Origin of the sequence: Prevotella sp. HJM029 (assembly GCF_000599605.1) — a bacterium.
Classification (GTDB): Bacteria; Bacteroidota; Bacteroidia; order Bacteroidales; family Bacteroidaceae; genus Prevotella.
Genome location: NZ_AZHT01000181.1, coordinates 1 through 49845, shown reverse-complemented (window position 1 = coordinate 49845; position 49845 = coordinate 1). Strand labels below are relative to the sequence as shown.

Genomic DNA, 49845 nt, shown 5'->3' with positions numbered 1-49845 from the left:
TCAAAAATATTTATTCTTCTAAGAGTGTATGGGTGAGAATTGAGTGGATGGTAGGTTTTGCAGAGGTCTCGATTTATCGGTCGTTGCAGAAAAATGTTTTACTGTTATTGTTATGCGATGCATGTGCGGGTATAGGTGTTTATCTGCTGATAATTGGTGTTGATGCACTCCTTGCGTGGGGAAATATCGTGCTGTTTGGTGGCGGTGGTTTGTATTTAATCTACCTTTTGGTGCGTGAGCGCTTGGGTGACCATCCTTATTTGGTCATTTCAGACGACGGGGTAGCGGTAGATGGGCAGCGCGTTTGGGCTGTTCGCTTTGCCGATGTTGAGGCTTTTACGTTGGTTGGTGTGAGTAAATCGGTGCAAATTGCAGTGAAATATAAACCCGACGTAAGGGTGAAAAAGTTGGAAGCAACGCATGCCATCGGGAAAGCTTTTCGGCGAATGAATGAAGAGTTGATTGGTGCGCAAGAGAGCTTTCCGGTGGATAATCTCGAGATGAAGCCGCAAGCCATTCTTGATTTGCTGAATAAGCGATTAGAAAGTGTGCAGCACCAGGCTATATAATAAGGTGAAGAGGTAAGCGATGAGGACTCGTCTTCTCGTGATTAACGATGGGATAACTAAAAGAAAATCAGTAATTTGTTTGGGACTTTCTTGAAAACTTTGTAATTTTGCAGCCGCTTGTAGTGGGCGAATTGGCTCTCGTTGGAGGGTAAATGCTTGACTATGAGTGAAATATAAATCAATTAATAAATTTAAAAGAAACATGATTATTGTACCCGTAAAAGATGGTGAAAACATCGAAAGAGCTTTAAAAAAGTTCAAGAGAAAATTCGAAAAGACAGGTGTTGTTAAAGAGCTTCGTTCTCGTCAGCAATATAACAAGCCTTCTGTTTTGAAGCGTCTCAAGATGGAACACGCCGTTTACGTACAGAAATTGCGTACTGACGAGGAGTAAAATCTCGTTAAAAATTTGGTAGTCTAATTTTATTTCTGTAAGTTCGTTGCTGAAAACGGATTAGAAGGTAGTAGCGCATTGCAGATGATAGATCAATTCTTGGCGTATTTAAGCTATGAACGTAATCGCTCTTTAGCGACTGTTTCGAGCTATAGAAAGGATTTAGAAGCCTTTCAGAAATTCTTCCAAGCGATGGAATCTTCTCTGTCATGGGCTAATATTGATGCTGATTTGGTGAGAGATTGGATGGCTGAGATGATGAATGAAGGCCATCGTGCAACATCGATTAATCGGCGACTGAGTGCCTTGCGCTCCTTTTATCGGTTTGCTATAGCGAGAAAGTTGGTGACAAGTGATCCTGTTCATGGGATTGTTGGTCCAAAAAAAGATAAACCTCTTCCACAATTTTTGAAAGAAAAAGAGATGGATGAGTTGTTGCAAGAATCGTTGTGGACTGATAGTTATGAGGATGTTCGTGATCGAACAATAATCATGACGTTCTATGAAACAGGGATGCGTTTAGCTGAATTGATGGGGCTTTGTGATGAGGATGTCGACTTGATTAAAGGACAACTCAAGGTTACAGGGAAACGTAATAAGCAGCGCTTAATACCTTTTGGAGCAGAGTTGTCACAGGCGTTGCAGCGATATGTTGAAGTGCGTGACGCGCAAGTGGTGAAGCATTCGCCGATGTTGTTTCTTTCGAATGATGGGCAACAGATGAAGGCTGAGGCTATTCGATACCGCGTTAAGAAGCATCTTTCGCAGGTAAGCACTTTGAAAAAGCGTACGCCACATGTGTTACGTCATACCTTTGCTACAGCGATGTTAAATCATAAAGCTGGCATAGAGGGTGTAAAGAAATTGTTGGGGCATGAAAGTTTGTCTACAACAGAGATTTATACACATACAACTTTTGAGCAACTAAGACGTGAATATTTAAACGCCCATCCACGGGCATAACCTTTAAAATAGACGTATTATGGAGATTAAAATTCAGTCAATTCATTTTGACACTACCGAGAAGTTAGAAACTTTTATTGAGAAGAAAATTTCTAAGTTGGAGAAGTCCTATGAGGATATACAGAAAGTAGAGGTGCAATTGAAAGTCGTAAAGCCTGCCACTGCGCTCAATAAGGAAACCAGTATCACGGTTTATGTGCCGGGGCAGCGTTTCTTTGTAGAAAAAACCTGTGACACCTTTGAAGAGGGGGTTGATTTGGTTGTGGACGCAATGAAAGTGCAACTTACGAAGCATAAGGAGAAAAATAGGAATCGTTGAAAAAAATATTCAAAAGTTTTGGCGATTAAAAAATAAGTAGTATCTTTGCAGCCGTTTTACAATGGGTTCTTTGCCGACCTGCAAACGGCTGCAAGAATTTGCCTCTTTAGCTCAGTTGGCCAGAGCACGTGATTTGTAATCTCGGGGTCGTTGGTTCGAATCCGACAAGAGGCTCAACATAGAGCGTTTGTTCTTTGATAGTAAATGAATAATATGGGTGGTTACCAGAGTGGCCAAATGGGGCAGACTGTAAATCTGCTGGCGATGCCTTCGGTGGTTCGAATCCATCACCACCCACAACCTAAAAGGTTGTTTTGCGGAAATAGCTCAGTTGATAGAGCACTAGCCTTCCAAGCTGGGGGTCGCGGGTTTGAGCCCCGTTTTCCGCTCAAAGGGGAACGCTGTAATAGCTCAGTGGTAGAGCACTTCCTTGGTAAGGAAGAGGTCCTGAGTTCAACTCTCAGTTACAGCTCTACTCAGAGCTTATCTTTGGATACAGCGAGAAACTAAAAACGATTATAAAATACATTTATATAAATAAAAAAAGAAAGCTATGGCTAAGGAAGAATTCGTACGTACCAAACCGCACGTTAACATTGGTACAATTGGTCACGTTGACCACGGTAAGACAACTTTGACTGCTGCTATCTCTAAAGTTCTTCACGAGAAGGGCTTCGGTGCACAGGAAATCAAGTCTTTCGATCAGATTGATAACGCTCCTGAAGAAAAAGAGCGTGGTATCACAATCAACTCTGCTCACATTGAATATGAAACGGCTAATCGCCACTATGCACACGTAGACTGTCCGGGTCACGCTGACTATGTCAAGAACATGGTTACTGGTGCTGCTCAGATGGATGGTGCTATCTTGGTAGTTGCTGCTACTGATGGTCCTATGCCTCAGACACGTGAACACGTGCTTTTGGCTCGTCAGGTAAACGTACCTCGCTTGGTTGTATTCTTGAACAAGTGTGATATGGTTGACGATGAGGAGATGTTGGATCTCGTTGAAATGGAGGTTCGCGAAATCCTTGAGCAATATGGTTACGAAGAAGATACTCCTATCATCCGTGGTTCTGCACTCGGTGCTTTGAATGGTGTTGAGAAGTGGGTTGACTCTGTAATGAAGTTGATGGACACTGTTGATACTTGGATTCAAGAGCCAACACGTGAAGTGGATAAACCTTTCTTGATGCCTGTAGAGGATGTGTTCTCTATCACTGGCCGTGGTACTGTTGCTACGGGTCGTATTGAGACGGGTGTTTGTAAGGTTGGTGACGAAGTTCAGTTGCTCGGTCTTGGTGAAGATAAGAAATCTGTTATCACCGGTGTGGAAATGTTCCGTAAGAACTTGGCTGAAGGTCAAGCTGGTGACAACGTAGGTTTGTTGCTCCGCGGTATTGATAAGGCAGAAGTTAAGCGTGGTATGGTAGTTGTGCACCCAGGTGCTATTACTCCTCACGATCACTTTAAAGCTTCTATCTATGTGTTGAAGAAGGAAGAGGGTGGTCGTCATACACCATTCGGTAACAAGTATCGTCCTCAGTTCTATCTCCGTACAATGGACTGTACTGGTGAAATTAAATTGCCAGAAGGTGTTGAAATGGTAATGCCTGGTGACAACGTTGAAATTGAAGTAGATTTGATTTACAAGGTTGCTTTGAATGAAGGCTTACGTTTCGCTATCCGTGAAGGTGGCCGTACAGTAGGTTCTGGTCAGATTACAGCAATCCTTCCTGACCTCAAGTAAATAAAGGTTATATTGCATATACGGGTTTCCGCTACTGCTGTGACGGAAACCTATTTACGGGAATAGCTCAGTTGGTAGAGCATCGGTCTCCAAAACCGAGGGTCGTGGGTTCGAGCCCTGCTTCCCGTGCTAATTAGACAATTGTATGTTTAAAAAGATAGTGAATGCTTGCAAAGCAAGTTACGATGAGCTTTTGCATAAGACTACTTGGCCAACACGTGCCGAGCTGACACACAGCGCAATGGTTGTATTATCTGCTTCCCTTGTCATTGCTGTTGTTGTGTTTGCTATGGACAGTTTGTTCCGGTTCGTGATGAGTACAATCTATCCAAATTAATTTCCAAAGAGAAATGTCAGAAACAGGTAATAAATGGTATGTACTGCGTGCCGTTAGCGGTAAAGAGGCGAAGTTGAAAGAGTATATCGATGCTGAAATAAAGCATAATGAGTTGCTCAGCACACATGTTTCTCAGGTGATTATACCGATGGAGAAGCATGCTTCTTTGCGTGATGGTAAGCGGGTTATCAAGGAAAAAATATCGCTGCCTGGCTATATCTTTGTGGAAGCAAACTTAGTTGGAGACGTTGCACATACCTTGCGCTTTATGCCTAACTGCTTAGGTTTCTTGGGTGGATTAGATAATCCGTCACCCGTTCCACAGTCAGAGATTAATCGTATGTTGGGAACCGCAGAAAATTCTGAGGTAATGGATACGATGAATATCCCTTATGCTGTTGAGGATGCTGTGAAAGTGATTGATGGTCCATTCAGTGGCTTTAGTGGTGTCATTGAAGAGGTAAACTCTGAAAAGCATAAGTTAAAGGTTATGGTTAAGATCTTTGGTCGTAAAACACCATTAGAACTCAGTTTTATGCAAGTTGAGAAGGAAGGTTAATTCTCGTTACGGAGAAGAAGACTTTTCCCTTATAAAAATCAATTTTAATATTAACAAAGAAAATGGCTAAAGAAGTTGCTGGTTTAATCAAATTACAGATTAAGGGTGGCGCTGCGAATCCTTCACCTCCAGTAGGACCTGCTTTGGGTTCTAAGGGTATTAACATTATGGGATTCTGCAAAGAGTTTAACGCCCGCACCCAGGATAAGGCAGGTAAGGTTTTACCTGTTGTTATCACTTACTATACAGATAAGTCATTTAGCTTCATTATTAAAACTCCTCCTGCAGCTGTTCAATTGAAGGATGCAGCGAAGATTAAGACGGCTTCAGCACAGCCCAATCGCCAAAAAGTTGCTTCGGTAACTTGGGAACAAGTGAAGGCTATTGCTGAGGACAAAATGAACGACCTTAATTGTTTTACAATTGAGTCGGCAATGAAGCTGATTGCAGGTACTGCTCGTAGTATGGGTATTACTGTAAAAGGGGACTTCCCTGGTGAATAATTTAAAACTTCAATTAGAAAGATGAGTAAACTGACAAAAAATCAAAAATCAGTAGCTGAGAAGGTTGAAGCAGGGAAGGCATACACATTACAAGAAGCGTCTGAGTTGGTAAAGGAGATTACGACTACTAAGTTTGATGCTTCATTGGATATTGATGTACGTCTCGGTGTTGATCCACGTAAGGCTAACCAGATGGTTCGCGGTGTTGTTTCACTGCCGAATGGTACGGGTAAGACGGTTCGTGTATTGGCACTCTGTACTCCAGATCAGGAGGCTGCCGCAAAGGAAGCTGGTGCTGATTATGTTGGTCTTGACGAATATGTTGAAAAGATCAAAGGTGGTTGGACTGATATTGATGTCATTATTACAATGCCTTCGTGTATGGGTAAGTTAGGACCTTTGGGTCGAGTTCTCGGTCCTCGTGGTTTGATGCCTAACCCAAAGAGTGGTACGGTAACAATGGACGTTGCAAAAGCAGTTAAAGAAGTTAAGCAAGGTAAGATTGACTTTAAGGTTGATAAGGCTGGTATTATCCATACTTCAATCGGTAAGATTTCAATGACACCTGAGCAGATTTTGGGTAATGCTAAAGAATTTATCCAGACTGTTATCAAGTTGAAACCTTCTTCTGCAAAGGGTACATATATCAAGAGTATCTTTATTTCAAGCACTATGAGTAAGGGTATCAAAATTGATCCTAAATCAGTTGAATAACTCTAAAAGTTTGTACAATGAAGAAAGAAGTAAAAGATACTATAATCGTAGAACTTGGACAGAAGTTAAAGGAGTTCCCTCATTTCTATTTAGTAGACCTTACTGGATTGAATGCAGAGGCAACGAGTAATCTTCGTCGCAAGTGTTTCAAGAGCGAAATCAAAATGGTTGTTGTGAAGAATACACTTCTTCATAAGGCTTTTGAAGCTTCGGATGTTGATTTTGCACCTTTATATGGTTGTTTAAAAGGTACAACAGCTGTGATGTTCTCGCAGACAGCAAATGTGCCTGCTAAGCTCCTTAAGGAATATGCAAAGGATGGAGTTCCTTCACTCAAGGCTGCTTATGCTGAGGAAAGCATCTATGTTGGTGCTGATAAACTCGGTGAATTGGTAGCACTCAAGAGCAAGAACGAAGTTATTGCAGAGATTGTTGCTTTGCTACAGTCTCCAGCAAAGAACGTTGTTTCAGCTCTTCAATCAGGCGCAGGCACCTTACATGGTGTGCTCAAGACTTTAGGCGAGCGTCCTGAATAATTAAGATTGAGCGATATTCAATTATAAAGTCATTCATAATTTTCATAATAAGAATAATTAAAATTTAGAATAAAATGGCAGACATTAAAGCTATTGCAGAAGAGTTAGTAAATCTTACTGTTAAGGAAGTAAATGAGTTGGCAACAGTCCTCAAGGACGAGTATGGTATTGAACCTGCTGCAGCAGCTGTTGCTGTAGCTGCTGGTCCTGCTGCAGGTGGTGCAGCTGCAGCAGAAGAGAAGTCTTCTTTTGATGTAGTTCTCGCTGAAGTAGGTGCAACAAAGCTTCAGGTTGTAAAGGCTGTTAAGGAAGCTTGTGGCCTTGGCTTGAAAGAGGCTAAAGACCTTGTAGATGGTGCTCCTTCTACTATTAAGGAAGGTGTAGCTAAGGACGAAGCTGAGAACTTGAAGAAAGTAATCGAAGAGGCTGGTGCTAAAGTTGAGCTGAAGTAATTTCAGACAAAACATTTTAATACACATGGTTAGGATCTTCCAAGTAGGTTGGTCCTAACCATTTTGTGTCTTTTATATAAAATAATTAGTCCTATAGATTGGGATGTATGACTGTTTCTATAGTGGCGAATTAAGAAAGAATATATGACGAAAGTTATTGATAACAGAGTAAATTTTGCCAGTGTGCATAATCCGCTGCCCTATCCTGATTTTCTGGATGTGCAGCTGAAGTCCTTTCGTGACTTCCTACAGTTAGACACTCCGCCTGAGGAACGCAAGAATGATGGTTTATATAAGGTGTTCGCTGAGAACTTCCCTATTACCGATACGAGAAATAATTTCGTTCTTGAGTTCTTAGATTACTATATTGATCCTCCACGTTATTCGATAGACGAATGTTTAGAGCGTGGCTTGACCTATAGTGTGCCTTTGAAGGCTAAGATGAAACTCTACTGTACGGATCCTGATCATGAGGATTTCGGTACGTTCATTCAGGATGTATTCTTGGGAACAATACCCTATATGACACCTAATGGCACCTTTGTTATCAATGGAGCTGAGCGTGTTGTCGTTTCACAGCTGCATCGTTCACCTGGTGTATTCTTTGGACAGGGCGTGCATGCTAATGGGACAGTGCTCTATAGTGCGCGTATTATTCCTTTCAAAGGCTCATGGATTGAGTTTGCTACCGACATCAACAATGTGATGTATGCTTACATCGATCGTAAGAAAAAACTGCCAGTAACAACTTTGTTACGCGCAATGGGGTTTGAGCAAGATAAAGATGTTTTGAAGATTTTTGACCTCGCAGAAGAGGTGAAAGTCAACAAAAAGAACATGAAAGCCGCTATCGGACGTAAGTTAGCTGCACGTGTTCTGAAGAGCTGGAATGAGGACTTTGTCGATGAAGATACGGGCGAAGTAGTATCTATTGAGCGCAACGAGGTGATTATGGAGCGCGAAACAGAGTTGACAGAGGACAATATCGTTGAAATTTTAGATAGCGGGGCTTCTTCTATTCTATTGCATAAGGATGCCGAGTCAGCAAGTAAATACACCATTATCTTCAATACATTGGCGAAAGATCCCAGTAATTCTGAGAAGGAAGCCGTAAACTATATTTATCGTCAGCTGCGTAATGCTGACCCTGCCGATGATGCAAGTGCACGAGAAGTATTCCAGAATCTGTTCTTCTCAGATAAGCGTTACGATTTAGGAGAAGTTGGACGTTATCGCATTAACAAGAAGTTGGGCTTAGATACGGATATGGATACGCGCGTCTTAACACGTGATGATATTATCAAGATTATCCAGTATCTCATTCAGTTGGTAAATTCCAATGCTACGGTTGATGATATTGACCACTTGAGTAATCGTCGTGTTCGTACGGTAGGTGAGCAGTTAGCCAATCAGTTTGCTATCGGATTGGCACGCATGAGCCGTACCATTCGTGAACGTATGAATGTGCGTGACAATGAAGTATTTACGCCTACCGATTTGATTAATGCAAAAACAATTTCAAGTGTTATCAACTCTTTCTTCGGAACCAATCCCTTAAGCCAATTCATGGATCAAACGAATCCTTTGGCAGAGGTTACGCATAAGCGCCGTCTATCAGCTTTAGGACCTGGCGGTTTGTCGCGTGAACGTGCAGGTTTTGAGGTTCGTGACGTACACTATACGCACTATGGTCGACTTTGTCCTATTGAAAGTCCTGAAGGACCAAATATTGGTTTGATATCTTCACTCTGCATTTATGCGAAGATTAACGACCTTGGCTTTATCGTAACACCTTATCGTAAAGTGAAGAAAGGTAAGGTTGATATGAACAATAAGGACATTGTTTATCTGACAGCTGAAGAAGAAGAAGATAAGATTATAGGTCAGGGTAACGCGCCCTTATCTACAGATGGTGCCTTCTTAAAAGACACAGTAAAGTGTCGTCAGGATGCCGATTACCCAGTAGTAACACCCGATTTGGTTGATTTGGTTGATGTTTCGCCACAGCAGATTGCATCCGTTTCAGCTTCTTTGATTCCTTTCTTGGAGCATGATGATGGTCACCGCGCATTGATGGGTTGTAACATGATGCGCCAAGCAGTGCCATTAATTCATAATGATGCGCCGATTGTTGGAACAGGTTTGGAGAAGCAAGTCTGTGAAGACTCACGGACAATGATTACAGCTGAGGGTGATGGTGTGATTGATTATGTAGATGCTACCACCATTCGTATTCTCTATGATCGTACGGAAGAAGAAGAATTTGTAAGCTTCGAGCCTGCATTGAAGGAGTATCGCATTCCCAAGTTCCGTCGTACCAACCAAAATATGACCATCGACCTTCGCCCAATTTGTGATAAAGGTCAACGTGTTAAGGCTGGTGATATCTTGACAGAAGGCTATGCAACCGAGAATGGTGAGTTAGCTTTAGGACGCAACTTGCTGGTAGCTTATATCCCTTGGAAGGGCTATAACTATGAAGATGCTGTTGTCATTTCAGAACGTATGGTTCGTGAAGACGTGCTCACTTCTGTACATGTTGACGAATATTCTTTGGATGTTCGTGAGACTAAGCGTGGTATGGAAGAATTTACTGCCGACATACCCAATGTAAGCGAAGATGCAACACGTGATTTGGATGAGAATGGTGTCATCCGTATTGGTGCGCGTGTAGAACCTGGAGATATCTTAATTGGTAAAATCTCACCGAAGGGTGAGAGTGATCCTTCTCCTGAAGAGAAGTTGCTTCGTGCAATCTTTGGCGATAAAGCAGGTGATGTGAAAGATTCTTCTTTGAAGGCAAACCCATCCTTGAGTGGTATCGTTATTGACAAGAAACTCTTCTCTCGTGCTATTAAGACGCGTGAATCAAAGAAGCAAGATAAGATTCTTTTGGCTAAGATTGATGAAGAGTATGAAGCAAAGAATGACGACTTGAAAGACATCTTGGTTGATAAACTCATGGTACTTATCAAAGATAAGGTGTCACAAGGGGTAAAAGATTATACTGGAGCAGAGATTATCACGCGTGGAAGTAAATTTACGGTTGCCGCATTGAAAAATCTTGAATACGATGGTATTCAGAGCAATAATTGGACCGATGATGCACATGTAAATAGCTTAATTCAGAAGCTCATCATGAACTATATCCGCAAATATAAGTTGCTTGATGCAGAGATGAAGCGTAAGAAGTTTGCTATTTCTATCGGCGATGAACTTCCTTCTGGTATCCTTCAGATGGCAAAAGTTTATATTGCGAAGAAGCGTAAGATACAGGTAGGTGATAAGTTGGCTGGTCGTCACGGAAATAAGGGTATTGTGTCAAAGGTTGTTCGAACAGAAGATATGCCTTTCCTTGCCGATGGTCGCCCTGTAGACTTAGTGCTTAACCCGATGGGTGTGCCTTCGCGTATGAACTTAGGACAGATATTCGAGGCCATACTTGGTGCGGCTGGTCAAAAACTTGGATGTAAGTTCGCAACCCCAATCTTTGATGGTGCGAAGCTCGATGATTTGAAAGAGTGGACCGATAAGGCAGGCCTTCCTAATCTTTGCTCTACCTATATTTATGATGGTGAGACTGGTGAGAAGTTCGATCAGCCAGCAACAGTAGGTATCACTTACTTCTTAAAGCTGGGTCACATGGTTGAAGATAAGATGCATGCACGTTCCATTGGCCCGTATTCGCTCATCACACAGCAACCACTTGGTGGTAAAGCGCAGTTTGGTGGACAGCGTTTCGGAGAGATGGAAGTCTGGGCTATTGAGGCTTTTGGCGCAAGTCATGTACTTCAAGAAATCCTTACTATCAAGTCTGATGATACGGTTGGTCGCAGCAAGGCTTACGAGGCAATTGTCAAAGGTGAGCCTATGCCTAATGCAGGTATCCCAGAGTCGCTCAACGTCTTGTTGCATGAGCTTCGTGGTCTCGGCTTAAGTATCAAATTGGATTAAAGAGAACCCCTAACGAAAGATTAATATGGCTTTTAAAAAAGATACAAAAGTAAAAAATAATTTTACGAAGATTACGATAGGCTTGGCTTCTCCAGAAGAAATCTTGGAGAATTCTTATGGTGAAGTAACCAAGCCCGAAACCATCAATTACCGCACCTATAAGCCCGAGCGCGATGGTCTTTTCTGTGAGCGTATTTTTGGTCCTACGCGTGACTATGAATGTGCTTGCGGAAAATATAAGCGCATTCGCTATAAAGGTATCGTCTGCGATCGCTGTGGTGTTGAGGTGACCGAAAAGAAAGTTCGCCGCGAACGTTCTGGACATATCGAATTGGTTGTGCCTGTAGCACATATTTGGTATTTCCGTTCGTTGCCCAATAAAATCGGCTATCTGTTGGGACTTCCTACGAAAAAGCTTGATGCTGTAGTCTACTATGAAAAGTATATTGTCATCAAACCAGGTGCTATGGAAGGGCGGCAGGATGCTGAAGGCGTAGAATTAAATGGTTCTCACCAATATGATTTGCTGTCAGAAGACGAGTATTTCGATATTCTCGACAACCAAGTTGACCCCAACAATGAATATCTTGATGATACCGATCCTAAGAAGTTCATTGCAAAGATGGGTGCAGAGGCTATCTATGACCTCTTGCGTGACCTTGATTTGGATAGCTTGAGCTATGAGTTGCGCGACCGTGCCAATAACGATGGCAGCCAACAGCGCAAGACAGAAGCTTTGAAACGCTTGCAGGTTGTCGAGTCGTTCCGCGCTTCTAAAGGTATCAATCGCCCAGAATGGATGATTTTAAAGATTATTCCTGTCATTCCTCCCGAGCTTCGTCCATTGGTTCCATTAGATGGTGGACGCTTTGCAACATCAGATTTGAACGATCTTTATCGTCGTGTTATTATCCGTAACAATCGCTTAAAGCGTTTGATGGAAATCAAAGCACCCGAAGTTATTCTGCGCAATGAGAAGCGTATGTTGCAGGAAGCTGTTGACTCTTTGTTTGATAACTCGCGCAAAGCATCGGCTGTTAAGAGCGAAAGCAACCGCCCCTTGAAATCACTTTCCGATTCGTTGAAAGGAAAACAAGGCCGTTTCCGTCAGAACCTTTTAGGGAAGCGTGTCGACTATTCGGCTCGTTCGGTGATTGTTGTCGGTCCAGAATTGAAGATGGGCGAATGTGGTTTGCCCAAGTTGATGGCTGCCGAGCTCTATAAACCCTTCATCATTCGCAAGCTCATTGAGCGCGGTATTGTAAAAACCGTGAAGAGTGCGAAGAAGATTGTCGATCGTCGTGAGCCCGTTATTTGGGACATCCTCGAGAATGTCATGAAGGGACATCCCGTGATGTTAAACCGTGCGCCGACACTTCACCGTTTGGGTATTCAGGCTTTCCAGCCCAAACTCATTGAAGGTAAGGCTATCCAACTCCATCCTTTAGCATGTACGGCCTTCAATGCCGACTTCGATGGTGACCAAATGGCCGTTCACTTGCCTTTGAGTAACGAGGCTATCCTCGAAACGCAAATCTTGATGTTGCAAAGTCACAACATTTTAAATCCTGCGAATGGTGCGCCTATCACGGTGCCTTCACAAGACATGGTGTTGGGTCTTTATTACATCACCAAGCTACGTCCTGGCGCAAAGGGTGAAGGACTTACGTTCTATGGCCCAGAAGAAGCTATCATTGCGCAGAACGAAGGACGTTGCGATTTACATGCAAAAGTAAAGTGTGTAGTGGATGATATCGTCGATGATAAGCCCGTACGCCACATGGTTGAGACCTCTGTTGGCCGCGTTATTGTCAACCAAATTATCCCCGATGAAGTGGGATTCTTTAATGATGTTATCTCGAAGAAGACGCTTCGTGGCATCATCTCCGACGTTATCAAAGGTGTAGGTATGGCACGTGCGTGTGATTTCCTTGATGGCATTAAGAACTTAGGTTATCGCATGGCTTATGTAGCAGGTTTGTCATTCAACCTCGATGATATCATTATTCCTGAAGAGAAGCGTGGTATTGTAGCGAAAGGACAAGCTGAGGTCGACCAAATCCAAGCCAACTACGAAATGGGTTTCATCACCGATACCGAACGTTATAATCAGGTTATTGATGCGTGGACACACGTTAACAACGACCTTGGTAACATCTTGATGAAAGAAATGACCGAAGCTGACCAAGGCTTTAATGCGGTCTACATGATGCTCGACTCAGGAGCCCGTGGTTCTAAAGACCAGATTAAGCAGCTTTCGGGTATGCGTGGGCTGATGGCCAAGCCGCAAAAGGCTGGTGCAGAAGGGCAGCAGATTATCGAAAACCCAATCCTCTCTAACTTTAAGGAGGGTATGTCGGTGCTCGAATACTTCATCTCTTCTCACGGTGCACGTAAAGGTTTGGCCGACACCGCTATGAAAACAGCTGATGCGGGATACCTCACTCGTCGTTTGGTTGACGTTTCGCATGATGTGATTATCACCGAAGAAGATTGTGGAACATTGCGTGGTTTGGAATGTCGCGCACTCAAAAATGGCGATGAAGTCATCTCTACGCTCTATGAACGCATTCTTGGTCGTGTGTCTGTTCACGATGTTATCCATCCCACAACAGGTGAAGTTCTTGTTCGGGCTGGTGATGAAATCACCGAATCTAAGGCTAAAGCTATTGATGAGTCGCCGATTGAGATGGTAGAAATCCGTTCGGTACTCACCTGCGAAAGCAAACACGGCGTCTGCATGAAGTGTTATGGACGCAACTTAGCTACAGCCCGTATGGTGCAGTTGGGTGAAGCCGCTGGTGTCATTGCCGCACAGGCTATTGGTGAGCCTGGTACGCAGTTGACGCTCCGTACCTTCCACGCTGGTGGTGTAGCTGGTAATGCAGCAGCCAACGCAAGCATCGTTGCTAAGAATGATTCTAAAGTCGAATTCGATGAGTTGCGTACCGTTCCGTTTGTCGATGATACCGAGAAGGCTTGTGAAATGGTTGTAAGCCGCTTGGCCGAAGTGCGCTTCGTTGACCCTCATACTGACATTGTTCTCAGCACACTGAATGTGCCTTATGGTTCATCACTCTATTTCAAGAATGGCGACAAGGTGAAGGCTGGTGACTTAGTTGCAAAGTGGGATCCTTTCAATGCCGTTATCGTTTCTGAGTATGCGGGTAAACTTCGTTTCAATGATGTGGTTGAAGGAGTTACCTTCCATGCCGAGACTGACGACACAACAGGTTTGACCGAGAAGATTATTACCGACTCTAAGGATCGCTCAAAGGTGCCTACCTGCGACATTATTGGTTCGAAGGGCGAGGTGCTGGGCACCTATAACTTCCCTGTTGGTGGTCACGTTGTGGTTGAAGATGGCGCAAAAGTGAAAACGGGTACTACGTTGGTTAAGATTCCACGTGCCGTAGGTGGTGCAGGTGATATCACTGGTGGTTTACCTCGTGTCACAGAGTTGTTCGAGGCGCGCAATCCATCTAACCCTGCAGTCGTTTCAGAAATCGATGGTGAGGTGACTATGGGTAAGGTGAAACGTGGTAATCGTGAGATTATTGTTACTTCGAAAACGGGTGACCAAAAGAAATATCTTGTGTCGCTGTCGAAGCAGATTCTTGTGCAAGAGCACGATGCTGTGCGCGCCGGAACACCGCTCTCTGATGGTATTGTTACACCAAGCGACATCCTCGCTATTCAAGGTCCTACCGCCGTGCAGGAATATATTGTCAACGAGGTGCAAGACGTTTACCGCCTTCAGGGTGTGAAAATCAACGATAAGCACTTCGAGATTATCGTGCGTCAGATGATGCGTAAGGTACGTATCGACGATCCAGGCGACACCACTTTCTTGGAACAAGAGATGGTAGACAAGCTCGATTTTGCTGAAGAGAACGACCGTATCTGGGGTAAGAAGGTGGTTGTTGATGCAGGAGACTCACAAGTGCTCAAGCGTGGACAAATCATTTCTGTTCGCAAATTGCGCGATGAGAACTCAGCACTTAAACGTCGTGACTTGAAACTCGTTCAGGTGCGTGATGCAGTGGCTGCTACTTCTACACAGATTTTGCAGGGTATCACACGTGCAGCACTTGGCACAAAGAGTTTCATGAGTGCGGCTTCCTTCCAGGAAACGACGAAGGTGCTCAATGAAGCTGCTATCCGTGGCAAGCAAGATCGCTTAGAAGGCATGAAGGAGAATGTGATTTGTGGTCACCTCATCCCTGCCGGAACGGGCTTGCGTCGTTGGGATAAACTCATCGTGGGTTCTAAAGAAGAGTATGATCGCATGCAAGCCAATCGCAAGAACGTGATTGATTTTGCAGCCCAAGGTAACGAAAGATAAAGTAAATGTGAGCTGTCGACTTGTGGGATGCACGACGTGTGCATCCCTAAGTTGCACAAACGTTATTTAAAGTCATTCATATTAGTCATTAAAAAAGGCCGAAATGCTGGGTAATTCCATGCATTTCGGCCTTTTTTTGATCGCTTTTTATCGATTGAACTGCTCTATATGCAGACCGCCATCGCAGAGTGCTTCTATCTGAGGAACAATACGCTTGAAGTGTTCTGATGCAGCATGCTGTTTCAACACCTCTTCGTTTTCCCAGCTTTCACAAAACATGAATACGCCAGGTTGTGTGGTGCTTTCAAACAAATCATAACCTTTGTTGCCTTTGTCTTGGCGCGATAGCGTTACTAACTCGTCGGCCACAGCCTTTACTTGCGCGGTGGTTACACCCGCTTTCACAGTGAAAAATGCGTTTAATCTAATCATCTCGTTTTTAATTTTAAAATGTTCTCGTGTATGCAAATTTACACAAAACCCTTGACTTTCGCCTACCTTCTTTCAAAAAAGTGTTGCAGATGGGGTTTCAAATAGGCTCATCTTGGGGGCGTAGTGTGCTGCGGGCATAGCGTGTGCCGTGTAGATGTCATGCCATAGATAGTTTGATTTTGGTGGGGATTGTCTTGTCTCAGCGTGCCCTGACCAGCATATATGCGCATGAGGCATATCTGAAAATCTGCGTTCCCAAGATTGGGAACGGGTGAATTTTATTAAAAAGAGCTTTCCCAAAGTTGGGAACGATGAAAAATAGAGAAAATGGTCGTTCCCAAAGTTGGGAAGCCTCAAAAACAAAAAAAATTGCTGTTCCCAAAGTTGGGAACAGCAAAAAATGTCAAATTCAGTTGTTCCCAACATTGGGAACAGAGAAAATTCCTGTGTAAATGGGAGAAAATGCCCATCTTTTGGTAAGCATTAGGCATGAGGAAACCCTTAGATGGTCATCCTCATGCCTATTAAAGCTTAGCCTATAACCATTACCATTGTGTGGAAATAGGCAGGTGTTTTGCGGGTGTTGTAGGTTTAATCTTAATCAAGATTGGACTTCCCCATATCGCCAATGCTCCGAGGTTTTTGTCTTTATCAATCTCAGTACTTTCGAAGGCTTCGATTAACAGTTGGGCAGTGTTGCCGAAACTAAGCATAGTTCCTTCGAATATGGGGTTCATGCGTTGCAGTGCTTCACGATAAGCAAAACGGCCAGTGAGTTGTGCTGACTTCTCCCATGAGGCTTTGTTACCATTATTAGCTACTGATGTGAAGAGCGTATATTGCTGGTAGGTTCCCACTTTGTTGCCGCCTGTGAGCCGCAATCCACATGTTTCAGCATCGTAGATGACGGGGATTTCAAGGCCAAGAGCCGCGAGCTTGAGAGTGAGTTTGTTGCCCGCATGTGCGAGTACTACATCATAGAAATGTGTGGTTTCTACACCATCTTGGTCAGCTTCTCTCACTTGCATCACGTAGTTGCCAACAATATCTCTGTCGAGATCACCCTGAGTAACAAGAATTGAGTCGACTTTTGTTTTTGTTTTCACATAGACAAAGGCCTGACGCACGTGCCCTGTGTTGTTGGGTTGTGTGCTGACAACAACCTTTCCGTCAACATAGCTACTCTGAAGCCAGTCGACTTTGGTTTGTGTTTGTGCACCAAAGGTGCTTTCTATGGGGTAAGAAAGCTGTTTTGCTTCATCATTAAGTCCTACATGTTCGGGGAAGTTAAATTTTACCACGCATCCCAATTGGTCGATATTAACCACTGTAGAGTCTTGTGGAGAGGTTTTAATCACCACCGTTGTGTGACGCGATTCAACAGTTTCATTGGGTTGTGTTGTTACTTCAACCAGGTTACCTTTTGTGGTGATGGTGGCCCAGGGGGCGTTGGCATAGGCGTGTGCCACATTACCTTCGATGGTAATACTATCGGTTCCGCCCACAGCATTAAAGGCCGTTTGTGCACTGAGCACCTTCACGTTGTGTTGCGCAATGTCGTTGGTCACATCGTCATTATTGCAGGCTGTGGTGAGCGCAAGGCATCCCACAGCGAGCATCGTATAGCGTAATAACTTTTTCATACGTCTTATTTTTGTGTGATTAGAATTTTGTCATGTTAGTAATGAATGGAATTCGCCCTTCTCCATTGACAGCAGCGATGGTGGATGTTCCTGTGAAATCGCCAGAAGTATCAAATTTCACACCTACAAATGAGTCGGCATTGAAGCCATCCATCGCTTTGAATTTGAGTTTGAATCCAGTGGCACTCAAGTCTCTTGATAGGATAAATCCTGTTTTAGGAGATTTTGCGAAGCTGCCTCCATCTGCCAAAGCCCATGCGCAAAGCCAGTGAGTTGAACCGTCAGGATCGGTAGCAATGAGTTGCGAGGGGAACTCTAAAGCACCTAAAGCGCGGTTATAATTGAGCACAGCCGTGGCCGTAGGGAAGAGTCCCTGAAGGTGATAATGCTTGCCATCGCCAACAGGTACAAGCGTCACATTCACGGTGCCATTCATGTAAGCGAAGTGATATTGCCCAGCAAAGTCAGCATAATCCACATAGTTCTTTGGTAGAACGACATGGAGTGTAATCGTTTTTCCTGCGCTGTTGGTGCTCGTCAGCTGCATAGCATCTGCGTCATAACTGAATTCGCCATATGATGCCCCGTCGATTTCTACTGGTTTGAGCAACTCAATACCTTTGGTTGTATAATAGAAAGGCATCTCAATGGTTTTGTCTTTATGGGTGATGGTGAGCACACGTTCTTCAGAGAGATTTACTTGTGTAGAATCGTTTCCTGTGGCAACATGTACGAAGGTAGGCACCATGTCACTTGCTATTTGTTTCATGCCTGCAACCTCTTGCTCCCAATCTACATTGTCTTTCAGACGGGTCATCACCATGTTGTTGTTCCACTTCTTACCTTTTAAGAAGATAGAATCATTGGTTGTGCGCAAAATCAAAAATTCATAGTCTTGTTGTGCCCCCTGATCATTATCCATCGTTGGTGTCGATAAGGAATGAAATATCTCGTTAAAGGTGTTGACAGTGAGTACAGGTCCCATATCTTTTATCACATCGTAACTTGAAGTAGACGTGGCTGATGGGGCTGCAATCTCACTGGCTACAGTCACCTTTCCATCTTTGAATTTCATCAGATAGGTGTAGCCTCCACCCAAATTCTCGTCGCCAGTCCAGAGGTGAAGTACCCAACCATTCTTGGCCGACTCTAAGAGTTGTTTGTCGTGTTCAACTGACTTTTCTAAGCGTTGTGCTGCAGGTTCGTCAAAAACTACATCGTCATCGTGTAGACATGAGGTGAGCAATAGCGAAGCCAGCACGGCAGGTAGACAATATTTTAATCTTTTCATTGGTTTCTCTCCTTTACTTTAGTTCATTTAAATTGAGGCTGTTCAACTCTGAAGCGCGGCGAATAACGATGTCACGTAGTTGATCAATGTCTAAATTCCACGACTCTTTCATGTAATTACGCACAATATCAAGCTTAGCTTGAATGAGTGGTGCGCCCTTCTTTCCAGCTGTAGTCATGATCTTTTGCCAGCCCGATGGTGGGGTAGTGACATAAACAGAGAGCATCTCGGCGAAGTCTTCTCGTGCCTCACTCATGGCGTAAGGCGTTACAAAGCCTTGCGTATTGGCCATGCGTTGATTCTTTCTGTACCAGTCGCCACTAATATAACCACTCTCGGTGATGTGTTGGAAGTTCTCGCTATAGGGCTTCTTTTGGTTGAGAATATGCGTGAACTCGTGGTGCATGGTATGGAAATAATATTCATTCATCGTGTCATAATCTGTCAACATCTGGTTGGTTAACTTGTTCACCATGTAAAGTGTTACAATTAAGCCACCCTCAGCAGTGCCGAGAACCATTGTCCCTTGTCCGCTGTTGTAGGCAGGGGAACCGATGAGATGAATAATTCTGGGAACGTTAGCCTTTACAAAATCGGGGCCAACACACTCTGCATAGGCATCAAACCACAAGAATTTGGTGATGATAGCTAACTTAGCTGACTTAGCCGAATCTGCTGGAACAAGGTGGTATTTCATGTCGCTATAGACATCTTCCATCTTGTATTTGAAATCCACATTGTAGGGATAGGTATAGTTAGCTTCCAACCATTTGTCGAAAGGGTCGTTAGCAGTCGTGGTTGTTGGGAAGATAGTGTCGTCTTTTGGATCGTCGTTTGAGCACGAAGTTACGCTCAATGCTACGATAGCGGCGAGTACTAAGCTATATATTTTCTTCATATTCAATTTGTTTATTGAGTTTATTTATTGCGTGGGTTGCCAGGAAGTCCTGCGGTAATCACGTCTTGTGGAATTTGAATGGCACGGCGTGGGTCGTCAACTTTCATCGTATCGGTCACAGCAACTATTCGTGCTCGTGTATTTGACACGCGGCGATAGATAACGATACCATAACGTTTTACATCTTGTAAACGCACGCCTTCACCTAAGGTGAGGATACGACGCAAGTGTAAAATAGCTTGCAACACGGGCTCTTGTGTCGTCGATTCAATTGTAAATGGCGCGTTAAACTTCTTCTTAGGCGTAGGTGCTGTGGGAGTATACTCTTGCAAACCTGCATAGAAGGCTTTAATGCCTGCTAACGTAACACTCATGGTTCCGCCCGACATGGCAGCTACTTCTGTGTTTAAGTCTGCAACGGCTGCCGCATAGTTCCCTTGTAAGGCATAGGCTTCAGCGCGCACCAACAAGGTTTTATCTGTCGTGAAGACAGCATATTCTGTGTGGGGATAGCCCGTACCTGCCTGGATATCGTCATATTCAAACGAATAAGGTATCTTATTGATGAAATATTTCGAGAGGCTGTTGTTACTGAATATCGTGTAACCAAAGTCTGCACTATGCCCCCAAGGGCCATCAGATTGCATGTCTTCAGTCTCTGTTAGTAACTGGCCGTGGGCATATTTTGCAGCATATCCATAAGGGCCTAAATAAAGACCTGCAGGTGAATACACCGTTTGCAAGAACAAGTTAGCAGTGTTCTGTGTGTTGATATACGCATTGGGCGCAATGTCGCCATTAGGCGAAAGTGCATAGAATGCTTTCCAATCGCGTAGTGTCGTTGCAGGATTAGCACCTAAAACACGCGTTGCATAGGCTACAGCTTTATCGTACTTTTGATAGTAGAGGTTGAAAAGAGCTGCAAAAGCATAAGCCGCATTACGATTAAAGTGGAACTTAGGACGCTCGTAATTATCGGTTATCAAAGGCAGAGCCGCCTCTATATCTTGATTGATTTGGTCATAAAAGGCCTTCAATGTTCCTCGTTTATACTTGATGCCGATGGTTGTTTCAGGCTCCAACGGATAGGGTAAACCTAAGAAATCGTTAGCTGTTGTGGCATTATAAGCCATACAGAACGTGTTGGCTAAGTTGAAAGCCGCATAGGCTCTACAAAGTAAAGCCTCGCCTTTTGATGCCTTAGTGGCGGGAGACTCGTCTAATTTGGCAATAGCTTGTAGCGCTGTATTGGCTGTAGCGATGGCCATATAGTGACTATTCCACAGTTCTTGTGGCGACTCATTGTCTGAAACTTCGGTAATATCATCCCAACGATAAGCTTGATCTTGGAACCTACCTGCACTCGTCCAACCTGTATTTTTAAATTCATCTGTGTTGTCAGAATATAGCTCAGCCAGCAAAGCTGGATTGCGATTGGGATAGGCTGAAACTAAGAATTTCTGCACTTTCTTTTCTGTGTTGAGCTCCATTCGATTATCGGGTAGCTTGTCGAGGAAGTCATTACATGCACTGAAACTCAACAGTAGCGTGGCGAATGATGCTGTTATATATAGATTATGAATTTTCATCTTTGTCTGTGTTATAGAAATTATAAACCAAATTTTAATGTCATTGTGAACTGACGAGGTATCGGAGCAGCCACACCTCCAGCATTGATAAACTCAGGATCCTGTCCATTTAATTTCTTATCAGCATAGATAAGGAAGAGGTTTGTGGCCTGAAGTTTCAACGAAAGGTTGTTAAATGGAGTTGCCGATAAAATTGATTTGGGGAAATCATAGCTCAAAGAAATCTCTTTCATGCGGATGAAATCACCCTTCGCAGTGCGCATGCTTGTATAGTTGTAAGCATTGTATGTACGGCGCAAATTAGTGTCAGTGATATAGTCTCTGTAGCTCAAAATTGTTGGAACGGTGGTTGTCCTCTCATCACCCCCTTGTATCCAGCGATTCTTGTACTCCTTGGTCATGGCCGTAAGGTCATTATATTTTGCACTGAAGACAGGGTCAAGGCGCACATAATTGCCGAAAGAATAGGTCAAGAACACATTTAATCGCCAATTTTTCCAGCGCAGTTCGTTTCCGAAGGAACCTGTAACAGTAGGTTCAGTTGGACCTTCATAAATCAGGTAATTATTGTCTCCTCGATTCTGGAAATTCAGATCTGTAGAGGTTAGTACGCCGTTTTCGTTGAGGAATGTCGGGATACCTTTGTCGTTTAACCCTTGGAAAGGCATTGAGAAGATGGAACGATGGGGATAGCCTTCCTTGGTAAATCCACTGCTGGCTTCACCACTAATCAAGTCCATTGTTGTTGCACGACTCATCAAAGATGTTACTTCTGTCGTTACATGTGAGAAAATAACATTCGTTACCCATGAGAAATCACGTTCTTTGATGTTCGTCGTTTGAATTGAAAGTTCTTGTCCATTAGACTTCATGCTGGCTGTGTTGGCATAGCGAATGACCTGCCCGCCTACACCTTGTGTAGCCATAGGACCAATCAAGTCGAAGTTGTTGCGCCAGAAGAGGTCGAAGGTTACGTTGATACGATTCTTCAAAAAGCCTAACTCGGTACCGATATTGAATTCATGTTTCTTCTCATAAGTGAGGTCAGAGTTCTCCAACTCGCTAATCATGATAGCTGCTTCTTTGTCTGAACCAAACACCTTATAGGGTGTGTTCGACTTTAAAATCACGGTGGAGTTTGTATATGTGGCAGGTCCTGGATCGGCAGTCAAGGAATAGGATGTGCGCAGCAAGGCATGAGTGATCACATCTTTAAAGGTTTGATGGAACCAGGGTTCTTCGCTAACATTCCAACTTCCCGAGATGTTCCATGTGGGTAGCCAGCGTGCACTGCGGCTTCTTCCCAAGCGGTTTGTTCCCTCATAGCGATAAGTGCCCGTGAGGTTATAACGCTGTTTGTAGGAATAAGTTGCTGTTCCAAAGAAGGCTGCCGTGCGGTTATGCGTATTACTCAGCGAGTAGTAGTTGGAGTTATCGTCGATAGACTTTTTGAAATACTCATAGATATAAAAAGGTATTTCACCACCATCATACTGCATACCAACACCATTGAAGAAAGTACGTTTGCGGTCTACATTCGACACATCTAATCCTCCTAATACATTCAGCGTGTGGATGCTATTAAACACGTGGTTATAGTTGGCGGTTGCGCGCAAGTCCCAACTTACTTTTTGTAGGTCTGTCTTATGATAGAAACCACCCGATGGGAGCACTGTAATGGGAAGTGCATAGCGGTTTGTTGGATCTTTGTAGAGCAGTTCGTTTGCATCACGTATGATAGCATTATCCATTGCACGATAAGCTTCAGCCTGGTTCGAATGCTCTGTAATCATATGTTCTTGTGTAGAGGTGTCATATTGCATGGCGCCAATCACGGATAATCGCAAATCATTGATGGGCTTATAAGCCAATTCTGCTTGGAATTTCGTGTTTAACACGTTCATGTTCATCTTGTTATTCTCCAATTCATTTAAGATATTGAATGGAGCATAGTTAGCATGGTAGAATGTGTTGGGGTCTAAAGCACGTGATGTGTTCAGTGCATACGAATAGGGGTTGATATCGAAATCGCGCTTCACTTGGCCAGAAACAACATCTACATCTTGTCCTAATGTGCCAGGAGCTTGCTGCTTACGATAGGAGGCTGAAGCCAAAAGAGACAACGATAAGTTCTCCAACAAGTGGTGTGTAGCATTGAAGTTCGCCGTATAGCGTTTCACTTTGGAATCCTTATACCATCCTGGATCCATCATAAACGACATAGAAACATAATAGTTAGATTTTGCCGTTCCCCCACTTAAACTGATGGCATGGTTTTGCATCAGGTTGCTTGAGAAGAGCTTTTTGAACCAGTTTGTATTCCTAAACTCAGCAGCCTGTAGATATGCATTTTGTGCCTTTATGGTGTTGGCCAAACCAAATTGTCCGCTCGTAGCATCATAAGTGTTAATCAATTCATACATTTTCCCATAAACACCATAGTCGCTTCCATTAAGGACATTCGAATAATGCAACCATCCTTTGTCGCGCATCTCTTGATAGATGCCCATCTGTTCTTGAGAATTCAAGATGTTGAATTGTCCATAAGTAGGAATCATACGGCTGGTAAATTCACCCGTATAGTTGAGATGTGCTTGCCCCATACGTCCTTTTTTGGTCGTAACAACAATCACACCACTCATGGCACGAGCACCATAAATAGAGGTTGCCGAACCATCTTTCAAGATTTGAAAGCTTTCAATATCATCGGCATTGAGGCCCGCAATAGCCGAAGAAATCAACGTTTCTGCGTCACCCGAAGATAAGGCGTCAGCGCTAATATCTGTAATATCTTCTTGTACTACGCCGTCAACAACCCATAAAGGCTTTGAATTACCATAAATAGATGTGGCACCACGTACATGAATTTTCGGTGCTGTACCAAAGGTTCCTGATACATTCTGCACGCTTACACCCGCAGAACGCCCCTCTAACGAGCGACTAATGTCGGCCATACCGCCAATCATTGCGTCATTGGCATTGATTTTGTCTGCGGCACCAGTAAACATTCTGCGATCCATGTTCGACACACCTGTCACAACAACCTCTTTTAACGTTTCGTTGTTGGGCGCTAATTGAATCTTCATTCCCGCTTTTGCCGTGAGGGTCTGTGACATCATTCCAATGTAGCTCACGACGATTTTCTTACCTTTTGGTACCGATAAGGTGAACTTTCCGTCGGCATCGGTAACTGTTCCAACTTTTGTGCCCTGCACAATTACCGAAGCACCTATAATAGGTTCTTGGTCATCTGCAGAGACAACGCTCCCCGATACCTGTGTTTGTGCTAATCCGATGCCTATACTGAGCATGAGACCAACAAGCAATAGCATGAATCGTTTTTCCATAAAAATTTTCTCTCTTTAATAAAATGATGAGTAAAAATAAAATGATGTACGCTCGGCCACTGGATAAGTGCTGATTGAAATGATAGCAACTCTTCCAAGTTTCCGCGCGCATTAGTTTAGCATATTTTCTTTTTCTAACATTGGATTTCGAGCGACTCTTTTTAAGCTGTCGATATACATTGCTGTATTCTCAATGTCTATGGAATTAATTTATTTTTTAATTATATCCTTTTGCAAAAGTATATATTTTTTAAAACAAGACCAAAGATTTAATATAGAAAATCACAAAATCCATTATTTTTATTACGAAAACGTATTAAGATGGAATATTTATGTGATAAATTAAAAGTATTAGCAAAACTCCTTCTTGTGTATTCTTAACGAATATAAGTATTTCTTTTCGTTGTAGTATAACCTTTTGTGCATTTTTGTTTAGTGCTTTTTTTATGTGTTAATGAGGTAGGCATTGCCTTTTCTACATTATTATATAGATGCTGTTGGTAAGGGGTATCTTATCTTGCGTTTGTTGTAAACTCGTGGGGAAGCGAAAAATATAAAAAGAGGTGTGGCTATTGATTTTTTAAATTTATGCGATAATATGAGCAGAAACGTGGGAAAATGACTAATTTTGTAGCACTTTACTCCTTTATATAAAGGTGAAGGAACATAAAAATGTATTTTTTTTAAGCAGGGGATTATGATGGAAGAAGAAATTAAGTGCATGATAGAAGAGGCCTTGCCTTTAGTAGATGTTAATGCCGATATGCTCTTTAGTGAGCTTGATTCGTTGGGTGTTACAACGATTTTGATGCTCCTTTCCGAGCATTATCACATTACACTCATGGCAACAGATGCTACGCCCAAAAATTTTCAATCAGTAGCAACGTTGGCAGCCTTGGTGAAAAGCAAACAAGACGAAGCTTAGATAAAGTTTCGTCTTGTTTTTTTGATGTGAGGGTGTGATGGGGCTTTTTTGATATAAAGAATAAAAACGCTAAATATTTTTATCATAAAAAGGTGGCGTTTCTAAATATATTTGTACCTTAGCCACATGAAAACTGCAATGTATGGAAGCTAACGTCATGTAACATGCAGTCGAAACTATTTTTAAAATTAGTCGTCACATATGAAGAAGTTTTTATCGGTTGTATGGATTAGCATACATAAAATGTAAAAAGAGAGTGTTAAGTTAATAAACAATAAGCTTTAAATCATTTGAATTATGCAAAGTTATTTTGTTAAACGTATGAGTTTGTGTTGTGCTGTTGTTGTGAGCCTGTTCGCTCATGCACAAAGTGTTGAAGAGTTATGTAAAGAGCATGTAAGCCATTTGGGTGGGAAAGCAGCCGTTGAAAAAGTAAGAACCATAAAGATGCAACAGGTTACTCCAGAAAAGGTATCACCGACAATGGTTTACACCTATTATGAACCAGGGAAAATTTATTTTCAAAGAAAGCGGTCTCGTGAGTTGACATTAACAACCTGCGCCACATTGAAAGAGGCATGGAACCATAGTTCTTATCCTGTGTCTGAAACGCAAGGTCTTTCTACACAGGCAAAGAAAACGCTCTTGTTGCAGTCAAAGTTCTATGGTCCGCTGTATGATTATGCTGTTCATGGTGACAGCTCAGACGTAGCATCCGTTAGTCTCGGAGGGACTGTTGATGTGGATGGAGTCCCCTGTTATGCTTTAAACGTCGTTTATAAATCAGGAAATAAGGCGCAAGTTGATATCGCAAAGAAAGATTATATGATAAAGCGTATCATTTCTCCGATAGGTGTTCTGAAGTATGGTGATTATCGTACAGTTTCAGGATTAAAGCTACCTTATCATCTTGAGTCTTACACACGACAAGGTTCTATCGTCTTAGATGTGTTCCGTACAGACATCAATAGTACCATTAACCATCAAGAATTGGAACGTCCAAAGCAATAAGAAGAGTGCACATGGAATGTGCATATAGGTCTTTTTAAGATAGGATTCTCATTTTTTTCTATAATCCTTTTCCCCATTTTGATAGCATCCTTGTTGTGATGTGTTATCAAATAGGAGAATAGGTAGATGTAGAAAGGAGGAGAGTCCTATCTTTTTTTGTATTGTGGTGGCGCAGAGGAATAGCCATGATGTCCCAAGATGTGGTCAGATGTCTTGTAGTAGCTTTCTGGAGTGCTGTATTTTTTTTAGTTTTTTCTTTATTAATCTGTACAAAAGAAATCTTTTCTAACGATTTCTCTTTTTTTTGTTGTAGGGTAATTGCTATGCTTTCGCTGGCAAATAGCGATGTGATTATTGTTCTATTTGCATGATATTAGTATGTAATCTCTATAGAATTGTTCGTCGTTTACACTTGTTGAATGAAATGTGTACTAAAAGGATAAATCTTGATTTGATATCTTAAGATGCTCTGTTTGTTAATTATTCCTTGGACAAGTCCTTAATTCTCTTTGGAAGAGTTAGGTGTATATTGTTATCTTTGGTTTGCTGTTATAGTCTTTTTTTAGTTGTCCTTAATCAGTAAAAAACCGGTTGTCTAAGTAAGTGCTTGGTATTCCTAAGTAGTGAAGGATTAGAAGAATTTTATATTTATGGGAAATAAGAATGAGAAATGATATAATGATAAATTTATTTTACATCATAAAGAAGGTTGATAAGTTTGCTTTGCCGAAAAATATCTTGTTTTTTTCATGTGCTGAATGAATGTTTTTAATAAAACACCATTTGGTCAAATTTAGAACATAAACGATAAAGAATTAACTGTTACGTATTTTTGAGTTTGTTAACAAATCTCCATTTAATGAGATGTAAATACCTATTTTATATGGCTATATAAGAGTTTAATAGATGAGGAAAGTAATGATTGTGCCCTGTGTATAAATTGTTTGTATTTGGAAGTAGCAAAAGAAAGAGAATCTTTGTATAAGAAAAATAGGAAAAAGAAAACTCAACTGCTAAGGAACGAAGAAAGAAGCAGTTTATTTTTATATTTTTAGGATAATAATTATTTGATAAAAAATTACAAAAGAAGAGTTATTGATATTAGTTTATGAAAAAGACTTACGTAAAACCTCAAGTAGAAGTGTGTAAGTTGATGGGCGAGATATCGCTATTGGCACACTCAGATTTAAAAGGAGGTCCTCAAGTTGTGGGGCCAACACCAACCGAAGATGAAGAATTGGAATTTGATTAAATGAAACGGATGATGAAAAACAAGTTCAAAATGAATATGAAATGGCCCATTGTATGTTTATTTGCAGTGGCTGTTGTTGCTTGTTCTGATAAGCTGCAAGGTGAAGATGCTCACAAAGCAGTTAGCGATGGTGTGCGTTTTAGTTTGAGTGATGTACAGGATGCGCCAGAGGTTTCATTAGCGAAGACGGCGCCAGCGAAGGCTTATGCTTTCCATCGCATTGCAATTGAAGGGGCTGATGATCCCACCTTATATATAAAAGAAACGACGGTAGAAGGTGTAAATCCTGTGCAGCATAATACCTCTGCCACTCGAACAGCTTTGCAAACATCAATAACACAAGATTTCTCTTTGTTCGCAAATATTCCTACAGCGACAAGCCCCGGTGTGATTTATAATGGGAAGGTCAATCGTTTAGGCGTGCCTTATACTGCGTTTCCATTGAGTTATATTGGTGCCTCTGGTCTTAAGTTTTATGCTTTCAGTCCTTATTTGGCACCGGGACTTGCAAATGTAACGCTGACTCCTGCAACCCATGGTAGTACAGCGCCTGTAATTTCGTATACTCTTCCGCAAGATGCAAGGCAACATGTTGACCTGTTAGCGGCACAGACAGGAGTCATTACACAAGCAGCTGCAATGGCCAATGATGTTCCTCTGAGTTTTAAGCACATCTTGACAGCTGTGAATCTTAAGGTTGGAAAGGACTTGTCTTATAATCAAAAGATTAAAAAGGTTGAGTTTAAAGGAATTATAACCAAGGGCGATTATGACTTGGTGAGTGACCAATGGACATTAGGAACAGTACGCGGAGATGCTGTTTTAGACCAAGCAATCCTATCTCTACTAAAAAAGGAGTGGGAACAGTACTCACTTCGGGTGAACAAACATTCTTAATGATTCCACAGACATTGCCTCATGGTGCACAATTGGTGATTACTTTTGAAAGTGGAAAGGTGATAACAGCAAACCTTTCAGGAAAAATTTGGGCACAAGGGACAACGAAGTTCTACAAAGTGGGCAAAGATGATGTGACTGATTGGGATTATGATCTTCATGTGAGTGTTGATCAACCCATTGTGGAAAATGGTGATGTGAACCGCACTTTCAAAGTGACAAGCTATCGCAGATTGAAAGAATATGGCTCGAATGATCGTGATAAGGCAGAACCTTGGACGATAGATGGTTATAGTTTGGATGGGGAAGCAAATTGGTCGAATGTGAAACCTGCTATGTTGCAGATTATAGACCATTCAGGACAAGGTGGTTCTTCGGCCGAGGTGAAGACCTTTAAATTGAATAAGGATGTTGTTAATAAGTTGCAGGAACGTATTGATGCGATGAAACAAGCTACGCCTGCTTCGAATAAAGATTTGTCGTTAACAGCTTCAGGCAAGCGTTCTACAGCTAATTGTTATATTGTTTCAGCTCCTGGGACCTATAGCTTTCCATTGGTTTATGGCAATGCTATAAAAGATAATAATAAAAATACAGAGGCTTATCGTCCAGGAGCAGGAAACACAGTTGTGTCGAGTGCTGGTCAGACGCCTCAGGCAAAGGGTACGATGCTTGCTACTTTTGAAGGTGGAGCTGGTGCAATTCCTTTAGATGGTTATATAAGAGGGGTAACTGGTGCGGAGGTGCTGTGGGAAAGTACATCTGGGTTGGTGCAAAATATTCAATTTCATGGGGGCAACCCTGGTAGTATAACCTTCTCTGTAGCACAGGATAAACTCACTGTGGGTAATGCGATAGTTGCTGTGAAAAAAGGCAATAATATTCTGTGGAGCTGGCATTTGTGGTTCACTTCTGCGGACATTATGGATGTGAACAGCAATCGTTTTATGTTGGAGCCATTGGGGTATACAGATAATACATGGATGGTCTCCTCGTATACGGGTAGTCGTACCTTGATGATTAAGGTGAAACAAACGCGTAGTGGTAAAACTGATGTATTCTCAATTACGCAGAATGGTTATAATAAGCGCGAAGGAAAGCTGATGTATTACCAGCAAGGCCGCAAGGATCCCTTCCCTGTCACAGAGAATATGCAAGTGCAGGCAGATGGTATGGATTTGAAAACGGCTGCCCAAAAACCTATGACTTTAGCAGCTTTTGCAAGTAAGGGAGGTTATGCTCATTGGGATTGGTGTAAGGTTCCTTCAAGTAATCAGCAAGCTTATTATAACCTTTGGTCAGCAAAGAATAAGTGGAATGTCAATAAGGGGCGTAATCCTGCCAATACAGCGAGTGATAATCAAAATTATACAGCAGTGATAAAAACTGTGTATGATCCATGTCCTGTAGGTTTTCATGTGCCAAAGCATGATGATTTCCAGTATCTTGGGCAAGCACAAAAGAGCGATGGTACGAAAGCTTTCCGCCCAGGTTTGGGTGCGATAGAGATTAATACGAGTAGCAAACAAGCTGCGTTTACGAATTTGAGTGGACAAGGCTGGCCGATGGGGTATTATTGGTCGGTAGACAAAAACTGGACAGAGTCGGTTTCTCCAGGTATTGGATCTTCGTTTAAAGGATTCTTAGGAACGATCGCTATGGTCTCGAATGTCGACTCGCAATCACAATCGTTCTCCAACTATGGTTTTGGAGTGGGGGATGAACCTACGGGATTAATGCCGTTCTGGGCTTGCGCGATTATGCCGATAAAAGAATAAAGCATGTCAAAATAAAAAGTAGATCTATAGTGGATAGGATAGGAGGCCTCCCTTTTCGCATGTTTGATGCCCCTTATATATAATAAGGTGTAAAATGTGATGAAGAGGGAGGTCTCTGAATTGATATGGATAAATTTTCTTCAGAAGTAAAAATATTAATGAAAGGTGATGACCGATATTCCAAAATAAAGTATTAATTTTGCAAACGATTATTATAACTGAGCCTCTCTAAATCGTTTTTGTTTAGGGTTGTCAGTGATTGATAGTAGATATATATGTGTAGGATAAAGCAAATTTTATTGTTATTTCTGGTGGGTTTTATGCCCGTTTCTGCCCAGAATGTGATGCAAAATGGTAAGGTTGAGGACATGGTGAGTCTCATAAAATTGAGTGAAAAACTTGCCGAGGCTAAAGTGAAAAAAGCCTTAAAGTCCGATAAGAACAATACCGACATGATTGCAAATATAGGTCAAGCTTATTTGCAGGCGGGGAAAATAGAAGAGGCCGAGAAGTATTTCTGGATGGCGCAACACTGCCATAAGATAAGTACGAAGGCACTTAATTTAGGTGGTGATATCGCGGTGGAAAAGCGCGATGTCGACTCTGCTTTGTATTATTATAAGCGCGCCATGTACTTCGATCGTCATGATCCTGAAGGCTATTATAACTATGCCATGCTGATGAAGAGTAAGGATTTGGATGATGCAATTGCAAAATTAAAGTATTTACAGGCCGTTCGTCCTGATTTGCCAGTAAGTGAAAAGATAGCAGAACTCTATTATAGTTCGAGCGATTACCAGGCAGCGGTGGCGCAATATGAGAAAACCCCTGTAGAAAATATGTCTGAAGATGAGCTTACGCACTATGCGCAAGCTGTTTTGCTGTCAGGTGATTATACGAAAACTTTACAAGTAGCCACAAAAGGTCATGAGCGTTTCCCGCAGAATACTGACTTTATGCGTTTGATGATGTATTGCTACACTGATAAAGAGAATTATGAAGAGGCACTTAAGAGTGCACAAGCCTTGTTGGACAATGTGACCGACACGGCGAAAATTCGTTATTCAGACTATCTTTATTATGGTTACGCACTCAATGGATTAGGACGTACACAAGAGGCCATTGGGAAATTTGATTTAGCAAAGGCTAAAGCCAAAAACGTACCCGGTATCGATCGAGATATCTCTGATGCCTATAATAAGATTGGTGATTATGATGACGCTATTAAATATATGCGTATGTATTTAGCCAGTATCAAGGATGAGGATTACGATCGTACTACCGATATGTATAATTTAGGTATGATGTATTTCCGTAAGGCGACTGGCGATAAGTCAGATAATTTGAGTGAAACAGAAAAGACAGAAGCTTTGCAGCAAGCTGATTTAGCCTTTGCAGAAGTGGCTCGCTTGCGTCCAGATAGTTACATTGGTTATTATTGGAGAGCAAAGGCTAATGCCTTGATGGATCCTAAATATACACGTGGTTTATCGAAGCCTTACTACACAAAGGCCTTGGAACTGCTTGAACAAAGCGATGGAGAAAAATCGTATATGATAGAGTGTAATAAGCAAATCTCTTATTACTATTATGTGAAAAAGGTGATGCCCGAAGCTGTTAAGTATGCTCGGAATATCCTCGCTTTAGATCCAGAAGACAGCTATGCGAAGCAGTTGCTTTCGATAGCAGGTGCAAAATAGATAACAAGATAACGCTTAGAGATATATGAATTATTCTAAATTATGTAGATGGGCTGCCTGCTTTGTGCTGTCTTTGATGTTTGCAGCAACGGCTGGGGCACAGAATCTCTATTATAATAAGGTGGACACGCTGAAATTTGGCCAGCGTTTTAATTTCCGAACCAATACGATTGATTGGCTAGCTATGACGCCGAATGTGGGTGTGGAATTCACATTGGGTAATAAGAACTGGAGCCGGTGGACCGTTGGTGTGCAGGGAAGAGTGAACTGGAAGGAGCAAAACAAGGAAACTCGTTATCTTGTTTACGATCTCTATGATGGGCGAATTCAATTGCGAAAGTATTGGCATGCGAAAAAACCTACTAACGTTTTCTACTGGGGTGTTTACGGCGGTGGAAACAAGTTTGATATCAAAGTTGGCAAAACGGGCCGTCAAGGTAATGCATTGTATGGTGGTTTGATGTTTGGTTATGTCAAGCAATTGTATGGCTATATGAATGGTAGTAGCTTAGATTTAGATTTGGGTATCAATGCAGGTGTTGTCTTTGCTGATTACAAAGAATATGAGCGTGTGCGCAGTGGTCATAGGGAAGCCTATGTAGATACAAAGGCAAAAGAGGGGATGAAGCTTACGTGGAATCCTTGGATCTATGCGGCTTCTACCGATGTCTTGCGCGCTTCTTTGATTTATCATTTTGGACCGAAAGTATACAATAAATATAAGAAACGTATTGATATTGATAATGATTATCGTGTGAAGTTGGCTGCACTGAAGTTCAGACAGGATAGTTTGGCTGCTGCAAATAAAGTGGCTCGCAGACTTCGTGAGGACTCTTTGTTTAAGATTGATTACGAGAAGCGTTTCGAACAACAGCGTATAGAACTTGAAAAGAAATATCAACAAGACTCATTAAAGCAGATTAGAATTGCTACAGATAAGGAGAACAAGCTGCGCAATGACTCGTTGAAGTTGGCTAAGAGGGTAGAAGATAAACAGCGTGGTGACTCATTGCGTCAGGCAAAACGTGCAGAGAAGTTGGCTAAGCGATTAAAAGCTTTGGCACCTGCTACAACAACTACAGCGACGGATTCAACGGCAACACCTGTTGATTCGACAAGTGTTCCTACAGCAACAGAAACGATACCTGTAGATACGACGGCCACAGTTCCTGTGGATACTACCACGACTATCCCTGTGGATACGACAAGTGTTCCTGTAGATACAACGGGAGTTCCCGTTGACTCAACAGGTGTCCCTGTGGATTCTGTTTCTGAAACGGGATCTGAATTGGCAAGAATGCTGTCAAGGAAATATGATTGGCGTCTACATATCCGTGATGTCGATGAGCAATATATTGCTTATCGTGGGGTAGACCTTCCATTTATGGAGGCTATGTTGGACGAAAAGAATAAAATGATTTAAGGAAGAAACGACATGAAGAAAATATTTTTGATCCTCGTAATGACGTTAAGTGTCTTCGTTTCCCGTGCACAGCAGATTAGCGTTAACACAGATGTGACAATGCTGATGATGCAGGTATATAATGCAGGTGCAGAAATGACGATTGGGAATCGATCAACTTTAGGGCTATCGGTCTTAGGAACGAAGAATCCTTATATTAAAAAAGATATGAAGTTGGTAGCGATTCAGCCAGAATATCGTTATTATTTTGGTGGTCGTCCCTTATATCATCATTTTGTAGGTTTAGGGCTTTTGGCTGCCGATTATAACTTTGTTCAAAAGGGGAAACGTTATGATGGTTATGCATTGGGCGCTGGTTTGACCTTTGGATATGTGTTTGCCTTGACCAATAACTTGAATGTTGATTTGCATGCGGGTTTTGGTTTGGTACGTACAAGTTATACGAAGACCTATTTAGATGGTTCAACTATCTATGTGAATGGTACGACACGCCCGACGGAAGAAGGTTTCGTTGGAATGCGATTGATACCGACGAAAATTGGTGTTTCACTCTCTTACACACTGTGGTAAAATAGAATTGTAGAAAGATGAAAAGACAAGTTACATATATTATTCTTCTCTTGTTTGCCTTTCTGATGCTTTCAGAAGGTGTTCAGGCCCAGGTTATTCACATTTCGGGTAATGTAGCGAAGACAATGAGGACCCTTGATGGTAAGGGAGAGAGTAAGGAACCGCTTTCTGTTCCTGTGTATATTTTCGATAATAAGAAGGATGCGCGGGCACAAGCAAACCTTTATCGTCAGAAAGGTAATGAGTTAGGTAGTGTTGTTAATATCAAGAGTAATGATATTGTTACGCCAGACTATGAAGGCCATTTCGAAGCGGATGTTTCTGTAAATGGTGCGCTTGTGGTTACAAACGAAGGTCAGGTGAAAGTGATAGAGGTAAAAGGAACATTGCTGAATTATGACATCACATTCTCTTCAGGTGCTAATGACGCGATTCTTTTGAAAGGAACGAATGTTTATGCCAAGCGTATAGGTATGAACTTTAAGGAGCAAGCACCACTGGATGATGGTCCTAATGTGCATTGGAATGTGAGCATTAATTTGCCAGAGTATTATGCCAAGAAGCATGCACGCTTGATTTTCCAGCCTGTTGCAGTGGATGTTGAAACGAAAGATACGGTGCAATATTTGGAGCCGATGGTATTTGAAGGACGTCAATACCATAATAATCAGATTCGCAGAAAGAGTTATGATTATAATCGCAATGACTCTTTGGCTCCTTATTTTGACCGCATCCAACGTCTCTCTACACGCCCTGTGCAGTTAGAGTGGGCGGTTACTTACCCTAAACCCGACCCAGAGAAGTCCTATAAGTGGGCTGCTACGATGAGTTTGGAGGATTATACGCATGTTTATTTCAAAGATAACAAAGAAGGAACTTCAAATAGCAGGAAGCCATGGCAGATGCTTGATTTAGCGGGTGCAGCAAGTCCTATGGACTTAACACCACGTTTCTTTGAGCAAGTTCGTGCACGTTTGCAGGAGGTTCCACGCGATATTAAGCTATTCTTTGTTGTAGGAACAGATCAATTAACGAATGATTCTACAAACCAAAAGACCTTGGATATGTTGGTAGAGGAGTTGCGTTCGTATGGTCGTTCTTTGATGAGTTTCTCAATTCAAGGTGGTGCTTCTCCTGAAGGTGGAATCGATTATAACAAGGATTTGGCACGCCGACGTGCACAAAAGATATTGAATATCATCGGAACAAAGATCAGTAGTGCAGACCTTGTGGTGAAAGAGCCACATGTTTATACCTGGGAAGATGTAGCAGACTCATTGATTGCACGTGGACAGAAGACTGAAGCTGAAGAGCTTTTGAAGTATGGTCGTGCTAAAGATGTTGCAGGATGGCGCCGTATGATGGCCAGCAATCCAGCAATAAACCAAATAATGGAACGTCAACGTTTGATTAAAAGTACTTATACTATCCGCCGTAATAAGGTGTTAGACCCAGCCGAAACAATGTGGACATATTATAATGATCCTCGTTATGCAGTAGGTGGTACGGAGATATTCTCAAATGGTGACTACTATAACTTGTTCACACAGATTAAAGATTCAGCTGAATTGAGAAAGTTGACATTCCGTGCTTATAATGAAAATAAGGTAAGAAAAACTTATAAGTATAGTCCCTTTGCAGCTTATATCGCAAATAGAGTTGCTTGCTATATGTTAAATCAAGACTCAACTGACGTCAATGTTTTGGCACCTTTCATTGATATGCGTGCCGGAGTAGAGGTGTCTCGTCCTATAGCTTTCGATAATTCATATAATTATACGGTCAACTATAAGGAGATTGTTGCAAACCAAGCATTGATGTTCTTGCGCAAGCGTAAGTTAGGTGAAGCTGCTTTCTTGGCGAACAAGCTTCCAGATACGGGTAAGTTCCATGATTTAAAGATGCTGATTGATTTACAATCTTTATTCTTTAAGCTGAACAAGACGCCAGAAGAGGAGGCACGTGCACAAGCTGCTTTGGCCTATGCAATGAATAGTAGTGCAGTGAATCGCGCTGTGTTGAGTACGGAGTTAGCTCCAGAATTGGGTTATACCTATAAACAAATTGAACCATTAGTAGATTCTTTGCCTGACAATTTAGCGAAGAAATGGTATCTAAAGGGTATTATAACTGCAAATGATCCTGATATGGATAACCTCACGATTTCAGACCTTATTGAGCGTTATGGTGGAGATGCTGCTCTGAAGTTGCAAGCAAATGATGCTCCTGATTTCTTAGCTTATTTCCAACATAGTTTCGATATGGATTCTACTTTCCAGAAATATTATGCAACAGATGCCAATATTGGAGATGATGTGCGTCGTAGATATCCTTATAAAGAGGCGAATATCGCTACCTATCGTGAGCGGTTTAAACTCTTAACAGGTGATGAAGAGGCACAGAAACCTGAGGAAACAGATAAAAAAGAGACAGATGAAGCCAAGTAATAAGATGTAAATCAGAAAGTAATGAAAAAGAGAATATTTTTAATATTGCTGTCTGCATCAGCTCAATTGACCTACAGTATTGCAGCAACTCACACCAATGTCTTTTGGCGTGGGGAGGCAAATGCACATCACCAAGTGCAGGTTGCGAATGATACTATTGTGCGTGACTTAGGTGATTTAGAGGCTGAAATGACAGATTCTGTTGGAGAAACTGCGACAGATACGGCTTATTATGGTGCTCGTCGTCTACAGAATTTCAACGCGTTGAAGTATGTGTTGGATAGTCGTCATCGTTATAAAGGTGATACTTATGTCAATCGTGGACTATTGGGTAACACCTATTTTACAATTGGTGGTGGGGTTTCACATTATTATAACCATGGTGAGGTGTTGACCTATACGCCGATGTCAAGCTTTAGATTGGCGGTCGGTAAGGATTTCAGTCCTATGCTTTCGTTGCGTTTGGGTTATGAAAGAACATGGGGGTACACTCATAGTTCAGCCACGGTATTCAATACAAACAAATTCAATGGGAATGGGTTATATGCAGATGTGCTTTATAATTTTAGCAATTATCTCATGGGTTACCGCCCTGAACGCCCGTTCAGTGTTGTTGGTTTCTTTGGCTTAGGTGCTCAACACTCAACCATTCTATCATGGCTTAATCCAAGTATTGCTTCAGTTGGTGGTAATTTGAGTGGAACATCTTTGGATGCTCATGCGGGTGTTCAGTTTCGTTTCTTTGCAAGTCCTCATGCATCCTTGTCGTTAGAACCTTATTTTAAGGTAAGTACAGATAAGATGAACTTGCTGAATAATCCTGGTTATAGTGATCCAGATTTCAGCTATGGTATGAATCTTGCTTATCAATGGTATTTCAATCAGCAGATTTCTACACGTGCGAATGCGGGTGTATTCAAAAAGCGTTTCAACAATGATTTGCGTTGGTTGGCTGATACAACGAAAGCTGGTTTCTTACGTTTCCCCATGTTCTTCGACTATGGCTTTGGTCCTTTGTTTGTTGGAAAGACAGCCAATATGTCTTTAGCAGGTTCAATGGGGTTCGATGCTTCAGCTGCTATGGGGTGGTGGATGGCGCCAGCTATCGGACTTAGGAGTGGTATTCATATTACAAATGGAGATTGGAAGCGGAGTGTCCATGGTGCACAAACACTTACTTATCTCGTTGGTACAGCTGGTTTGAATATCGACTTCTTGCTCAATCCCTTAGGCTTTAAACGCAAATACAACTGGGATGCTCCGTTTGGATTTAATCTTTTTGCCGGTTATGAGATGGGACGAATGAAGAAAGCCATTTATGGTGTTGGCAATTCTTATACTGGTCGTTATACATCTTTCCGTTTGGGTACGCAACTTTGGATGCGTTTAGCAAATGATCTGCGCTTGACTTTGGAGCCCTCTTTTGCTCCTTTGCAGCATTATAATGGAAATCTTGAGCGTGAGCGCTACGATGAATATTCATTAAAGATGGGACTTTCTGTACTCTTCCGCGATAAACGTATCCGTGATAAGGTTGAACTAAAAGATAGTTCCATGGTGCGTTATTTGGCAAGAGGTTTCTTCTTTGGTGCAGGCTTAGGATGGAACAATACAGTTTGGGACTATCGTCTCTCAGGCTTCTCACATAGCTTATTGAAGAATGCAACCCTCTTTGGTGGTTACAACTTCACCGAATTACATGGACTTCGTGTGCAGGGAGAGTGGATGAAGGAAACGCAGGGTTACTTTAACTTTGCAGCTGGCGGTATGAAGAATTATGCTTATAATAGCTATTTGGTATCGTTAGACTATCAGTTTGGCTTGTCAAATTTCATGTCAGGCTATAATCCTTTGCGTCGTTGGAATACCTATTTATATGCAGGTCCTACGTTAGTAACAGGTGATCAAGGTACACACCTTGCTGCAAATGCTGGTGGTATGCTCACTTATAATATCACCCCATCTTTAGCACTCTTCTATAGTCACACCGTTTATCGTCTGCCGAAGGATTATTATCCTTACCAGATGGTTTATTCAAAGAATGGAACTTACACCAATAATATTAATGTCGGTGTAATTTATAATATTGATGCTTCTAAGCATGTATTTGATATTGCATCGCAAAATCGTTTCTTTTATGAATATGCCTTTGGTCCTTCATTCTTGAGTGAAGTTCCTTTAGGTACAATAAATGCACGAGGATTTAGTGCGACTACATCCTTAGGTTGGTGGTTAACATCCTCTTTGGCTGTTCGTGCAGGCCTTCATGTATCCAATGCTGATTGGAATACGCACACCTATGCAGGTCGTCCTACTAAATTGTTAGTTGGCACCCGCGGCTTGGCTGTTGATGCTTTGGTTAATCCTCTTGGCTTAGTTGAGAACTATAATTGGAATTCTAAGTTTGGTTTTAACCTCTTAGCAGGTTATGAGTTTGGACATTCTAAGCGCACAGAACCAGGTTTTGTGGGATCTTATGAAGGTACATATTCTGCACTTCGGCTTGGAACTCAGTTGTGGGCACGTTTGGCAGAAGGTCTTCGTTTGACAGTTGAACCTACTTATTCTCCTATTAGTCAGCGTTCAACAGGAGGTATTAAGTTCAACGAGTTTGCAGTGAAAGCTGGTATTTCAGTGCTCTATCTCCATAAGAATGAGCGTGTTGCAGGTGATACTACCGTTGTGTATAATCCTGAAAAAGGCGCCTTTATGGGTGTTGGTATGGGTTGGAACAACACCGTATGGGATTGGCGTTTTACAGGGTTCACACATAGTGTCTTGAAGAATGCAATCCTCCTTGGTGGATATCGTTTTGATCCTTTGCATGCTGTTCGTGTACAAGGAGAATGGATGAAAGAAACGCAAGGTTTCTTCGCACCTACAGTTAGTGGTATGAAGAACTATGCTTATAACAACTTCTTGGTATCCTTTGACTATCAGTTTGGTTTATCTAATTTCCTCACAGGCTATAATCCCATGCGCCGTTGGAACGCTTATTTGTATGCCGGCCCAACCTTGTTGATGGGTGATGGTGGTACGAAGTTTGCTTTGAATGGTGGTGGTATGGTGACATATAGTCTCTCACCAGCCTTGTCTCTCTTCTATACCCACACGGTTTATCGCATGCCTAAGCATCGTTATCCGCAGACAATGGTTTATTCTGAGAATGGAACTTACACCAATAACTTAAATATCGGTGTTCTTTATAATTTCGATCCGACCAAGCGTATCTTTGATGTTGCATCGCAGAATCGCTTCTTCTATGAGTATGCTTTCGGTACAACATTCACAGGACGAGTTCCTATGGGCTTTGCTAATGCGCGTGGTTTCAGTGCAACAACCTCTATCGGTTGGTGGTTAACCTCTTCATTTGCAGCTCGTGCAGGCTTGCATGTTGAGAATGCAGATTGGAATTCACACACTTATGCAGGTCAGCCAACCAAGTTGTTAGTAGGTACCCGCGGCTTAGCATTAGATGTGTTGGTTAATCCTTTAGGCTTTGTTGAGAACTATGATTGGAACTCAAACTATGGTTTCAATGTGTTAGCTGGTTATGAGTTTGGACACTCTAAGCGCACAGAACCAGGTTTTGTTGGTTCTTATGAGGGAAAGTATACAGCATTCCGTTTAGGTGCTCAGTTGTGGACACGTTTGGCAGATGGTCTTCGTTTGACGTTAGAACCAACTTATTCTCCTGTTATTCAGCGTGCAGCAGGTGGCATTCGTTATAACCAATTCGCTGTAAAGGCAGGTATTTCTGTACTCTATCTGCATAAGGAAGAGCGGATTTTGGGTGATACAACCGTAGTGAACAATCCTGAGAAGGGTGCTTTCATTGCTGGTGGTATCGGTTGGAATAACACTACATGGGATTGGCGTTTCTCTGGTTTCAAGCATAGCGTCCTAAAGAATGCGGTGCTCTTCGGAGGTTATCGTTTCGATGCTTTACATGGTGTTCGCTTGCAAGGTGAGTGGATGAAAGAAACACAAGGCTTCTTCAACAACGCAGGTCCTGGCATGAAGAATTATACTTATAATAACTATCTGTTATCGTTAGACTATCAATTTGGATTGTCCAACTTCATGACAGGCTACAATCCTTTGCGTCGCTGGAATGCATATCTGTATGCAGGTCCTACATTAGTTATGGGTGAAGCAGGAACGAAGTTTGGATGGAATGGTGGTGGTATGGTCACTTACAGCATCAACCCCTCTTTGTCACTCTTCTATATGCACACGGTTTATCGCATGCCCAAGCATCGTTATCCGCAGTCAATGGTTTACTCAGAAGACGGAACTTATACGAATAACCTTAATGTAGGTGTAATGTATAATTTCGATGCAGTTAAGCAAATCATGGAGTTGCAATGGAAGCCAAGATTCTTCTTCGACTATAGCTATGGTATGTCTTTCTTAGGTAAGGTCCCAGAGAGTTTTGCAAGTGCAAATGGTTTCGATGCGAATATGGCAATGGGCTGGTGGTTGAGCTCGGCTATCGGTGCTCGTGCTGGTGTTCATGTGATCAATGCCGATTGGAAATCGTTTGACTATCATAACAATCCTTCTCGCTTGTTAATTGGATTACGTGGTGTATCTTTTGACGTATTGATTAATCCTTTCGGGTTTACACGTGATTATAATTGGGAGTCTAAATATGGTGTAAATGTCTTTGGAGGCTTTGAGTTTGGTCATTCTAAGCGTGCAGAAGATAATTTCTCAGCTTCTTACGAGGGGCGTTATACAGCTGCACGTGTAGGTGCTCAGGTTTGGGCTCGTCTTGGAAGTGGTTTACGTTTGACAGTAGAACCCACCTTTATGCCAATTTCTCAACGTGGCAATGATGCGATTAAGTTCAATTCTTTTGCCTTGAAAGCTGGTGTCTCCGTCTTGTTTAAGGACAAAGAAGAGCGTTTGGGTGAGGCAAGTACTGAAGATACTCTGCGTAATGTGCCTCGCACAGGTCTCTTTGTGGGTGCTGGGTTCGGTTGGAACAACACACTTTGGGATTGGCGCTTTACGAAGAATAGCCGTGGCATCATTAACAATGCAACCGCTTTCGCAGGTTATAACTTCGATGCTGTTAGTGCAGCTCGTGTAGGCTTTGAGTGGATGAAAGAAACCATCGCCTATCCTGTTGGCCCAGGACAGCTCAACAAACAGCCTTATACCAATTATTTAGTATCGTTCGATTATCAATTGAATGTGCTCAATGCTTTGGTAGGTTACGATGGTGGTCGCCGTTGGAATGTTTATCTATACGCAGGTCCTTCGCTCTTGTTGGGTGAGGCTGGAACAGCCTTTGCTTTGAATGGTGGTGGTATGATTGGCTATAACCTCACGCGTAACGTGTCACTTTTCTATAGTCACACTGTTTATCGCATGCCAAAGGATCGCTATCCACACAACTTCACCTATACGCAAGATGGTACGTTCACCAACAATGTTAATATTGGTGTAATGTATAACTTCAATAGTTTTGGTAAAGTAAAATAATAGTAAGTGTAACTATTATCAACAATAATAAGGAGTCCATTTTCAGCAATGAAAATGGGCTTTTTTATAGTAACATACTTCGTGAATGTGTTTTTATTGGCGCATTCATAGAGCCTTTTCCTTAGGTTTGTTGCTATTTTTGCGATAGCTGTGATGACTATCTGTAGCGATGATGTATACTTGGTCGTCTTTTCATCAAGTGTTAAGCTATATGATAAGTGTAGTATGGTTTGATTGGACACTGTAATCTTGGCTGCAAAACACCATAAAGGATGGGTGAGCCTGGTACTTGCCTATCCTTCTTTTTTCTAATGGGGAATAATCGTTTTTCTTTTTGTTTTCGGGATGGATGGGAAATGATATGTTTTAGGCTGATAATTTGTTGCAGATTATCATGTAATTGATACGTTATTATCTCTTAATCTCTATGCTATTGTCCCATCATTTAGTTTATAGCATTCTTTTATCCACTTTGTTGTTCTTTTATTCTGCAAATCTTCATTTTTTTACGATTTGCGTACTAACGTATTAAAAAAAATGGTATATTTGCCCTGTTATATAACCCCACTATGTATACAAGCAAATGAAAGCGAATATTTTAGGATTCTATCGCACATTGTTGTGTTTATTCGGATGGCTCATTCCGACAGCGATTATTGCGCAAGAATGGGATGATAAGATTCTCATTACACAGTGCAGCGATACGTATGATTTTGTAATGGATGCAGGTAAGCCCATTGTAAAGAACGAAAAGCGTGTGGTGTTTCAATCGAATTCGGCTTCGACAGTCTATCCAGAGATGATGGTGCTTTATGGTGAGTTTATCAAATTAGACGATGTTTCGGGTTCAGGTGACAAGATTTATAAGAATATTACGCCCGAGAATGTGTTCTATGATGATACGAAGGGTTGTCTATTGCGGGGTGAGATTCGCAAGAAGGGAAAGACATCGAAAGGGAGTTATGAACGCACTTTCAAAGATATAAAATATTTCACGAGGGTATATTTGTTAGAAGATTATTTTGTTTGCGATAAAACGGTGACTATAAAAATCCCAAAGGAGTTATCGGGTTATCATATTCAGGAGATGAATTTTAAGGGGTTCCCAATTGAAAGTAGTCATGAGACAACGAGTGACGGGGAAGTTTATCGCTATACCATCAAGCAGGCTAAGCGTATGAAGGAGGAGGATAATATGCCACCTTTTGCGAATGTCTATCCCTATTTGCTCATCAAGGGCTCTTTTGCCGATGTGAATGCGCTTTACACCTGGTCGAAAGAAATGTCGAATGTAGATACTACGATACCTAATATCAAAGCGATTCTAACAGAAATTAATGCACAGAGTAAAACCGATATTGATCGTATCAGTAACACGTTCCATTGGGTACAAGATCATATTCGTTATGTAGCTTTTGAAGCAGGCCTTGCAGGCCATCGTCCTGATACACCCAATGAAGTGCTCCGTAAGCGTTATGGTGACTGTAAAGGTATGGCCTTGTTGCTTAAGACACTGCTTAAAGCGCAAGGCTTCGATGCTCGATTGACCGATATTGGCACCACTGAAATCCCTTTCCGTATGAGTGATGTCCCCACCTTAGGTGCGGCTAATCATGCTATTTGTACCCTCTTTTTTAAAGGGAAGCCCTATTATTTAGATGCAACCTGTAATTATATCCCTTATGATTATGTTCCGCAACATATACAGGGTTCACAGGCTATGATAGAAGATGGCGACAAACCTTTGTTGCAACTTGTGCCACGGCGTCAGCCAGATACGTCTATAGATAGTTTAAGCTATGTGTTTAAGGTAGAGGGTAATGCACTCCAAGGAAAGGCCGCGTATTACCTGAGTGGTGATATGAAAGAGTGGTTTATGTCGGCCTTAGCAGGAGCATCACAAAAGAAGCATGCAGATTATCTTGCAAATAATCTCAATGCCGATAATCATCGCATGCAAGTTTCCAATGTGAAGTGGCAAGATAATGATGCGCGAAAGCAATGGGCTTGCTTTGTAGGTGATGTTTCAAATTCATCAGCTTTGCAACAGGATGGGCATGATTTATATATCGATTTAAATCCACATAATAATCTTTTTGATGGGCGAATTGATACCGCTCAGCGCGTGCATGATTATTATTTCCCAGTGCGATGTAATATTGTTCGACAAGCAGTGTTAACCATTCCTGCTGGATATGTTGTAGACTATCTGCCTGAAGGGGCAACACTCTCTACCCCCGAAGGGAAGTTGAGCTGCTCTTTCTCCAAACAAGGCAATCTACTTATTTATCATCAAAAGCTGCAAATCAACAAACGGCGAATGGCTTTAGAGAATATTATGAAGTGGAATGATGCTGTACAGAAATGGCGAGACGCCTGCAACGAACAGGTGGTATTGAAGCGGAAAGGCTGATAGGATATACAAACGAAGAAGAATGTGTTATAACAATTGAATTGATAATCAACCGATTTACAGATATGAGAAAATTATTCATTACTTTTTTGATGGCCGTTTTTGTTTTTCCTGTGATGGCCTTCGATGATAAAGACTACAAGGCGTATGTCGAGAAAGTGAAGAAAGAAGTGTGGAGTCGTGATATGCCACAGTTTAAAAATCGTAATGTACCACCACGGTTCAACAATGAGTCAGCTGTAATTTTGGCGCGTTATGAAGAAGCTATTGTTGACCAGAAGCGCAAGTTTAGCATCTATGCCAGTCAGGGCTTTGTGAAGCAAATCAATAGCACTCATCTACAACGCTACCTTATCAAGATTAACGATAAGGCAGCTTTAGAGAAGTTTTCTACTTTTGATTACCGTAAGTTTGATCGCCCCATCTATGGTGGCTTAGGGCGTGATGACCATCGAACAGTGTTGGGCGTGAAGGTTATTAAGGCTGATGGGCGAGAAAAAGAAGTGAGTAGCGATGATTACCAAGATGTAGAAGAAGGTAAGAAGGGTAAAGAGAAGCGTGCCAAATTGGCGGTGCCTGATTTGCAAGTAGGTGATATGATTGATTATTTTGTTTATGATATCGATAATGTCAAAGAAGAAAACATACCACCCTTGTCCTTTGTATTTCGGTCGGAATACCCCATACTTGATTATCAGGTGCATTGTGAAATCGATAAAAAGTTGTGTACACAATATCGCGCACTCAATGGGGCTCCAAATTTTGAAGCTTCACAAAATGATGATGATATCTTACTTGATGCGCACTTGAAGGATATTGATAAGACTATTCCAAAATATGGTTACAATGCCATTGCGCAAGCACCATATGCCTTATTGTATATCACAGGTAAGGTGGAAATGAGTTATGTGCCTGAGAGTACGAAGAAGAAAGGATTACAAGCTAATCCATCTGTAGAGGTCATTCAAAACGATGCGTGGCACTTGTGGTCTGATTTAACATTTAGTTGGTCGTTAGAGAAAAACTTAGATAAGGCTTTAAAACAAGCAAAGACAATGACTGGTGATCAGGTCAAAGCGGATTATCTCTACAATTACTGTCTGTTGTATAGCTTCTTGTCCCAGCGCTCTTACATGAAGCGTGAAACAAGTTTTGCTTCCTTGTTTGGCAGTCTTTTAGATCGTGTTAAGGTGCCTTATGACCGGGTTTCTACAACCAGTTGGGGAGATGAACCCTATAGTCAGTTGATTAGTTATGCAGATATTACACCTGCTATTATGCTGAAAAATGGAAAGATTTATTTTCCAGTTTATCCCTATTTCGCTGGAGGAGATGTGATACCTTCGGCTTTTCAAAATCGTGAAGCTTCGCGATGCGACCTACCAAAGAAGTTCTATAAAGGTCCCTTTACGGCGATGAAGATTCCCGGAAGTAAGGCCGAAGATAACGTTACAGCCACAACTATTAAGGCTTCGGTTGATGCAAGTTTATTGCACATAGTGCGCCAAAGCACCATGACTGGCTGTGAAAAAGAGGGAATGGTTCCTAATTTTGCCACGGCAGAAGAGATTGTTAGTTCTTGGGGAAAGCCTTATGGTTATGCCGACTATGCAGCTATATTAGATGAGAAGCCGGCTAAAGCTGCCGCCTTTGCCAAGGAACGTGCCGAGCAAGATAAGAAAGATATTGCTGATAATTTTAAAGACGAGATAGAAGGTTATCATCAAAAAGCACCGGTAAAAATCAATGCTACGCAGGTGACTACTTATGGTAACGACAATCAACCTTTTATTTATCAAACGGATTATACGATGGATGGGTTAGTTAAGAAAGCAGGTAAGAACCTCACAATCTCTGTGGGACAGCTTATTGGTCCGCAAAAGCATTTAGAAGGTAGAGAGCGAAAACGCACAGAAGATGTGTACTATGACTATCCCAGCAGTTATAAAGTTACTATCGATTTAGAGTTGCCTGCGGGCTATTCAGTGTCTGATGAGAGTTTACAAAAACTCAACACGTTGGTTGATAATGCCGCTATTCATTTTGAAACTAAAACAGAGCAGGCCAAAGGAAAGGTGATCATCAACGTCGAGAAGGTATATAAGAAACAAGTTGTTCCTGTGGCTGAATGGGATAAGTTATTAGAAGCGTTGGATCGCGCCTATGCTTTCACTAACCAGCAAGTGATTTTGAAAAAGGATTGACGGTTTGTTTTAGGCTGGTTTTGGAGCGTTATTATTCAAAAGAGAAATAGGAATCGTAACGCTGTAGAAGTGATTTTAGTTTTATAACGGTGAGCCCTGTAAAGTCAAACTTTATGGGGCTTATCTTTGCTTTTTGATAGATTCCATTTCGTTTGTATTGCAAAAAGGTGTTGTTTAGGTTTTGATTTGTGTTAAGAAGCTCTTTGTTTAACCATTATTTTTATTTTTTCTTTTTGTTGTTCGTCGGAAAAGATATATCTTTGCAGCCAAATTTTATATTTACGTCTTAACGAACGAACGGATAACGGCCAAGCAACGCTTAAAAATAGCAGATTAGCAGGGGTTAGGATTTCGAATTCAGGGTATCCTTATTTCCAGGTTTTTATAATTAGCTTTGATTTATGCCAAAGGGGCAGACCTTGTTGGTTTGTTTGCTTTCCTTTTCGAACGTTGTGTTTTTATACAGAAAAGATATTTGCATTTTATGAAGAAGAAATATGTTCGTCCTGTGGCTTTGGTCATCGCGGTTGCGGTGGAACAGAGTCTTTTAATGGATAGTGCACACTCTAATCGACATCAGGGCTTTGTGGAAGAACCCGATCCTTCACTCAATATTGAGGATGACGACAACGATAGCTCGCCATTCTAAGTTCATCAATGAAGATGAAGGAAGAATGTAAGTGGAAGAAATAGTTTAAAACGAGATTCAAAAATGAAAAAGATAGTAACTTGTTTGGGTGTGAGTGTTTTGGCTTTTGTTATGGCTTCATGCGCCAATGATGATAGCTTTTCAGAAAAGAGCACTGAAGAAAAGTTGGTGCCGTTGACATTTTATGCGGGGGAGATGCCTGCGTATCATGCAGGAGCATCAGCAGCTGCAGCTGGTAGTGCTACACGAACAGTGTTGGAAGCAGATAAATCGGTGAGTTGGAAGACCAATGATAAGATTGGCATTGGTTATTGGTACGCACCGAATAATGGTGAAACACGGCCTTTTACTACGGAAATGGGAGGTGCTTCGGCTAGCTTCTCGGGCATGGCACCCGATAAAAATAATGGTTACTTTGTAATGTATCCTTATCGGGCAACATCGAAAATTCAGTGGAACAGTTCAACACAAGCTACTTATCAGTATGCTTTCCCTGCAACCCAGACCGCTATTGCGAATACTTTTGACCCAGATGCGAATTTCTCTGTGGGCTTAATCCCACAAGTGAAACGATCGTTTGTGGCTTATAATCTTGCAGGATTGTTGAAGTTTAGTTTTCATGGTGTAAGTAATGTGGCCAAGGTGAAACTCGTTTCTCGTGGGCAAGAGTCTTTGGTTGGCGACGTGAAAACAGTGGCAAAGTTTAGCAATACAGATGCGAGTCTTCAGACAGCTCCCATCACATTTGATACGGGAAAGGGTGTTCCTGTGTTGACTTATGCACCAACTTCTGGAACATTGGCCGAAAATACTGATTATTATGTGGTGTTGCCTGCAGGGCAATTCGCACAGGGGCTTACACTGGCTTTTATCCTACAGGATGGGAAAGTGTTTCAGAAAAAAGTAACCAATGCTGTTGAAATCAAGCGAGGGAAGATTTATCCCTTGGGGAATATCACCATCAATCCAACAAAGGCGAAGGAACAGATTTTGGTGAATAAAGCGATTATTGATGCTGTTGCCTCTCGCGTTCCAGGTTTGCTGCGCGAGCCTGATGGCACGTTGAACATCTATCGTGCTGAAAATCTTGAAAAGATTCTTTCGTATAAAGGTGAACTAACGATTACCAACGATGCTTCCTTCACCTCGTTAGACGAGTTGCAATATTATCGGAATATCACGGGTTTGAGGCTAAGTAACAATCCGAATCTTTCGGGTGAACTTGATCTTTCGAAGTTTCCGCAGCTAACAGGTCGCATAGAAATTGAAAAGAGCCCCTTAGTTACCAAAGTGAATGTGAAGGGTTTGGATATAGGAATCTTGCAGGTGCATGATATGCCAGGAATGACCGACATCACAATCAAGGACAATCCAAAATTGAGACAAGTAGACGTGCGTAGCAATGCCGTGTTGAAGGGGGTGGATGTGAGCAATCTTCCATCGCTCACGCAGTTGGCAACTTATTATAGTCCGCGTATCACAACGATTAACACCACCAATACACCTAATTTGACTGATATCAATGCAACGTCTACAAGCGATCTCGTTTCAGTGATAGGTTTGGCGGATAACACACAGTTGGATCGTTTTTGGGCTTCAGGTTCAAAGCTGACAAAGTTAGATTTTTCGCATCAAACAAGGCTGAGATCGGTAAATCTCTCATCCTCTTCAGTGAATGAGATTAAGGGGTTAGCTGCGTCAGGTGGCTATCTGCAGGAGTTGACATTGCCCAATATCCATATTTCAGCACTGGATGTGTCGAACAATCCCAACTTGAAAACGCTTGATCTTTACAATGTTCCCGAGTTGACTTCGTTGGATTTGTCGAACAATACTAAGCTGACATGGTTGCGCGTAGCATTCTCAAAGAACTTAAGTCCGTTAACGTTGGGAAATAACACCTTATTGACTTATCTGGATATCTCGCACAATAAATTTGCAGCATTTGATATTCGCAACCTCACAGGTCTTACGGAATTCTATGCAGGTAGTCAGGCTCCGAATGGATTCTTGGCAAATATTCAAGTGACAATGACGGCAGCTCAGAAGGCACGCTTCGATAGTAAGGGTATTGTCTTTAAGGAGAGTGCAAATGATAGTCAATCAACACGTGATAAAACCAATAGTTGGGTGAAGGTGATTGTCCAGTAGGTTATCATAAACATCGTTGCTGATTTGGCGAAAGACCATTTCAGCACAATGGCAAATGAGTATGGAGTTGCACCGAAATAGGTGTGGCTCCATGCTTATTTTTGCATGTAGGTTGGGGAAGGATCGTGCATGAGACCATCCGAAAAAGGACTCTACCATTGCTCCATTTTATGCGGACTTGCTTTCGATTAATCTTTCGTTAATCCAAGTTATGCAGGTTAATATACAGTAAATATCCTATTAACCAGAGCTATTTGGATTAACTTCTTGAGACCTCTGCAAAACCCCTTCTACAATTTGTCATTCTTAAATATTCTTTGTACCTTTATCGTATGAA

Annotated in this window: 34 protein-coding genes and 5 tRNA genes; 33 read left to right on the top strand and 6 right to left on the bottom strand. The window is 42.0% G+C overall.

What is annotated here, in order from left to right; genetic code table 11:
- The 18 genes from X919_RS0106950 to rpoC all read left to right on the top strand — a co-directional run.
- Nucleotides 1-569 (top strand): STM3941 family protein (locus tag X919_RS0106950; RefSeq protein ID WP_028899531.1); only part of this gene is annotated, 569 nt, incomplete at its 5' end.
- 202 nt (nt 570-771) lie between these two features.
- Complete coding sequence (rpsU, locus tag X919_RS0106945; RefSeq protein ID WP_028899530.1) at nt 772-963, top strand: 30S ribosomal protein S21; 192 nt, start codon at nt 772-774, stop codon at nt 961-963.
- A gap of 84 nt (nt 964-1047) precedes the next feature.
- A complete protein-coding gene (locus X919_RS0106940) occupies nt 1048-1926 on the top strand; it encodes a tyrosine-type recombinase/integrase (RefSeq protein ID WP_036917533.1) in 879 nt (292 codons plus the stop codon).
- 19 nt (nt 1927-1945) lie between these two features.
- Nucleotides 1946-2245 (top strand): ribosome hibernation-promoting factor, HPF/YfiA family, encoded by a 300-nt coding sequence (gene hpf / locus X919_RS0106935; RefSeq protein ID WP_028899528.1) that lies wholly within the window; start codon nt 1946-1948, stop codon nt 2243-2245.
- Nucleotides 2246-2345: 100 nt separating this feature from the next.
- A tRNA-Thr gene (locus X919_RS0106930) sits at nt 2346-2419 on the top strand.
- A gap of 41 nt (nt 2420-2460) precedes the next feature.
- Nucleotides 2461-2542: transfer RNA gene (locus tag X919_RS0106925), tRNA-Tyr, on the top strand.
- A 19-nt stretch (nt 2543-2561) separates the two neighbouring features.
- Nucleotides 2562-2634: transfer RNA gene (locus tag X919_RS0106920), tRNA-Gly, on the top strand.
- Between the two features lie 11 nt (nt 2635-2645).
- Nucleotides 2646-2717 (top strand) — tRNA-Thr (locus X919_RS0106915).
- Between the two features lie 81 nt (nt 2718-2798).
- Nucleotides 2799-3995, top strand: a complete 1197-nt coding sequence (gene tuf / locus X919_RS0106910; protein WP_004380789.1) for an elongation factor Tu — start codon at nt 2799-2801, stop codon at nt 3993-3995.
- Between the two features lie 56 nt (nt 3996-4051).
- Nucleotides 4052-4124 (top strand) — tRNA-Trp (locus X919_RS0106905).
- A 16-nt stretch (nt 4125-4140) separates the two neighbouring features.
- Nucleotides 4141-4332, top strand: a complete 192-nt coding sequence (gene secE, locus X919_RS16045) for a preprotein translocase subunit SecE (protein ID WP_078805735.1) — start codon at nt 4141-4143, stop codon at nt 4330-4332.
- Nucleotides 4333-4345: 13 nt separating this feature from the next.
- The gene (nusG, locus tag X919_RS0106900) at nt 4346-4891 is read left to right on the top strand and encodes a transcription termination/antitermination protein NusG (protein WP_028899527.1); all 546 of its coding nucleotides are present in this window, start codon (nt 4346-4348) and stop codon (nt 4889-4891) included.
- 62 nt (nt 4892-4953) lie between these two features.
- Nucleotides 4954-5394 (top strand): 50S ribosomal protein L11, encoded by a 441-nt coding sequence (gene rplK / locus X919_RS0106895; RefSeq protein WP_028899526.1) that lies wholly within the window; start codon nt 4954-4956, stop codon nt 5392-5394.
- A 21-nt stretch (nt 5395-5415) separates the two neighbouring features.
- Nucleotides 5416-6108, top strand: coding sequence for a 50S ribosomal protein L1 (gene rplA, locus X919_RS0106890; RefSeq protein ID WP_004380792.1), 693 nt, complete (start codon nt 5416-5418; stop codon nt 6106-6108).
- Nucleotides 6109-6125: 17 nt separating this feature from the next.
- Nucleotides 6126-6644: a 50S ribosomal protein L10 gene (rplJ, locus tag X919_RS0106885; RefSeq protein ID WP_028899525.1), complete on the top strand. Its 519-nt coding sequence runs from the start codon at nt 6126-6128 to the stop codon at nt 6642-6644.
- Nucleotides 6645-6718: 74 nt separating this feature from the next.
- Nucleotides 6719-7096 (top strand): 50S ribosomal protein L7/L12, encoded by a 378-nt coding sequence (gene rplL, locus X919_RS0106880; protein WP_004373941.1) that lies wholly within the window; start codon nt 6719-6721, stop codon nt 7094-7096.
- Nucleotides 7097-7240: 144 nt separating this feature from the next.
- Nucleotides 7241-11050 (top strand): DNA-directed RNA polymerase subunit beta, encoded by a 3810-nt coding sequence (rpoB, locus tag X919_RS0106875; protein ID WP_028899524.1) that lies wholly within the window; start codon nt 7241-7243, stop codon nt 11048-11050.
- Nucleotides 11051-11075: 25 nt separating this feature from the next.
- On the top strand, nt 11076-15395 hold the full coding sequence (rpoC, locus tag X919_RS0106870; protein ID WP_028899523.1) for a DNA-directed RNA polymerase subunit beta': 4320 nt from the start codon (nt 11076-11078) through the stop codon (nt 15393-15395).
- 147 nt (nt 15396-15542) lie between these two features.
- Here rpoC and X919_RS0106865 read toward each other — a convergent pair whose 3' ends face one another.
- The gene (locus X919_RS0106865; protein WP_028899522.1) at nt 15543-15827 is read right to left on the bottom strand and encodes a putative quinol monooxygenase; all 285 of its coding nucleotides are present in this window, start codon (nt 15825-15827) and stop codon (nt 15543-15545) included.
- Between the two features lie 311 nt (nt 15828-16138).
- On the opposite strand from X919_RS0106865, the gene X919_RS16575 reads away from it, so the two are divergent.
- A complete protein-coding gene (locus tag X919_RS16575; protein ID WP_155949694.1) occupies nt 16139-16279 on the top strand; it encodes a hypothetical protein in 141 nt (46 codons plus the stop codon).
- Between the two features lie 93 nt (nt 16280-16372).
- On the opposite strand, the gene X919_RS15055 is transcribed toward X919_RS16575, so the two are convergent.
- From X919_RS15055 to X919_RS0106835, 5 genes are read right to left on the bottom strand one after another with little or no spacing between them, the layout of a single operon-like run.
- Entirely contained in the window at nt 16373-17470 is a 1098-nt protein-coding gene (locus X919_RS15055; protein WP_051502459.1) for a BACON domain-containing protein, read from the bottom strand.
- 19 nt (nt 17471-17489) lie between these two features.
- Nucleotides 17490-18761, bottom strand: coding sequence for a DUF4302 domain-containing protein (locus X919_RS0106850; RefSeq protein ID WP_028899521.1), 1272 nt, complete (start codon nt 18759-18761; stop codon nt 17490-17492).
- Between the two features lie 13 nt (nt 18762-18774).
- A complete protein-coding gene (locus tag X919_RS0106845) occupies nt 18775-19659 on the bottom strand; it encodes a zinc-binding metallopeptidase (protein WP_028899520.1) in 885 nt (294 codons plus the stop codon).
- Between the two features lie 20 nt (nt 19660-19679).
- Nucleotides 19680-21248: a RagB/SusD family nutrient uptake outer membrane protein gene (locus X919_RS0106840; RefSeq protein WP_028899519.1), complete on the bottom strand. Its 1569-nt coding sequence runs from the start codon at nt 21246-21248 to the stop codon at nt 19680-19682.
- A 20-nt stretch (nt 21249-21268) separates the two neighbouring features.
- Nucleotides 21269-24595: a SusC/RagA family TonB-linked outer membrane protein gene (locus tag X919_RS0106835; RefSeq protein WP_028899518.1), complete on the bottom strand. Its 3327-nt coding sequence runs from the start codon at nt 24593-24595 to the stop codon at nt 21269-21271.
- A gap of 700 nt (nt 24596-25295) precedes the next feature.
- Between X919_RS0106835 and X919_RS0106830 the strand changes: the two genes are divergently transcribed.
- From X919_RS0106830 to X919_RS0106765, 14 genes are all read left to right on the top strand, one after another.
- Nucleotides 25296-25520: a phosphopantetheine-binding protein gene (locus tag X919_RS0106830; RefSeq protein ID WP_028899517.1), complete on the top strand. Its 225-nt coding sequence runs from the start codon at nt 25296-25298 to the stop codon at nt 25518-25520.
- A 297-nt stretch (nt 25521-25817) separates the two neighbouring features.
- Complete coding sequence (locus tag X919_RS0106825) at nt 25818-26531, top strand: hypothetical protein (protein ID WP_028899516.1); 714 nt, start codon at nt 25818-25820, stop codon at nt 26529-26531.
- 1108 nt (nt 26532-27639) lie between these two features.
- Nucleotides 27640-27783, top strand: coding sequence for a hypothetical protein (locus X919_RS16880; RefSeq protein ID WP_172642718.1), 144 nt, complete (start codon nt 27640-27642; stop codon nt 27781-27783).
- A gap of 30 nt (nt 27784-27813) precedes the next feature.
- On the top strand, nt 27814-28680 hold the full coding sequence (locus X919_RS0106815) for a fimbrillin family protein (protein WP_172642717.1): 867 nt from the start codon (nt 27814-27816) through the stop codon (nt 28678-28680).
- Nucleotides 28641-30458 (top strand): hypothetical protein, encoded by a 1818-nt coding sequence (locus X919_RS0106810; protein WP_155949692.1) that lies wholly within the window; start codon nt 28641-28643, stop codon nt 30456-30458. The genes X919_RS0106815 and X919_RS0106810 overlap by 40 nt, the downstream gene beginning before the upstream one ends.
- 320 nt (nt 30459-30778) lie before the next feature.
- Nucleotides 30779-32158 carry a tetratricopeptide repeat protein gene (locus X919_RS0106805; protein WP_081759433.1) on the top strand — a complete coding sequence of 460 codons (1380 nt, stop codon included), beginning with the start codon at nt 30779-30781 and terminating at the stop codon, nt 32156-32158.
- A 25-nt stretch (nt 32159-32183) separates the two neighbouring features.
- Nucleotides 32184-33581: a DUF3575 domain-containing protein gene (locus X919_RS15050; protein ID WP_081759432.1), complete on the top strand. Its 1398-nt coding sequence runs from the start codon at nt 32184-32186 to the stop codon at nt 33579-33581.
- 12 nt (nt 33582-33593) lie between these two features.
- The gene (locus X919_RS0106795) at nt 33594-34151 is read left to right on the top strand and encodes a DUF3575 domain-containing protein (protein ID WP_028899512.1); all 558 of its coding nucleotides are present in this window, start codon (nt 33594-33596) and stop codon (nt 34149-34151) included.
- A 17-nt stretch (nt 34152-34168) separates the two neighbouring features.
- Complete coding sequence (locus X919_RS0106790; RefSeq protein WP_028899511.1) at nt 34169-36598, top strand: OmpA family protein; 2430 nt, start codon at nt 34169-34171, stop codon at nt 36596-36598.
- A 21-nt stretch (nt 36599-36619) separates the two neighbouring features.
- Nucleotides 36620-42091 carry a porin family protein gene (locus X919_RS17230; RefSeq protein WP_253270104.1) on the top strand — a complete coding sequence of 1824 codons (5472 nt, stop codon included), beginning with the start codon at nt 36620-36622 and terminating at the stop codon, nt 42089-42091.
- Nucleotides 42092-42674: 583 nt separating this feature from the next.
- Nucleotides 42675-44504 carry a transglutaminase domain-containing protein gene (locus X919_RS0106780; RefSeq protein WP_051502457.1) on the top strand — a complete coding sequence of 610 codons (1830 nt, stop codon included), beginning with the start codon at nt 42675-42677 and terminating at the stop codon, nt 44502-44504.
- Between the two features lie 65 nt (nt 44505-44569).
- Entirely contained in the window at nt 44570-46708 is a 2139-nt protein-coding gene (locus X919_RS0106775) for a DUF3857 domain-containing protein (protein ID WP_028899508.1), read from the top strand.
- Between the two features lie 484 nt (nt 46709-47192).
- Nucleotides 47193-47357 carry a hypothetical protein gene (locus X919_RS0106770; protein ID WP_028899507.1) on the top strand — a complete coding sequence of 55 codons (165 nt, stop codon included), beginning with the start codon at nt 47193-47195 and terminating at the stop codon, nt 47355-47357.
- 63 nt (nt 47358-47420) lie between these two features.
- On the top strand, nt 47421-49508 hold the full coding sequence (locus tag X919_RS0106765) for a leucine-rich repeat domain-containing protein (RefSeq protein ID WP_028899506.1): 2088 nt from the start codon (nt 47421-47423) through the stop codon (nt 49506-49508).
- Nucleotides 49509-49845: the final 337 nt, after the last annotated feature.

Excerpts from the sequence above, each read along its gene's own strand:
- rpoC (WP_028899523.1), top strand. The coding sequence starts at position 11,076 with ATGGCTTTTAAAAAAGATACAAAAGTAAAAAATAATTTTACGAAGATT.
- X919_RS0106765 (WP_028899506.1), top strand. The coding sequence starts at position 47,421 with ATGAAAAAGATAGTAACTTGTTTGGGTGTGAGTGTTTTGGCTTTTGTT.
- X919_RS0106770 (WP_028899507.1), top strand. The coding sequence starts at position 47,193 with ATGAAGAAGAAATATGTTCGTCCTGTGGCTTTGGTCATCGCGGTTGCG.
- X919_RS0106775 (WP_028899508.1), top strand. The coding sequence starts at position 44,570 with ATGAGAAAATTATTCATTACTTTTTTGATGGCCGTTTTTGTTTTTCCT.
- X919_RS0106790 (WP_028899511.1), top strand. The coding sequence starts at position 34,169 with ATGAAAAGACAAGTTACATATATTATTCTTCTCTTGTTTGCCTTTCTG.
- secE (WP_078805735.1), top strand. The coding sequence starts at position 4,141 with ATGTTTAAAAAGATAGTGAATGCTTGCAAAGCAAGTTACGATGAGCTT.
- X919_RS0106850 (WP_028899521.1), bottom strand. The coding sequence starts at position 18,761 with ATGAAAAGATTAAAATATTGTCTACCTGCCGTGCTGGCTTCGCTATTG.
- X919_RS17230 (WP_253270104.1), top strand. The coding sequence starts at position 36,620 with ATGAAAAAGAGAATATTTTTAATATTGCTGTCTGCATCAGCTCAATTG.
- X919_RS0106940 (WP_036917533.1), top strand. The coding sequence starts at position 1,048 with ATGATAGATCAATTCTTGGCGTATTTAAGCTATGAACGTAATCGCTCT.
- tuf (WP_004380789.1), top strand. The coding sequence starts at position 2,799 with ATGGCTAAGGAAGAATTCGTACGTACCAAACCGCACGTTAACATTGGT.
- X919_RS0106825 (WP_028899516.1), top strand. The coding sequence starts at position 25,818 with ATGCAAAGTTATTTTGTTAAACGTATGAGTTTGTGTTGTGCTGTTGTT.
- rpsU (WP_028899530.1), top strand. The coding sequence starts at position 772 with ATGATTATTGTACCCGTAAAAGATGGTGAAAACATCGAAAGAGCTTTA.
- rplJ (WP_028899525.1), top strand. The coding sequence starts at position 6,126 with ATGAAGAAAGAAGTAAAAGATACTATAATCGTAGAACTTGGACAGAAG.
- X919_RS0106795 (WP_028899512.1), top strand. The coding sequence starts at position 33,594 with ATGAAGAAAATATTTTTGATCCTCGTAATGACGTTAAGTGTCTTCGTT.
- X919_RS0106865 (WP_028899522.1), bottom strand. The coding sequence starts at position 15,827 with ATGATTAGATTAAACGCATTTTTCACTGTGAAAGCGGGTGTAACCACC.
- X919_RS15055 (WP_051502459.1), bottom strand. The coding sequence starts at position 17,470 with ATGAAAAAGTTATTACGCTATACGATGCTCGCTGTGGGATGCCTTGCG.
- X919_RS16880 (WP_172642718.1), top strand. The coding sequence starts at position 27,640 with ATGAAAAAGACTTACGTAAAACCTCAAGTAGAAGTGTGTAAGTTGATG.
- X919_RS16575 (WP_155949694.1), top strand. The coding sequence starts at position 16,139 with ATGAAAAATAGAGAAAATGGTCGTTCCCAAAGTTGGGAAGCCTCAAAA.
- rplK (WP_028899526.1), top strand. The coding sequence starts at position 4,954 with ATGGCTAAAGAAGTTGCTGGTTTAATCAAATTACAGATTAAGGGTGGC.
- X919_RS0106830 (WP_028899517.1), top strand. The coding sequence starts at position 25,296 with ATGGAAGAAGAAATTAAGTGCATGATAGAAGAGGCCTTGCCTTTAGTA.
- X919_RS0106805 (WP_081759433.1), top strand. The coding sequence starts at position 30,779 with ATGCCCGTTTCTGCCCAGAATGTGATGCAAAATGGTAAGGTTGAGGAC.
- X919_RS0106845 (WP_028899520.1), bottom strand. The coding sequence starts at position 19,659 with ATGAAGAAAATATATAGCTTAGTACTCGCCGCTATCGTAGCATTGAGC.
- X919_RS15050 (WP_081759432.1), top strand. The coding sequence starts at position 32,184 with ATGAATTATTCTAAATTATGTAGATGGGCTGCCTGCTTTGTGCTGTCT.
- rpoB (WP_028899524.1), top strand. The coding sequence starts at position 7,241 with ATGACGAAAGTTATTGATAACAGAGTAAATTTTGCCAGTGTGCATAAT.
- nusG (WP_028899527.1), top strand. The coding sequence starts at position 4,346 with ATGTCAGAAACAGGTAATAAATGGTATGTACTGCGTGCCGTTAGCGGT.
- X919_RS0106835 (WP_028899518.1), bottom strand. The coding sequence starts at position 24,595 with ATGGAAAAACGATTCATGCTATTGCTTGTTGGTCTCATGCTCAGTATA.
- rplL (WP_004373941.1), top strand. The coding sequence starts at position 6,719 with ATGGCAGACATTAAAGCTATTGCAGAAGAGTTAGTAAATCTTACTGTT.
- X919_RS0106780 (WP_051502457.1), top strand. The coding sequence starts at position 42,675 with ATGAAAGCGAATATTTTAGGATTCTATCGCACATTGTTGTGTTTATTC.
- X919_RS0106840 (WP_028899519.1), bottom strand. The coding sequence starts at position 21,248 with ATGAAAATTCATAATCTATATATAACAGCATCATTCGCCACGCTACTG.
- X919_RS0106815 (WP_172642717.1), top strand. The coding sequence starts at position 27,814 with ATGAATATGAAATGGCCCATTGTATGTTTATTTGCAGTGGCTGTTGTT.
- hpf (WP_028899528.1), top strand. The coding sequence starts at position 1,946 with ATGGAGATTAAAATTCAGTCAATTCATTTTGACACTACCGAGAAGTTA.
- rplA (WP_004380792.1), top strand. The coding sequence starts at position 5,416 with ATGAGTAAACTGACAAAAAATCAAAAATCAGTAGCTGAGAAGGTTGAA.